The organism is Clostridium sp. AM46-21, from assembly GCF_003480025.1.
GTDB classification, from domain to species: Bacteria; Bacillota; Clostridia; order Lachnospirales; family Lachnospiraceae; genus Coprococcus; species Coprococcus ammoniilyticus.
Window position 1 is genome coordinate 1 of the sequence record NZ_QUIB01000024.1, and the last position, 43,633, is coordinate 43,633.

Below are 43,633 nucleotides of genomic sequence, written 5' to 3' on the forward strand. Positions count from 1 at the left end.
TATACTACGGTTACTACCGCAATACTTATGCTGAGTACCTTTATAATCAAACCATTCATTGTGTATCTCCCTATCACTAAAAATTGGAAATTAACAAGTCGACAAATTCCGATTTTACGCTTTCTTAATCGGATGTCTAATTACAGTTTTCCATTTCTCTGGGGCAGCCTTTCTTGCATCAGACATATAAATCTCGTGGTGCAATCTATCTTTGTTAATATCATTAACATACCCATTTTGTTCTAAATAAGCATCCATAAGAGCAACAGTTGCTGGCTCATTATCAAAAGAACCTATATGCATAATTTGAACACATAATCCTTCATCAATCGTAAGATACTCTGCTGACGAACAATCGAGTTTCTTCTTTTTCGTTGCTGTTTCTACCGCCCAGTTAAAATCAGCTTTAGAAATGAAATCAGGCAAACGAATAACAGAAATCCAGTTGAAAGCAGATTTATTTGTATAATCTACACCCACGACATCATCCTGCCACCAAAAACCTTCCAATGGCGGAACAACATATTCAAAAAAGCCTTCAATTTTATAATCGGTCTTGTAACTCATTTTTAATGTGTATGCAACAGCATATAGAATACTGATTGCGTGTTGATATGCCCCACCTTCTTCATTTGGATTGCCTTTTCCTCTAACTGCAATATAATTTGCCTTAGGTACATTTACAATCTCTGGTTTATTCTTAGGCATATAAAATTCTTTAAATTCTTTCTTAAAATCAAAAGCCATAATAACCTCCAAAATTTCAATTTTACAACAATACAAGCAGAAAATTATTTATCATCTGTATTTGTTTTATTGTTTTCCTTTTTCTTATGAGTCGAACCTAAGCAAAGAAATGAGGAACCAAGACATAACCATACTATAGCCATAGAATTTTCATTTCCACTCGCAAAGCCAATAGCTGAGGCTATGAAAAACAGAACTGATGCAATATAAAATAAGATTGATTTGTTTATTCCTTTTTTCATAAATAAGAATCTCCTCCAAATACCGATTTGATAAAATGAGATTATATCCACCATTCTGGTGTTAAATCGCCAAGCGTTACTATTCGCTCATTTTCATAATCCATCATTATCTCAATTTTTCGATATTCTTCTGGCATTAGCTGTGTCATAAATTCCCTGCAAGCTCCGCAAGGTGGAATGGCTTTTCCATCTCCATCAATAGCAATTACTCGTTTAATAGCATCCTCACCATTTGTAATCATATTGAAGATAGCATTTCTTTCGGCACATATGCCCAAAGTACACGCTGTATCTACGCACACCCCAACATAAATTTTACCCGATATAGATTCTACCGCAGCAGCAACTCCTCCTGCTTCAATAATTTTCGAAACATCTCGTGGTTTTAATACCTGTTTTGCTGCATCGTATAACTCTTCCCATTTATTATCCATAAATTTCAGTTCTCCTTTATAACTTTCGATTTATCTTTCTACTCAACTACACGCCAACTTCTTTAAAAGATTAACATAATATTTAAGCTCATTCAAGGAACTCAAATAAACACACAAGTGGAATATGTAGGATTACAATACATGTGTTACAACTGAATATAAAAAAAGCAGAGATGCTTCTTTTGTGTTATATTTTAGTCACCACAACAAAAAAAACAAAAAAGGAGTTCTCTGCTATGGCTACTATAACACAAGATATGCGGTATCGTCTATCCTTAATCAAATACGCTGAAAGGTTTGGTGTCACCAAGGCTGCTATCAAATATAAAACCAACCGTCAATACATTTATCGTTGGAAACGACGTTATGACGGTTCTATTGAGTCCCTTCGTGACCGCTCTCGCAGACCCCATCATCATCCAAACCAACAAACCCCTGAAGAGATCAAGCTGATCTTTGATATGCGCAGACGCAATCCCAATGCCGGTCTTGTTGTCTTTTGGGTTAAACTCAAGCAGCGTGGTTACTCCCGTTCCATCCCTGGACTATACAGATTTCTCCGTAAGCAGGGAATTATGGCAGTTCATCCGCCAAATCCTAAATATATTCCAAAGCCTTACGAACAGATGGATTATCCGGGACAACGCATACAGGTTGATGTAAAATTTGTTCCTTCTGCATGCCTCAAAAACCCCAAGGTCATCGGCAAACAATTCTTTCAGTATACTGCCATTGACGAGTATTCCAGATGGCGTTTCGTAGAGGCTTTTGAAGAACACAACACGTATTCTTCTGCTATGTTTATAGAGCATCTGGTGAAAGCCTTTCCGTTACCCATTCAATGTATCCAAACTGATAATGGAGCAAAATTTACAAATCGTTTTACCACTCACCGTGACAAACCCACACTATTTCAGGTGCATCTGAAGCAGCATGGGATTCGCCATAAAGTTATACGACCTTTTACACCACGACATAACGGGAAAGTTGAAAGAAGCCACCGAAAGGATAATGAGCGTTTTTATGCAACTCATACTTTTTATTCTTTTGAGGACTTTGCCAAACAGTTGAAAGTGTATAATCGCAGGGATTATAACAACTTTCCTATGCGTCCATTAGGATGGAAATCTCCAAATCAGGTACTAAAGGATTATTTGGCATCTGTGTAACATATGTTTGACAAACCTACACTCAAATAAACACACAAGTGGAATACCTCAAATTAAGTTTGTTTATTTGAAATTGCAATATAACTGCATATAGAAATCAGGAAACTTATACAGTACAAAACAACCGCTCCAAAACTAAACAATACTTCTCCCAAATAAGTTAGTCCTGGCATAAATCCATATCCAGGAAGATTATTATAGTAAATCATCAGTCCTATGGATATAAGCAGCGGAATTAGTTCTGCCGAAAACAATATTCGCCAAAGTTTTTTTTTCTTGCGAATGGTTATCACAAATAATATTATAGGAAATCACAATAATAACAATTTTTTCAAAGAGTATTTTCATCAATTCCGGAAATACTAATACCGAAAATATATCGGAAAATGTATTGGAGGTTTTTATCATGAGACATTTTATCTTATCGTGTGAATCGACAACGGATCTGCCATATTCTTATCTGAATGAACGGGAAATTGCGGTCATTCCTTATACTTACGTTATTCATGAACATGTATACGAGGATAACATGGAACGAAATCCGGATCTGATGCCGAAGTATTATAAGATGTTGGAAAAAGGGCTGCTGCCTACAACCTCCCAGATCAACGAAGCTTCCTATTATGATTTCTTTGAAGAACTGATACAGAAGGGGGATGTGCTTCATATCACCTTCAGCTCCGCCTTAAGCGGATCGGCAAATAATGCCTATCGTGCGGCGGCAGCAATAAAAAAGAACTATCCGGGAAAGCAGCTGCAGGTCATTGATTCTCTCTGCGGTGCAGGAGGGTATGGATTGTTAACGGACTACGTTGCTGATATGCGGGATGAAGGTCTTTCATTGGCAGCAGCTGCCGACTGGATCATGAAGCATCGTACCTGTATCCATCACCAGTTTTTTACAACCGATCTCACCTTTCTACACCATAGCGGACGGATCAGCGGTGCTGCTTCCCATATCGCATCGATCCTGAACATTCATCCTCTGATCCGGCTGGATCAGAACGGAATGGCAGATGCCTATACAAAAGTCCGTGGCAAGAAGCGCGCCGTAAGAGAGGTGATCTCTGAGATGGAATACTACGCAGAAAACGGGACAGACTACAATGGAAAATGCTTCATCTCCCATGCTGCCTGCCCCGAGCTTGCTTATCTGTTAAAGAACTCCGTCCTACAGGCATTTCCGAATGTCACTCATCCGGTACGCATCTTAAATGCCGGTACAATTACCGCATCCCACTGCGGTCCCGGCGCTGCCGGACTGTTCTTTCTCGGACGCGAACGCCCGTATTAATTTAATATTCATCCGGTACAAGTACCTTTTCAATCTCTGCGATATAGTATCTGTGATAATCCTTATCCGGATATACCTTTGCTCCTTCCTCAGGATCAGCAAAGGTAGCAGGATCAATATCTCCTTCGCACATTTTTCTGCAAATGAGTGTAATGCCTGCCTCTTTGATAACCGGAACATCACCACAGAAATCAAGAGTGATCCCTGCTCCTGCAAATTTATCCGCTACATCCTTACCGGATGTTCTTCCGCAATAAGTCAGTGCCTTTCTGTACTCTTCCGGAAGCACACAAACGGAAAATTCCTTCTGTTCATCGATAAACTGCTTTGTATATCTCTGTGGGCGGATATAAATCGTGATAACAGGCTTTGACCAGAACTCACCAAAGGAACCCCAGCTTACTGTCATCGTATTTGCCTTTTCATGATCTCCTGCAGTTACAAGTGCCCACTTTTTGTTGATCATTTCGATCAGATTTCCTTTTAATTCCTCTGCATTGATTTCTTTCATCTTGATAATACCTCACTTTTCTGATTACTCAGTTCCTGAAGTGTTTACTGTAACAGAAATACATCCTGATACAATAATGAGGCACTGATCATTCTCAATGCCTCATTGCAAATCGTATGGTACACTGGTATTACCAGCTGGTTTTTGGCTCATTATACCATCCGCTTTTGTTTTGTCAACCAACAGCTTTTCAGAAACAAATCGTTTTTTATTACTTTTTAACACAGGTTTTATAATATATGAAATTATTTTCAACCTTATGCTTTTCTTTTTTTATTATCTTTTTTATTTTATTCAGATATCAAATACTATAACTTTATTTTTGTTTTTTTATAGTAATCGGTCTGTTTTATCCTGTGATCGGTCTGTTTTCAGAGCAAACACACCCTGTCCATATCGTTTAAACTGCATCATCATCTCATGTGTCAGGCTCAGATGTTCCCCATAGTCCGGGATCTGCTCGCGCTCTACCCATTCGCCGCTTGCAAGTTCTTCATGATCGATGGTCAGTTCCGGTTCATGCTCATCTGACTTTTTTCTGTCTGCCTGACAGAAGAATCCCATCAGCAGATTGCTGTCAAATCCCCACGGCTGTGATTTGTAATACCGGATATTCTTAACCGGTATTCCGACTTCCTCCATCACCTCACGCCGAACCGTTTCCTCTACCGTCTCACCTATTTCCGTAAAGCCGGCAATCAGGGCGTATCGTTTATACTCTCTTGCAGCGTAAGTTGTAAGAATGATACGATTGCCATCTGTCACTCCGACAATTACTGCCGGTGCGATCGTTGGGAAGATCAGATGTCCGCAGGACGGACAACGGAGCATCCGTTCTTTCTCATCCGGGAGCACAGGCGTTCCGCAGGCTCCACAATAGCGGTTCATCGAATACCACAGATGCAGATGCCATCCGGTTGCCGCCGCAAGCACTTCTTCCTTTGGCTTGCAGCTTCTGGTCTTATACATGCTCCGGTATTCATAACCCGGAATCTCCAGACGCTCTCCCCAATTTACATCAGTTGCTCCATTCGCTGATCTTTCAACATAATAAGGCTCTGTTGTCCGGACAAGATCCTGCGGCCGATACAGAAAATACTGTCTGTCATCGATCACAAACAGGTAGGTCAGATTATCCTGCCATGATGCATTCTGCGTGACCGTATCATTTATTCCTATATAGCTTTTATATTCCGAGATAGTGAGCCAGACCAGCTCATGCTCATCCTCCACCTTTTTGGCAAGGATCATTTTCTCGGAAAACGCAAGGATCACATCATCATTCTTCGGCGGTTTTCGATATGCATATTCATTATGAAACCGTTTTGGTTCTATATCCTGTATCATCTTCCTATACCAGACAGGCTGTCTGATACGATATGAAAACATCTGTATTATCAGTGCTTTTATATGCGGATCAGCCAGCCTGTTTCTTTCTTTTTGAATTTATACCATGAATCATTTCTGTCGACACTGTCGTTTCGATTCATATATGGACACAGCCTTGCGTCTCTGTTATTACTTCTTTAACTGAGCCAGACGTTCTTCAACCTGGGCTTTCATTTCTGTATATTTTGCAAGCTTGGCTTTTTCTTCTTCTACCTTGCAGCCGGTGCTTTATCTACAAATTTAGGATTTGCAAGCATACCGGATGCACGCTTGATCTCGCCGGCCAGACGACCGGATTCTTTCTCCAGACGTTCGATCTCTTTGTCGATATCAACCAGCTCTGCAAGCGGAATATAGAGTGCGGCATCATGTATCAGGGTAGATACTGCATTCTCATCAATACCATTCTTGCTATCCTGAATGAATACCTCACTTGCATATCCAAGTGTTGCAAAGAAATTCTTTGATGCTTCAAATATATCACGGATCTCACTCTTAGCAGATACAACATATACAGTTGCTTTCTTGCTTGGCGGTACATTCATACCGGTACGCAGATTACGGATCGCACGAACCGCAGCCTTGATCGTATCAACTGCATTTTCATCCTGTTTGAAGCTCCACTCTTCTTTATATACAGGCCAGTCAGAGATCATAATAGATTCTTCCTCATCCTGAATGTTACAGAAGATCTCCTCCGTGATAAACGGCATATATGGATGTAATAATTTCAATGCCCGGATCAGAACGGTCTTTAATGTCCAGAGAGCTGCTGCCTTTGTCTCGTCTGCATCATTGTAAAGTCTTGGCTTAACCATTTCGATATACCAGTCACAGAATTCTTCCCATATGAAGTCATATACCTTGGAAACTGCGATACCCAACTCGTATTTCTCCATGTTATCTGTCATCTCAACTGCCAGATCATTGACCTTGGATAAGATCCAACGGTCAGCGATCGTAAGATCAGATAATTTTACATTTGAGAAATCAGCCTTTTCCATATTCATCATAATGAATCTGGATGCATTCCAGATCTTATTTGCAAAGTTTCTGGAATTCTCTACACGCTCCCAATAGAAACGCATATCATTTCCCGGTGCATTACCTGTGATCAGTGTAAGACGAAGGGCATCTGCACCATATTTATCAATAACCTCAAGCGGATCGATACCGTTTCCAAGAGACTTACTCATCTTCCGGCCCTGATCGTCACGAACCAGTCCGTGGATCAGAACATGCTTAAATGGGCTCTTTCCTGTCTGCTCCAGTGCGGAGAATACCATACGGATAACCCAGAAGAAGATGATATCGTATCCGGTTACAAGTACGTCAGTCGGATAGAAATATTCATATTCCGGTGTCTTCTTTGGCCAGCCAAGTGTTGAGAATGGCCAGAGTGCGGATGAGAACCATGTATCCAGTGTATCTTCATCCTGTGTCAGATGTGTGCATCCACATTTCGGACATACCGTCGGAACTTCTCTGGAAACGATTGTCTCATGACACTCATCACAGTAATAAGCCGGGATTCTGTGTCCCCACCAAAGCTGACGGGAGATACACCAGTCGCGGATATTTTCAAGCCAGTGGATGTATGTCTTATCAAACTGCTCCGGTACAAATTCCAGCTCATCTGTCTTGATCAGGTCAAGAGCTGCCTGGCCCATTTCCTTCATACGGACAAACCACTGTGGCTTGATCATTGGCTCTACCGTCGTCTTACATCTGTCATGTGTTCCTACGTTATGTGTGTGTGGTACAACCTTTACAAGAAGACCTTCTTTTTCCAGATCTGCTACCATTGCTTTTCTTGCTTCATAACGATCCATGCCTGCGTATTTGCCGCCCTTCTCGTTGATCGTAGCATCATCGTTTAAAATATTGATTTCTTCCAGATTGTGTCTCTTACCTACTTCGAAGTCGTTCGGATCATGTGCCGGTGTAATCTTTACACAACCTGTTCCGAATTCCATATCTACATATTCATCTGCGATAACAGGGATCTCTCTGTCTGTTAAAGGAAGCTTCAGCATCTTACCGATGATATCCTTATAACGCTCATCCTTTGGATTTACAGCAACCGCCGTATCACCAAGCAGGGTTTCCGGTCTGGTCGTTGCTATCTCTACATATCTTCCTTCTTCTCCAACGATCGGATAATTGATATGCCAGAAATGTCCTTCCTGCTCTACATGCTCTACCTCTGCGTCCGAAATGGATGTCTTACATACAGGACACCAATTGATAATTCTGGAACCTTTGTAGATATATCCCTTTTCATAGAGATTAACAAATACTTCCTTAACTGCTTCTGAACATCCCTCGTCCATTGTAAAACGCTCTCTGTCCCAGTCAGCAGATGAACCCAGCTTCTTTAACTGATTTACGATTCTTCCGCCGTATTCTTCTTTCCATTTCCAAGCATGCTGTAAGAAAGCCTCTCTGCCGATCTCCTTCTTATCAATACCTTCTGCCTTTAATTTCTCTGTTACCTTTACCTCTGTAGCGATCGCTGCATGGTCTGTACCCGGCTGCCATAATGCACTGTAGCCCTGCATTCTCTTGAAACGAATGAGGATATCCTGCATCGTATTGTCCAGGGCATGACCCATATGAAGCTGTCCGGTTACATTTGGAGGCGGCATAACGATCGTAAATGGTTTCTTACTGCGATCTACCTCTGCATGAAAATATTTCTTATCTTCCCATTTTCTGTACAGCCTGTCTTCTATATCGGCCGGATTGTATGTCTTTTCCAGTTCTTTCATCTGTTCCATCCTTTCTGTTTTTATAGCATCTTTAGTGGAGCGTTTTTCCTTTACAGAATCAATCTTCTTACATAGAAAAAGCCCTTTGAAACATCTCTGTTCCAAAGGGCGTATCTTACGCGTTACCACCTTAATTTATCACTCATCTTATTCTGTAACGGGAACGACCCGGCGCATCCTACTGAACATTTCGGATGTGCTGCTCCAAAGCTACCTTCCCACAAATTTCCTCGAAAGACCTTTCAGCCTGTGAATCTTCCTCTCTGGCAGTTCCTTTATGGTACTCCTCTTTTTCCTTGCATTTATGCTGTTAAACTAAATCTCATAGTACAACAGAAGTCTTTCCAGTGTCAAGCGGTTTTAAACGTAATCTTGCTATTTTTCATACATCAATACTCTTTCCCACGGCATAAGTGTCGCTCCATCATCCTCTGGGAAACATGCACTCATCTGATCCGATATCACCTTTAACTTTTTCCGTATTCTTTCATAGCTAAAGAATCCATTATCATTCTGCTGATCCGTCATGGCATATTCAAATACTCTCGCACAGTCTTCATTTGGAAAGCTTTTTGAGTAGGTGTCAATAAATGCAATCTCTGACGCATCACCGGATGAAAATGCTACATAGGTATTGTCATAGCTATTTTCATTTGCAATATAATCGTAATCATAATCGAATCCAGCCGGGTTGCACTCCGACCAAATTCCTTCATCAAACCAACAGCCGGTGTAATTCATATGGTTCTCGATCGCATGAAAGATCTCATGGTGGATCGTGCTGATATAGGAGGACTGATCATTGATATCAATAACCAGAAATGTGTCATTCTCCAGAGTATTCTGAACTCCGGCAGCTGTTGTAAGTGCCGTTTCATCTGTTCCTATGATCGCACCTGCCAGATAGATCTTTAATATGCTTCCATATCCATCATCCAGATTTTTCAACATCCGATCCGGATATTTCTTCAACTCATTCTTCAGGACTTCCAGTGACTGCGCGGTCAGAAGTGCATTGTCTGATGCCTCATACCGGTAGATATCCTTGCTGCACTCCGTCACTTCATCAAATATATGTACCTCTACACCATTTTGATCTCCGATATCCTTTGCCTGCTGCCGCAGCTCCTGCTTCAACTCATCGGACGGATGATCCAGATAACTCCATGGATAACGGTAGACTCTGGAATCACCGGAAATGCTGCGCGCATCGTTCAGATCCCATATGTATACTTCCGGTGTGAGTCCGCTCGTTGAAAATGCAAAGAAGTTGTATGTATCTATATAAGTACCTTGATCGATATAAATATAATTTGTTTCATCAAACGGAAATGTTACTGCAAGTCTGCTTTCACATTTACCGGTATCCACATTATAGATCCGGAACTGCAACTTCTGTGTATTCGTCTCCTGCGACTGGCTGGCACTGCCATACATAGCCAGACCATGTTCTACATCGCAGCCAACCTGAAAATCACCTGTATTATCCGGGAACAAAATACCCGGTTCTTCCCCGGACGTTTCTCCATACACCTGATAGGCCTGACCATCCGCGTATACCGATGCGTAGTACTTATCCCCACTTCCTTCAAATTGCACGATATCATAATCACCGGTTTCTTTTATATCTTCACCGGTCACACTATAACATCTGACCTCCAAACGGTCTGCCGTATTATCATATGCCGACACCACCAGATACTCCGGTTCTTCCGCATATCCTAGCAGCGTTGTATCTTTTCCTTCTCCTGAATATGCCGGACACACCTCTGACTCTTCCCCCGACCGCAGATCATATTCATAGATCTGTCCATCCTCTGCATTTGTATAGAAGAAACCGGTAAGATCCTTTGACATCAGATAACTGTCCGGTGTCCCCTTTTCGATCGGCATAACAGTCTCCTGATCCAACAATGCTCCATACCGGATCAGCTCTTTATTGCCTTTATCATAGAGAACCACCTCATCGGTTCCATTTGAAAATACATCTGACGCATATGTATTCTTCGGGCAGCTTACAACCACTTTCTGCCTGAGATCCGCCAGATCATATAGTGCCAGATAACCATCTTCTCCTACGCCATACTGGATTCCAAGTGCATCCCCAAAAGCAAACATCTTATTGATATAAATATTATCTTCCTCTACTTTCATATCCAGTTGATACAGATTCGTATATCCGGATACCTTTGCCTGCTTGTAGTATTCTCCCGAGACGATTGATTTCCACTCTTCTTCTGTGGTCGTTTCTTCGGTTGTCGTCTGTGAGCCATCTGCCCTGTCAGTATTTTCTTCTGTCAGATACCCGGAGGTTGTTCCCCCATTCTTATCCCCACCTGTCACCTGACAGCCTGCTATCTGTCCAAGTGTCATGCTGATAACCAGCACTCCTGCCAGCCATCTGCCGATACCTTTCCTGTAATTCTTTCTCATATATGCACCCCATTTCTATACCCTAATTTAACTACCCCTAATTTTATTTCCACTTTTTAACAGAATATCATATATAAATTTCCTTGTAACTAATAAAAACCATTAAAATGATGGTTTTTAAGTGCTGTTTTGCCATCATTTTAATGGTTTTATGTGTTGATCAATTATTCAAAGGCATTATCCCAAGATCACTGCCTGCCCGGAGCTTAACCGTATACAGCTGCCATTTAAGCATACGTCATTCTTATTATCTAACAAAACATGAAGCTTCGGCTGCTCATTTGTAGTCAGCAGATCAACCGTGATATCTTCTCTGCTGTAATTCGTTATAATATAAACGATCTGGTCTTCCGTCTTTCTTGCATATGCAAATATTCCATCCTTCTCCACAAACATTGGAACGACCTTGCCATAGGTAAATACTTCTTTGTAGTCCTCGGACTTACGAAGTGCGATCAGCTTCTGGTAATAGTACCATACTGAATCTTCCCTGCCAAGCTGTTCTTTTACATTGATCTCTTTATAATTTGGATTTACAAAGAGCCATGGTGTTCCGGTTGTAAATCCTGCCTGTGCAGAATCATCCCACTGCATCGGTGTTCTGGCATTATCCCTGCTGTTCTCATAGCAGGCTTCCATCGCTTCTTCTACCGTGCAGCCAGCATCGATTGCAACTGCATATTCATTCTTTGTACTAATATCATTGTAATCATCGATCGAAGCCATATGACAGTTACGCATACCGATCTCCTGTCCCTGATAAATAAACGGAATACCACGCAGCATAACACTGATCGTTCCCAGTAATTTGATTCCGTCTTCATTCTGAAGGTAATCCGGCAGATAACGGCTCGCACCTCTCGGCTCGTCGTGATTCTCTATAATATTTGCAAGGAAGCCGACATCTTCACATTCCTTCTGTGCATGGAAGATCACCTTTTTCAGATCATCAAATCCGACCTTCTTCGCATCGTACCAGCCATGATCGCCAAAGGTCATCTCATGCGCTGAGAAATCAAACATCGTTGAAAAATGTCCGTCGTCACCGATAAATTCTTCCAGCTCATCCTTCTTCATATTGAATACTTCAGCAACTGTAAACGCATCGTACTTTTCAAATGTATGCTTCTTCAGATCCTCTAACAGTTCACCAACGCCATCGACGCCCTCAACCATATGGAAGATTCCTGTCATTCCATCCGGTCCGTCCGGCTCATAATCCGGAAAACTCAGATCTTTCTTGATATTGATGATCGCATCGATACGGAAACCCGCAACGCCCTTATCCAGCCACCAGTTGATCATGGTATATAATTCATTTAATACCTCAGGATTGTTCCAGTTCAGATCCGGCTGTTCCTTTGCAAACATATGAAGATAATAATAGTCCGTTCCTTCTACTTTCTCCCATGCGCTTCCACCAAAATAAGACCGGTAATTGCTTGGCGGATTGCCGTCTTTTCCCTTACGGAAATAAAAATAATCGCCATATTTACCCTCCGGATCTTTTAATGCTTTCTGGAACCATTCATGCTGGTCAGAACAGTGATTAATAACAAGATCCATAATGATATACATATCCCGCTTCTTCGCTTCTGCTAACAGCTCATCGAATTCTTCCATCGTTCCAAAGATCTCATCGATCTTATAATAATCTGAAATATCATAACCCTGATCGACAAATGGAGACTGATAGATCGGAGATAACCAGATAATATCGATTCCCAGACTTTTCAGATAATCTAAATGATCGATCACGCCACGAAGATCACCGATTCCATCTCCATTTGTATCCTGAAAACTCTTTGGATATATTTGATATGCTACTTTACCATGCCACCATTTTCTTTTCATTATAAAAACCTCCTGTGTTCCTTTTATACTGTCTGTATCTGTTCCACCATCGGATACAGATACTCGTTCTTTTTACACTTTAATTACAGTATACGGAATTCATAGAGGTTTTCTATCTTTAAATTGACTATTTCATTGTACTATTTTGACTTTTTACGATATTCGGAAGGTGTCATGCCCTTCTCCTTTTTAAAGCGTCTGATAAAATATCCGATATTGTCAAATCCACAGGCAGATGCAATATCTATGATCTTATCCTCTGTCTCTGCAAGTGCCGTTGCCGCTTTCTCCACACGGATCACATTGATATATTCTGTGATCGTCTTCCCGATATTCTTCTTAAAATATCGGCAAAAATACTGTTCATTCATATTGACCAGCTCCGCCAGTTCGGACAGGCGGATCGGTGAACCGTAATGCTCCCCGATATACTGCAGCACCTTTTTCAGATTCTCTACCGTTCCGGATTCTTCCCTGTCTTCCCTGACCTGTCTTGTAAACAGGTCATACTTATATGCAACTGCGATCAATTCTAACATCTTTGCCTTGATATTCAAATAGAGCATATTTTTCTGTAGATTCTGTTTCGGTTCTCCTGCCACGTTCTCACGCGTTATTGAAGAATCCAGATGCTGCCCTTTCTTCGTATCATGTTCTTTCATCTGCCTAAGCACCTGTTCAATCTCTTTATAACAGGCACTCAATTCCTCAAATGCCGCATCCCCGCTCTGGCACAGAACCGGCATCCGAAGCTTTCCTTCTGCAAGTGGGCCAAGCACCTTCGCCTCCGCCGCATCATACCGTTCAAAGCACAGGATATCAACAGGGAACACAACCGCACTTTCTATACCATCCTTTTCCAGGATCAGTGCATGCAGTTCTTCCGGATGGATGCACATAAATGCCGGTGCATGAACCTGATACTCTTTTGTATTTATCCATACCGGGAAATCACCTTTTTGAAAATAGATCCATTCCATTTCCTCATGCCAATGCGGAACCACATGCCACTCATTTTCTCCGTTCCATTCGTACAAAGCAACCGGATACTGCACCGTTCCATGCGTTCTATTCTCTTTTAACGATGTATTTGCCATTTCCTGCTTTTTCATGCTTTGGTCCTTTCTTATTTTATGCTGGACATCTTCTATATTTCATTATACACTTTTCCTGCATGGGGACAAATGGTTTTATATCGTACATCGCATTTATTTTCTTATAATTTTCCCCATATTACCCAATATATAAAATATTTTTATCAGGAGAAAAAGAATGAATATACTCCCACCAATATCAAATATAAAACGAAACCATCCGGTCTCACTGCCTGATGCCACTCTGTTTCCAAAAAGCATCGGCATTCTGGCAGCAGGAATTCTGTCTGCCTCTGTATACACTTGCGAGATCGATCGTACACCAAGATTTATTTTTCTTGGGATCGGCATCGTATTGATCATAATTGCCGGCATATTACTGATCCGGTATCTGAACCAGAAACGTACATTTAAACAATACACACCTGCGTGGGAAAAGCACAAAAGCATCTATGATGATTTTGCAATCGAATTGAACCAATGGTATAATTCCGGGCTGATACCGAAAAGCTGTGATGGTGATACCGCCTATGCCCTCCACCTGCAGAAGGAACGTCTGAATCGCAAAGGTATCCGAATGATCCACTACACAACGCCTGCCAAAGACACCACTGGCACCTCTTATCTTTCAAGAAACACGGTCTGGTATTCCGTTGATACCATGGACGAAAGGATCAACCGGCATCTGCGATTTGAAAATGCTTCCGGCACCATATATGACCGGAAATCAGATGACATCATGTATGAGGTGGTTGTGCATACACCAAATGAAGCAGAGCTTCATCATATGACCATGACCTGTCCGAACTGTGGCGCTGTCAATCCGGTTGCTGCTCTGACACAGGGCTGTCCATACTGCAGCACCGTTTTCCAGATAAAGGATCTGTTCCCGCGTGTCACGAATACCTATTTTATCCGGAATAATGCTTCCATGAAAAATGTAAACAAACGAGGCTCCACCATATGGATCACTATGCTGGTTGTATTTCTATTTACTTTTATTTCCTTTCTTTCAGACCGGGAGAATCCGATTCCTGCCAGCCTGATCATGTCCTATTTTGTCACACTGATCTTCGGCGGCATCACCGGACTTATGCTTTCATCCGTTCTTTTGATCATTAAGCAGTTCAATCGTGACGGTCGAAAACGTATTCCATTCTGGTCTTATGTGACAGCAAAGGGAAAGATCTCACGAGCATTTGCGCCTTATGATCCTGTTTTTTCTTTTGAGAAATTTGAAGGCCAGATCATCGCCCTGATCCGCATGACCGTTCTGGCAGACCACCCGGAAAACCTTGCTTTCTATCGTGGTTCTTCTTTTGATCCATATTTTCAGGATATCATCGAGATGACCTACATGCAGGCTTTAACTGTCAATGATATCCACATGGAGGGAAGTGAGCTGTGCCTGAATCTTCGTACCTGGTGGATCAATTACAGTGAACATGATGGCGCCATAAACCGTCGGGGCGACTGTATCGACGTATCACTCCGCCGTAATACCGCCTACATGGAACCGCCCGGTTTCTCCATTACCTCCGTCCACTGCCCTGCCTGTGGCGCAAGCTTCGATTCCGTACGCCAGCGCATCTGCCCTTACTGTGGCAACGAATATCATATGGAGAATGCTGGATTTATTATTGAAAAGCTGGAGCTGTCTTAATGCCTTCGTCCACATACAATACGAACCCCTCTATAATGACGTGCCGGATTTTCTATTCTCTGCACATGCCTGATTCGTAAATACTCCTGTGCTAACTCGCCTTCGGCTCAGACAAGCACTCGTATTTACTGGCAACGTGCAGTTCATAACGAAAATCCGTCAATGTCATGTATAGGGGGATTCGTATTATATGTTAGCGGATGCCATTAGGACAGCTCCAGCTTTTATTCAATCCTATTCTTCTCCAATGATATGGCGGGCAACATAGACACCGCTGGCGGAGGCATGGGACAACGAATGCGTTACGCCACTGCCATCTCCGATCACATATAAACCCTTATGACAGCTTTCCAGATTCTCATCCAACTCCACTTCCATATTGTAGAACTTGACCTCTACACCATATAACAAAGTATCATCATTGGCTGTTCCCGGTGCTACCTTATCCAGTGCATAGATCATTTCCATGATTCCATCTAAGATACGCTTTGGAAGGACAAGACTCAGATCACCCGGTGTTGCCGTTAAGGTCGGTGTTACCAGCCCTTCTTCAATACGCTTCACGGTACTTCTTCTTCCACGGACCAGATCGCCAAACCGCTGTACAATGACACCACCGCCCAGCATGTTTGATAATCTTGCGATACTTTCACCATATCCGTTACTGTCCTTAAATGGCTCTGAGAAATGCTTGGAAACCAGAAGTGCAAAGTTTGTATTCTCTGTCTTCTTCTCATCACCTTCATAGCTATGTCCGTTTACAGTGATGATCCCATTCGTATTCTCATTTACCACAATTCCATTTGGATTCATACAGAAGGTTCTGACATTATCTTCGAATTTCTCTGTACGATATACAATCTTGCTTTCATATAATTCATCCGTCAGATGTGAGAAAATAACTGCCGGAAGCTCCACACGGACTCCGATATCGACACGGTTGGATTTTGTAGGGATCTCAAGCTCCTTACATACCTTTTCCATCCATTTGCTTCCGCTTCGTCCAACGGATACAATACATTTCTCACAGTCGAATTCACCCTTATCACAGATGATACGATAACCACCATCAATGACCTGTACTGTATCAACCGGTGTATCAAAATAAAAGTCCATATGATCCTTCATCTGATCATACAGATTCTGAAGAACAACATAGTTGATATCAGTTCCCAGATGGCGAACCGACGCATCTAAAAGCTTCAGCTTGTTCTGAAGACAGAGCTTCTTGAACTTCGTTCCGGCGGTTGAATAAAGCTTTGTTCCATCGCCACCATTTTCCATGTTAATCTCATCTACATACTTCATCAGGTCAACAGCTTTCTGCTTACCGATATATTCATACAGTGTTCCACCAAAATCATTTGTGATATTGTATTTTCCATCTGAGAATGCACCTGCTCCGCCAAATCCACACATGATCGAGCAATGCTTACAGTTAATACAATTCTTGATCTTATCGCCATCAATCGGACATTTTCTCTTTTTTAAAGTATATCCTTCTTCGAATACAGCGATCTTACACTCCGGTTTCTTCTTCATCAGTTCATATGCCGCAAAGATTCCTCCCGGTCCTGCACCGATAATAATCACATCATACTCCATACACAACCTTACCTTTCATTTATCAGACAAGCTGATCCCGGAATTCGTCTTTTAATTCTGACAGGATCGTATCCATCCGTCTGTCATAATCTTCAATATGCCCATGCAGCCGGTTATAAACCGCTTTCTGGACTTTATTGTAGATTGGAAGCTCCCGCACATCTTCTTTAGAATCTCCGACTTCACTCATCAGATCCTCTAAAAAGTTCGCAGGAAGTCCTCGTTTCTTAATCTCTTTTTCAAGTGTCGCAGTATCCACTGTAACTGCCAGCACACAGAAATATTCGATTAGGGATTCCTCATTCTTATTTAACGAATATGCCTTAATAAAATAGCTCTTTGCTTCATCAAGCTGAAGATTTCCGGCCAGAGCAACTGCTTTATTATGATATACATTTCCGAGGAATTCATCCTCCTGTTTTTCTTTTTCCAGATAGCAGATAACCTCATCATAGATCGCACCCGCTTTTATATAATGCTTGTACCGCAGATATCCATCCGCCCGCAGCTTCTCGACTTCGTATGATTTTAACGTACGAAGCTTCTGACATTCCGCCATAAACTGCCGTACTTCTTCACTGCTGTAATATCCGCCATACACAAGAATCTCCACCATGATATCCTGAACAAATGCATGCTTGTCAAGTAATGTATCAATCTTGTCTGCAAGTTCTGTGAGAGCAAGCTCTCTCCTGATCCATGCCGACAATCTCGCCGTCACATCTTCTTCCCCAACCAGCACCATATTATTATACAGGTAGTAACACAATTCCTCGTAGGAATATACAGATACCTTGGTATTCAGGAACGTATATGGATTCTGTGCAGTTTTTGTATTACATACAATTATTTTTCCCATTTCAGGTCAAATTCCTTCCTATATATCTTATTTGTGGTCGGGAACATCGTTCCAAATCCTTCATCCCTGATAACAACCGCTCCCTTTTCCGCACTGTAGAATTCCGCTTCCAGTGAGATCTTGGTCGTCTTCGGCGGACGCTTCGGCAGTCCGTGGATCTCGATATGCTCCTTATCATAATCTCCTGTCAATATGTTGCGATAGATCAGCTCCACCTGATTTGATTCGTCCGGAAAGATATATAATTTTCCCTTTGTGTGGAACCATTCCTGTCCTCCTCTGGTGATCGGCACAAATGTCTTGCTGTCATCATTTAAACTGATACCTATATCAAAGCCAACTGTATATTCCGACCGGATCAGATAACGATCAAGCACCTTGCTGTGCCGATCGCCAAATGCCCGGTAGCAGGCTCCCTTTGTATAGATATTTTGACCGACAAATACCCGTCTTCCCTGACAGAGGATCGTCGCCGACTCCTTCAGCCAGTTATCCGCAAAGCCAATTCCGGTCAGGAACACCGAGGACACATAAGTCTCTGCCAGAAGCTCCTGACAGATTGCTGCGAACTGCTCATCCAGCTCCTCATCATCCTTCTTAAACGCTGAAAATGTCAAGCGGTCTTTCAGGTTTTGATGAAATACATCCACAATCTCCGGTGATTTGTTATGCGTAATATCGAATCTGTAATAATCAAGCCCGCTGCTGTTAAAATCAAACAACACCACACTGTTATTTCTTAACGACTCCGGCTGATTAAAGATGTAATAAATTCCACTGTCTATATGGCTTGTGATCTCAAACTGTTCATCACTTAAATGAAGCGCTCTCTGTAACTCCTGCACTGCCTTAATGATATGAATATCGGCATCTGCGATCGTTACTACCAGCCGCCTGATCTCATAGCTTTCAAACTGTTTTGTAAATTCCCGGATATGAAGCAGCAGCATTTTGACCAGAAGGTCTTTTGCTTTATAACTTGTTCCATAGATCTCCGTGTCCTCGTTGATGATCGTCTTCTGGTAAATACGATCAACCATCACGCCATCTTCCTTGAACCGTTTCCCTGCAGCCACCGCTCCGACACTCCAACCGGATTCATCCTTTGCTCCGGTTCCGTCTTTATATTTATCTGTATAAAACATAATATTTGGAAGCAGATATGTATCTTTGGAATCACTGTGACAGATTGATTCCGGTACTCCTTCATCCAGCTTATAATAACTTAACTGTGTATACTCCGGACTCAGATCCAATCCCAGATATAATGGATGTTCCGTCATGTTATCTCCTCCTGTTTCTGCTGTCTTATAACAATATCAGATTCTCCTCAAAGAAATGTGTGTTATTCAGATAGGTATCCATCGCCTGGATCAGCTCCTGATCATTTCTTGTCTCCTGACTGATCAGCATACTGTTGATCAGCTCAAATCGATTACTGTTCTTCTTATGACATGTTGTATTCTTTAAAATATCACTCTCAACGATGGATGAATTACCGCTCTCCGCACCATCAATGGAATATAACAGCGTCTCTCCGTGGAACACAACAAATTCCTTGATATAAATTCCCGGTATGATCTCATTCATTCGCTCCGATTTGTAATGTGCCATACTGTTGCTTTCCTGTCCGAAGCTGTAGCTTACCCAGATCTGTCTGCCGCTCTCACCCTTAAAGATCAGATAGGTCTTAAACTTCATATCATCCGGCAACGTTACAAAGGATGCAAATTCTTTAAAGAGCGGCAGGATCTTACTGCTGTCTATAAAATGACGAACTGTATTCCGGATCCATTCCTTCTGTTCTGCCGAGAACCGTCCACCGCAGCCTGCAAAATAAGAGAGCAGCGCCATCTCTGAAATCTCATCTGTAATGTTCTTCTTCGCCACCTCTTTATACAGACATTCCATGATATCCGCAGGATCTTCAGATCCTTGATAATATACTGGTATGCACAGAACCGTAAAAATGCCTTGACTACCATGCCCCTGCTTCTGCCTGCGTAATAAAGCGCAAAGATATCAAAGATTGCCTCTGTATAAGCATCCGCAAACATCATCTGTGCCAAGATATTCTCTGCAAGCATATCAATATCACGATAATTTGTGTTAACTGCCTTAAACAGCTCTGCCATTTCCTCTAACGAACCATTATAGTTATTGATCAGGAATGCCAGAACCTTCTGTGTCGCATACCCCCTCCGGTACAGATATACACAGATGGATAATAACGTCCGATCATCATCATAGCGCTTATCGGATATTCCGAATTCCGCGATCCGTATCAGTTCATCCACATCCACATCTACATATCCAAACCGATGGATTCCATTAAATGCCTGCTCATACATCCGTAAAGAAATGTAATATGTAATGATCCGGGAAGCGTCCTCCACTTCCACATAATCCAGATCAATTCGCGACAGATATTTATATAAAATGTCCGCATCATAATTCTCATGATAATACTCAACCATATGGCGGAGTGCTCTCTGCCGAATCAGATAACTGATATTCGGACAGTTAGAGATATCACGCGCCAGATTGATCTCGGATGCATCCTTATATGAGAAGCTGTCTATATCGTTATACTCAAATAATAACAGGCGGTAATCCTTCGGATTATACTCTTTACAGATATCCAGATAATTTTCTTCTCCAACAACCGGCTCAAGCCGGTATGGTACCGTATTGATATATCTGCAGCCCCGACTGTCAAGTAATGTAATGATAGCGGATTCTGACACGATCTCTACATAAGCTTCTCCGTCAATCACATCCACCTGTTCACTCTTTTCCAGTTCCTCATGTGTTACAACCACTGATACAATATTCTTATTCCGACAGGTCAGCTTCTGCTTGAATATGATATTAATTAACTTTGATGCAAATTCCGGTTTCACACTCTCCGGCTCCAGAAATTCTTCATAGATAACCGTCAGATCATCACTCACTTCTCCGTCAATGATCTTCTTCTCCATGAAGTTCTCGATTGCCGGAATATACTCATGGAACACATTCATATTCTGTGCCTTATTCATTATGACATTTGCATAGAGATATGCCAGCTCTTCATCATCTAACGTATTCTTGTAATTGAAATAACGGAGAATGGATTCTGGTATCGGCTGATACGTCTTCTTATCCATGCTCTTTAAGAAGCCCTCATACAAACCAACATATTTAATTCCTGCATTTGCCGCATCCTGATAATATACATGATACTCTTTATCACATTTTTTAAATCTGAGAAGAATTTCACATATCGTATCCAGTGTCATACGGTCATGCTTTGCTGCATAGATATTCTCCAGCATCTTGAATGCGTGAATATCAAAGAGCTTCATTCTTGCAGCCGTCTTTACGAATTCCATAATGACATCTTCGGATACAAATTCATGCCGCATACCCCAGCGGATAGCTGAGATCTCAAGCGGTGCGATCCGTTTCATCATAAGCGGCTGCTTATTGAACATATCACATATTTCAAAGTAAATAACCGGGCTGTTTACACCCTCATTATATAATTTCCGGATATCCTCATAAAGGTTCCATTTATCCTCTGTATAACTGTAATCCACAAATAACAGCAGCCAGAAATAAAACAGCTTGTCCTTCTCCTGTTCCAGTCGTCCGCGGACAAGTCTTGCCGTGCTGTCGATCATGTCCTTATCCTTTGTCAGAAGTGATTTCAGATAACTGTAATAACACTTCTCCATGCTGCCTGCCTCGTTCAGATCGGCATCTGCATCGATACGGACAAATTCCTGTTTTACATATTCTGTCTTGCCCTCTAACAGCTTCATATGAAGCAGTCCCAGCCGATAGATGTTATCCTCCGGTCTGTATTTGACCAGTGTTTCCAGTGCCTCTGTCGAACGTTTCGTGTAATCAGCAAGTGCCATCTTATCCGTACGGAAATCAATGTATGCTTTTGCCAGTGCCTCATGACCTTTCTTGATCATGAAATTCACATGACGATTCTTCGGCTCGGTTCTCTGAACCTCCGGCTTCTTGATGCTGACCTTTACACTGATATTCTGCAGGGTATTATTAAAATGGATATAACCTGCCGATACCCCTTCCGGGATCTTCGTCGGATCGATCAGGAAGTTCAGCTCATAATTATTTCCAGTGAAATCCTGACCTGTGATCCGGGTTGCTTCCGGGATCAGGAAATCGCTGTCTGATGTAATATAGGTATGGGTATAACCCCAGGTGTTCTTATTTACGGAGATCGTTGCACGAACCAGCTCATCCGGCATCTCGATCAACAGCTCACGCTGCTTTGCTGTCAGTGTAAGCACACGTTTCTTATGGGTATATACAAGGAATTCTTCCATTGCCTGATTGATGGATAACGATTTCTTCAGGCTCTCATAGACTCCCTTAATGATCGCGTCATCCCCTAAAAAGGTACGCACGAATTCCGGGCTGTCAAAGATCTGAACTGCTACATCCCAGTGCTCCTCTGCGAAGGTCGCGAACTGGAACAGGTCCTCGATCCGTTTGTCTTCTACCAGAACATAAGGCGGAACAACCTCTACGCTGTACGGGATCTTATATTCTCCACCATCCGTTATGATGTTGATATGTCCTTTAAAGCTCTTGCCTTCTTCGATTCCGCGGGCATCAAAAGAAAAGGCAACCGTATTCCGTCTGCCTACAAATGTATGACTCTTGAAATCGAACAGGTATCTGCTGTCATATACCATCAATTTGATCGGTACATCATTCTTTGACACCACCTTAAAGGTTCCCTGAAATATGGAGCCGGCTTCCACAGCCAGTTCCAACTTTGCAATGGAAATATCAATATCCGGTCTTTCTACATTGAATTCTCCTCTGGCGTACTGTTCTACGATCCCTTTCATCTGGTTCTCCTTGCTTTCGTAATCATTTTATTAAAACTCATGTATTTTTCTTGTAATTAAATCCCCGAATCGGTATAATTATATAAAAACATATATTTTGATTATAGCAAAATAAATAGTTTTTTGAAACATTATATATGGAAAAAGAGGAATTTTTTATGGGAAAAAGTACGTCACATCATTCTGGGAGCAATCTGCTCTCCCAGAATGAATCTGTAAGATTTGACCTGAACATGAATCCGCTCGGGGTTCCGGATTCTGTCAAAAATGTCATTCTTAACAGTATCGAAGATCTGAAGCGTTACCCGGATGGCTCATATACAAGATTAAAAGACAGTATTGCAGGCTATTCTGGTGCGGATCCGGACGATATCATTGTCGGAAGCTGCTCATATGAATTTATCAAACTCCTGATCGAATTCAACAGTCCAAAACATGCTGTCCTTCTTTCACCGGGAGCACAAAATTATGAGAAGCTCCTAAAAATGAACGGCTGTGATATCACATATTATCAGTTATCCGAAGAGGAAAATTATGAACTGGATATTGCGGATTTCATCTCTACGTTAAATGAGTCCATTGATATGGCATTTATCTCGAATCCAAATGGAACAACGTCACAGGTTATCGACCGCGAATCTCTGGAATTCATTGCAAAGATCTGCGCAGGAAATGATATTGCACTGGTCGTTGATGAGGAGTATATGGATTTCGTTCAGGATAAGGATGATTGCACCGCTATTCCGCTGGTTAAGGAATATGACAATCTCTACGTTCTCAGAAACACAAGTAAATTCTTTGCAGTACCCGGTCTTCGATTAGCCTATGCGATCACATCTAATCCGGTTTTTAAAAAGACAATGTCAATCACCGGTTTTCCTTATGCGATCAACGCACTTGCCGAGGCAGCCGGCATTGATATGTTCAAGGATGCTTCCTACATAAGTAAGACCCAGACACTGATGAAGACGGAACGGAATCTCGTCTATTCTGCACTGGCAAGCCGCAAGACGATTAAGCTCTATAAGCCGGATGCAAATTTTATTCTGGTTAAATTATTAAAGACCGATATTACTGCTCAGACAGTTGTGGAACATTGCCAGAGTAAGGGATTGTATATCAGAAGCTGTGCCGACATCACAGGATTGGATAATTCTTATATCCGCTTCTGCTTCATGAATCCGGAACAGAATGATCTGGTCGTTAACACTATTTTAGAGGTTGTATAATAAATTATATATGTTATTTAAATGAAAGGGTGGTACATACATATGAAACATGAACCAATGAAATTAACATCTTCTTACAATAATCAGTTATATATCAAAGTGATGAACGGTCACTTTGCTACAAACCATTCTCATATCAACCAGTATATCGATATGACAACCTTGAAGGTCAGAGGCACTATGCTGCTGCCGCTGCCAAATCCATGGGAACCGAATATATGGCATCAACCATTGTTGACACGATCGTCTGCATGGACGGAACTGAAGTGATCGGTGCTTATCTGGCAGAAACCTTAAGTCAGAACGGTATCACTTCCATGAACCAGCACAAATCCATCTACGTTGTTACACCTGAGGTTCACAGCTCCGGCCAGTTGATCTTCCGTGACAACCTCCAGCCAATGATCGAAGGCAAGCATGTGCTTCTTCTGATCGCATCTGCTACAACCGGTAAAACGATCAAAAAGAGTCTGGAGTGTATCAAATACTACGGTGGTTCTATCGCAGGTATCTCAGCAATCTTCTCTGTTGCAACAGAGGTTGACGGCTATCCGGTACATGCACTGTTTACCGAAAAGGATCTTCCTGATTACAAGACCTATCCTCATGATCAGTGTCCAATGTGTCAGGCCGGAAACCGCATTGAAGCCATTGTTAACAGCTATGGTTATTCTGAATTATAATAGAACTATTCAAAAAAGAAGTCTGGGAGAAATTTCTCCCAGGCTTCTTTTTTATACGCATACAAAATAAAAATATTTTCAGAAAGGATAAACTATATATGGCTACCACTTCTCTTAACCCAAATCTAACATTGATAGAATCAGCCCTTTCAAAAGATGATATCATGAAAATTAATTTATATTATAAAGATGGTACTTTTTACAACGAACGAGAAGGTACTCCTTCTGATATAATTAAAGATATAGACATAAATAATTTTTATTTTGTTCCCACAGAATTCGGAAATTATATTCCTACATATGCAACTTTCGAGCATTTTGGACGAAAATTTGGTTCTTATGGTTCACCCAATTTTAATATAAAAGCATATATGTGTTTGCAAATAAGATATTTCCATATTACAAACTATTTAAAAGACAATGAACATTACAATACCTTCAATGGATATCACGCATGGAAAGAATATATTGAATCTTTAATTAATGACAGAAGTCAAAAAGACTTTCCTACATACAATACCGAATTAACGAGAATAACAGAACAATATAATTTTAAAGAAATCTACAATCTCAGTGAATGTCAAAAGAAACTTGGTATTTTTATCCTAGCACTAGATGAACAAAAAGTCATCCAAATAGGTTATGCCGATTCTTACAAATATGATTTATGTAAAACAATTCAAAAAGAAATACGAAAATTTAATATGCGCAGTACCGGTATAGCCTTATATAATGCAAAGGATATAACACGTATATTTATCTTAGATGCACATACATTTTTTAATGAAGATACAATAAAACTCACAAAAACTGAAATGCATTCCGTCAAAAGAGAATTTATACGTATGCAACTTGCAGAAGATGATACCTATGAAGATGATTATTTGGATAATAATGAATTATATCGTTCACTACTAAAAGATGCCTTAATTAACAAAACACATGAGCAACGTACATATTTAATTCGCGAAAAAAAATTCCAAATAATTAGTACTATAAAAGAAGATATTTTACTATCATAATTTTTCATTTTTTACTCATGAAAGTTTGATAAAATAACTATTATAAATGCTCACTCTAACAATTATTTTTTATCTTTCTTATTCGTACTACTATTCAAAATAAAGGGACTGCTGCACAGTCCCTTTTATCCATTATTTATTACTTATCCAAATATTTTTTTACCTCCCCAATAACCAGCTCCGCTGTCTGAAACTGTTCTTCCGCTTTTTCTCGTGACGCAATATAGAAATCATCATAATCACTTTTTTCACGTACTCTTTGTAACGTTCCAAGCTTTCTTCCAATTTCACGCGGAAATATTTCTTTAGCCACATATTCTTTATTAAAGTATCCCATAACATCTTTATGACGCTTAAAATCAACTGTACTCAACGCCAATATAGCTTTTACTGCATAAAATGCAGCATAGTAAGAACGATTAATCGAATCCTTATACAAACCCTCTTTTAAACAATGTGCTGCTACTTTTAAACTATCTTCAGCTTCGGCAATTCGATAATTACTTAAATTCTTTTGTCTCTCATCCAATTACTATCCCCTCCTTCTCTACATTATCAAAGAATGGCAACGCCCCAACCAATATTTATAATGTTCCTCATTTTCCAGAACTGGATTAATCATAATGCCTGATTCCAGTTCTAATTCAAAAGCAAGATCAAAAATTTTGTTCTCGACTTGTTCTATTTCTTCTTTTGAAAAGGGGGTTAATATCATAACATCAATATCTGAATTTTCCTTATAATCACCACGAGCATAAGAACCATAGACAATAAGCTTAGATAAATTATTTTCCAATATTTTTTTAGCACCCTGTGCAAAGGTCATTAAAACTTCCTGTCTTGTCATAAAATTTTCCTCCTGTTCCTGATTATTTTTATTCATATATTATGTAGTTATAATAACATTTTTTATTTATTAATACCATTTAAATCTATTATAATTTCAAAATCCCTCAAATATCACTGAAAAAATTATTTCATCTTATTATTCATGCTTTGGACGGCTTTCATTCATCCATTTCTTCGGGTTCGTGTCATCCGGTATCAGTCTGACCGGAATAGCACGTAAAACTAGCAGCCACTGACGGATGATGAAATGGCTTTCTTATCTGCTCTGGACAGAAAGGAACCGCTGATCGGCAAACCGGAAACACCGGAGCTGGTTGAATTTTCATTGACCTGGTAATCCCCACAAAAAAGAGGAACCCTTCTTGTTCCACCTACAAAAGCCAGACATAAAATCTGACGATTGTATGGTTGGAACATAAAGGATTCCTCTTTTTTATTCTATAAACTCCCAGCTGATCGCCGAAATCACACCACTTAGCTGTGGTAATGAGAACGCTTATAATGTACGATCAGCCCTGCTGCCGCAAGAATCAGTATCACCACGATCGCCCACACCTGCGGCGTTACATCCTTAATGTTATAGCAACGGACATTGATCCACATCTGATTGATCCGTTTGCTGGCATCTGCATCGAAGTACTGCATGATCGCACTTCGCTCGATCGCCGCTTCGTCCGGATACTGGGCATAGAGCTGACGTCTTGTCTGCTCCTCCGGAGCTGTTATGATGTAATCAGGATCCGAATTATCACCACTGAAGAAATAACCAAGCGGATATTCTGTTGTATCTTCTTCTCCATCTTCCGCACCATAATTCCAGTTCAGATAATCAAATACTGTATTATCATCTTCGCCTCCTGCAATAACAGAAGTATATCCGATGTAGTACATATTTCTGACTGCATTGTCCGGTCTTGAAAGAAAGTTCACAAAGCTTTCTGCTACCTGTTGTTTTCTGGCATCTTCATCGATACCATCCTTTAACATCACCCAGCCATCAAACCAGAGATTGGTAGATTCCTTCGGCACGGCGAAATCAAGATAAAGATCATCTTCTTCTGCCTGATCCATCGCATAAACCGCATCACCGGACCACTGATAATTTGCAAGCACCTTACCGGATACCATATCTGCCTTACCACTGTCTGTCTCAAAGGAATATACATTGTCCTTCATATCCTGAAGCAGATCCTGCACTTCCTGTATCGTTTCCGGGCTGACATCATTCATTACCCGAAGCAGATCCTCATGATAAGTATCTGCATTTATGAATTCCTCTGATGTCAATTCGTCCTGCTTCAAAATGCCAAGTGCCGCAAAATAAGAATCACGCACATTATCCTTGATCGTAACCTGACGTGCAAACTTCGGATTATCCAGGATATTCCATGTACCTGCTTCTTCCTCTGTTATCTTCTCCGGATTATATAAGATACCGGTTACACCCCACATATATCCGGCTGCATATTTGCTCCAGCTCTCACCATTGATCTCATTTTCATCAAAGGTCTGTCTGATATATGGAGATACTCCCTTTGCATAATAATTTTCCTCTATACTCGTGTCATAAAACGAATTCGAAAACGGAACTACTTTTTCTTCTGCCATCAACTTCATGATCATGTAGTCGGATGGACAGACCAGATCGTATTTATCACCAAGGGTAAGCATGTTATAAAGGTCTTCATTTGTTCCAAAACAGGAATATTCCACCTTTACCTTCTGACCATATGTCTCATAGTACCAGTTCTCAAAATCCGTCACCATGGAATTCTCACCGAAGATCTCGGTTCCATCTTCCAGGTCGATTACTTCGTCCTCATCCCATTCTCCAAGGTCGATATATTCTTCCCAGTTGGATACTCGAAGCACGATCGTATCATCCGACTTCTGTACATCGGCAGCATCTGTCTTTGCTGCATCACTTCCTGTATTATCTGATATGGCAGATGCTTCTGTCTGATCCTGCACATTATTATCTGCCTCCGCATGTACCAGATAAGCCGCAGGTGTAAGCATCATAAGTCCGGCACAGAAGCCGGCAAATCCTTTGAATAACTTCTTCTTATTCATATCTGCCACCTGCCTTTCCGGCTCTCGCCTTTGCCTTTGATGTCATATTCATACCAACAACGATCAGTATAACGATCACGAAGATCACTGTTGATAACGCCCATAAAGCAGTCTTGATCTCTGTCTGAGATCCTTTCGTCGCATTTACGACATAAGTACTGATCGTATCAAAGGTCGCAGGCTTCGTATAGCTTGCAATGAAATAATCGTCTAATGACAGGGTAATTGCCAGTGCAAATCCTGAAATCACCCCCGGCAGGATCTGTGGAAGGACTACTTTTACCAGTGCGGTAAATGGTGATGCACCCAGATCCATAGCTGCCTCATACAGGCTTCCATCCATCTGCTTTAGCTTCGGTACAACTGACAGATAGACAAATGGTGCAGACAGCACGACATGTCCGACTACCAGCGGCACATAGGATTCCTTACTGACACCAAATACTACGATCAGCAGGATACAGATTGAAAAACCGGTTACAACATCTGCATTTACAACCGGAACCTGATTCATCGCAGATACGATCCCCGATGCAAGTTTCTTGGAATAAAATGCACCGATCGCACCCAATGTTCCAAGCAGAGTGGCAATCAATGCAGATCCAACCGCAAGAAGAACCGTACCCCAGATCATATCTGCAAGCTCAGGCTTGGTAAATAATGTAACATAATTCTGAACGGAAAATCCGTGTATTGTTCCGATATTTGCCGAATCCGTAAAACTATAAACTGCAAGGATCAGAATCGGCAGATAGAGGATCACCAACATCAATATAATAAAAGCAACCCGAAATCCTTTTTTCATTATAACAATGCACCTCCTCTGTTGTTGTCTTCTCCCTCATATTTATTTGTAAAGAGAGTAAAGATTAATATGATCAACAGAAGCACCAGTGCGATCATGGATCCATTGTGCCAATCGTATGCAGCAAAATAGCTGCCTATCAGACTACCCATAACATAAGTGCTGTTATACAACATATCCAATACAACATAGTTCGTCATAGACGGAAGGAATACCATCACGATACCACTGATGATACCCGGAACAGATAACGGAAGCGTCACCTTTAAAAATGTCTGAACAGAACTTGCGCCCAGATCATTTGCTGCTTCTAACAGACTGTTATCTAACTTCATCAATGTTGTATAGATCGGCAGAATCATAAACGGAAGAAAGTCATATACCATACCGATCACGGAATTCAAAAACGGATAATATGCCAGATTATGCTCGATCAACGTCAGGACTTCCTTTAAAGCAGTCAGTCTTAACGTAAAATTGATCCACATAGGAAGAACAAAGATCATAACAATAATCGACTTTTTCTTCCATTCACTTCTGGCAAGTATATAGGCGATCGGGTACGCCAGCAACAAAGCTGCTGCAGTCGATACACAGGCGATCGCAAAGCTGTAGGCAAGGGTTCCGATCGTGTTCGGACTGGTGAAGAATCCTGTCAGGTTCTCCAGTGAGAACTGCCCCTCCCCATTTGTAAATGCATAATATATAATGACTATAAGCGGTGCAACCACAAAGCATATCAGGAACAATGCATATGGCACACACAGTTGTTTTCTGGAAAAACGTAATGTACTCATCTCTGTCTCCTTTTGCTTTCGGTTATTTCTTAAGTTCAAAGTGGATCTTATCCTTTGGAATCACAAGGCTGACAAAGTCATCCATATTCCAGAGATATTCATCGTGAACAATGAAATCTTCCTCATTCTCCGTACGGACTACATAGCTGTAGTGGTCTCCTTTATAGATCAGGTTAATGATATGACCGGATATGATACCTTCCTCCTGATCATCACTCATCGTAATATCATCCGGCTTGATCGTTAAGATCACCTTGAGCCGCTCATGATCGATGACATCTCCGGACGCATCCATTAATACACCATCCTCATAATGAGACGACGGAACGATCTTACTCAGATCACACTCAAGCTCACCATCTAAGAATTCCAGCTTATAATATTTGTCAACTCCTGTCTCGATGCGGTTCAGTGCTTTCTCCGCAGGCATAACATGAATGCCATCCGGCTCTACGTTAAGTCCAACCATATCGCCTACCTTTGCAGACTTTGTGGACTGTATCACGATCTCATTTTTACCGGACTGTACTGTGATCTCATAATGAACACCCTTGAATACCACAGAGATAACCGTTCCTTTTACTGCTCCCTGCTCCGGCGACACGATCAGGATATCCTCCGGACGCACTACGACATCCACCTGTGTTCCATGCTCTACATCATCTAGGCATTCGAATTCCGCACCACAAAAACGAACCTTTAATTTGCCTGTCATGATACCATTAAAAATGTTGCTTTCTCCGATAAAGTCCGCAACGAATGCATTCTTCGGCTCATTGTAAATATCCTCCGGCGTACCAATCTGCTGGATACGTCCTTCTGACATTACAACGATCTTATCTGACATTGTAAGCGCTTCTTCCTGATCGTGGGTTACATAGATAAAGGTAATTCCAAGTCTCTCGTGCATTTCCTTTAATTCGAGCTGCATCTCTTTTCTCATTTTCAGATCCAGCGCACCGAGCGGCTCATCAAGCAACAGAATCTCCGGCTCATTTACCAATGAACGTGCGATTGCAATTCTCTGCTGCTGTCCACCGGACAATGTCTGAACGCGTCTATCTTCAAACCCTTCAAGATCTACCATCTCAAGAGCTTTTTTTACTTTCTTTTCAATCTCAGCCTTTGGAAGCTTTTTCAGTTTCAGGCCAAATGCGATATTGTCATAAATATTTAAATGTGGAAACAATGCGTATCTCTGAAATACCGTATTGATCGGGCGCTTATTTGGCGGCAACTTACTGATGTCCTTACCATTTAATAAAATCTCCCCCTCTGTCGGCATCTCAAAACCGGCTATCATTCGAAGTGTGGTCGTCTTACCACAACCGGACGGCCCTAAAAAGGTTACAAACTCTCCACGCTGCACCTCCAGATTAAAGTCATCCACAGCCGTAAAGTTATCATCAAAATTTTTTGTGATATGCTTTAACTCGATAATGTTTTCCAATTATTTATACACTCTCCTTTTCAAGTTATTTATAATTTTTATCATTAGACAAAAATCAACTAATTCTAACATATCCGGGAGAAAATTAATATATATTTCGTGTTATTTTTCTTAGGTTTTGTGTAAATTTTACATCTGAAATTTCATCGTCTGAGAACTGACGCATACAACCTGACCAGATCCGTCTTGTCGCCGAATTGAAGATGAACCGAACCGTAATCCGACTCCTGAAGCCGGACATTTTTATTTGCTGCAAGATCGCTCAGATGCACGTTGGAATTCAGCCGTCCATACCAGCCTTCCAGAGTCTGCGTAAGCCCTGTGACTGGAAGCTCCTGTAATATCTGCTCCAGTATTCTGCCGGTATGTGATCTCTCTGTCTGTTCCCTGCTCACGACTACCGTGTCCGATGTCAATCCATACGAAGCCACCGCTGCTGTCATCACCTGCTCCTGCGTCAAGGAATCTGCATAAATATCAGCTTCAACACTTACCATCTCCTTGATATTCAGATTATCAAAAAATGTATGAATCTGATCGACTGCCTCTATACGATCCGTCTGAACGACCAGATAACCCTGTCCGGTAACTGAATTGTCAATAAAAGTAAATCTCCAGAATGCCGGATTTCCGTTACTTTGAAAAGTTGTTATCGAATCATGCCGTCCGGTAACAGTCAGTTCGCCTGCAGATACCCCAAAGCATTCGGCAGTATTCAAAAGAAGATTATTTATCTTCGCCGGAGTCAGACGCGGGCAGACATCCTTTGAATCTTTATTTTCAGATTTTTCTGAATCTGCCATCTCATATACGCCCCATACACTTATATCAGCATGAACCTCCAGCTGTGTATCTGCCTCCTGCATACTGGCGAACACTTCTTCCATATCCATTTTCTCATTTATAAAAAACTGCAATGCTGCTGCGATCCAGACAAGCAGCACCATATATATCTTCGCCGAACGCTTCATGTATACATCTACCATCCTTTTCCTATATCCATATTCTGGACAATATCATGTGCTTTTATTCCAGGAACTTCTTGGATTGCTGACGTACATCATAATCTTCATATTCATGAGGCAAATCAGATACTGCAGACTTACGTTCTTTTGCAATATAGCAAAAAGAGGTGCCAGACACATGAATGCCTGACACCTCCAATACAGCTCACTTCCATCACAAATTCAGGTGTTTTCTACTTGAACTTCATCTTCTTTGTTACACCCTTCTTTAAAAGGATCTTTTTGTATGCCGTCTTCTTTGCTTTTGGGATCTTGATCGTTGCTTTTGTATAGATCTTTGAAAATGCTTTAGAGCCAACAGTCGATGCTGTTAACTTTGTTGACTTGATCGTAATGGTCTTCAGATTTGTGCATCCATAAAAAGCATATTTTCCAATCTTGGATACATTTGCACCGATCGTTACTTTTTTCAGCTTCTTTCTGTTTACAAAGGCACGGGATGCGATCGCCGTTACCTGATAGGTCTTTTTACCGAGCTTTACAGTTTTAGGAACAGTCAGTGTCGTAATTGTATTTGATGTTACACCACCAAATGTAACGGTCTTCGAAGATGTAATCTTGTAGATCATCTTATTCTTGATCACAACATCACCCTTGCGATAGCCTGACTTTACTGTATTATCGAATGAATCAGTCTTGTCTTTTTTGAAGGTTGTTACGCTCTTTGTCTTTGACTGAACCTTCGACAGCTGGTATGGATTGACCTCTACAAATACCGGTGAATCATTGTTGGTTACATACCATATAACCGTACCGGATTTGGTTACAACCGGCTCACACATCGCAAGTGCAAGGGATGATGAATAGATTGCTGATGCTTTATTTCCGGCTTCATCTAATAGAACCATCTTTGTCGTATATGTATTTTTCTTTGTATTCTTTTCTTCCCATAACAGAAGAAACTGGGAACCACTGATCTTCACAAGCTTTGGATTTATAACTGTAATCTTATCCTTAGCTGTATAGTTTGTGATCCACGAAGCATCTTTCTGCAAACTTGTCTTGGATCCCGCATTGATGTAGACATTCTTTACTGAAGTCTTTTCACTTTTAATACCGGTTCCCGTCAGAATATAATTATTATCTCCAAGCTTCAGATCATTCAGCGTATAACCAGTATAATTATTTCCTGCATATCCCGGTATAGAGATAATGGTTCCATACATAGCTGGTTCGCCAACCTTTTTACTTACCTCCGTTGCTGTAAGTGCGATTCCTCTCGGATATGCATCACCCAGATCTGCGCGGTAAATATAGGTTCCATCGGTTGCGATCTGCTGTGCAAAGGAATGGCTGACATAACCCGCAGACAGGTTCATCACATCATAGTAAGAATCTACAAGCTTCATGCTGTCCTCATTTACCACAAAGGTGCAGTTCGCCTGATGATGATAACCATCACTGCTTTTAAACATCGTATGGCAGGTATGAATATATAACTTACCTGCCGTCTCCGTCATCGAGAGTCCTCCGGCTTCAAACGGTGTATATGTATTTGCGCCCTTGATGGAACACGCTTTCAGCCGTTTCCAGTTTTTATCATATTTTACAACACGAATGACCTCTTTCGATTTGCTTTCCTTCGGATTTGACTGACCAAATACCAGATAGTTGTATTTCTCGCCACTATAATATCCGCCAAATAATGAAAGCTCACATTTGATCTTTTTCTGGCTCTTTAACCGATAGGAAGAATCATAAACCTCGCGGACAACCACACCACGGATGTACTCTATACGTTCAAAGGTTCCATCTGCTCTGGCATTCAGATATGCCGTCTGGACATCTCCATATGTATAGCCTGAATTGATACTCCGGTGCATCGTTGCCGATACCGATCCAACTGCTCCGGTTGATTTATATGCTGTCTTGCTCTTTGACAAGGTTGAATCTGTTACCTTGATCGCGATCGTCTTCTGTACATTGATAGGCGATGCACTGATCGTGATCTTTGCTGTTCCCTTCTTCCATGCGGTCAGATTACCTTTCTGATCTACACTTACAACCTTTGGATCCGAGCTTTTATATGTATAATCCAGTGAAAATCTACTATTCGTACTGCAGGTCACCATTCCGGATGCTCCAACCTTCATATTTGCAGGTGCATTTACATGAAAGCTAGTCGGATATGTCCAGTCAAAGATTTCGAGATAATAATTACTATCCTTTTTTTCTATCACAACACAGTTGTTATTCTTATCCATAAAAAACGTGTATACAGGATATGTAGTCTGCATACGGATCTTTTCTTTGTTCGTTGCAATATCATATTCTGTCAGTATTTTCTCATCCGTTTTTGCAATTAGGGAAGTTCCTGCACCATTTAATACACATCTTGGTCCAATGCTGGATAAGTCGGCATGTCCATCGCCATAGTCGGAATCAGCTGTATAAAATGCCATCTTTAATGCCTTTTTATTTGCAATATTAATTGGTGATACCGATACGCTGCTATCGATCAGATTGATACTGGTCGAACTCTCTGTGACATCATTGATATCATACTGATTGGAATCCACCAGTGCGCAGATTTCTCCATTAAATGTTGATAATGCGGCTAGATATCGTCCATTCAGCATCCGGACCGGCGTCTTATGTGTAAAGAGATCAAACTGATACAGATACATCATATTCTCACCCTTGATCGTGATGGAATTGTCACCATTCACTTTTCCCGCTTTCAGGCTCGCCATGTGGTGATTGAAGCCCCAATATCTCCAGTTCTCATATCCCATATAGTAAAAGTTTCCATTTGTCTGATCAAAGCCCAGGAATTCATATATATCATCTCCTCCGCTTTTCTGGCTCAATAGCTTACCATCCGGACGGAACAAATATAATTTATCCTCATTGGTTGCTATATAATATCTGCCCGCTCCATCTACGCCGATTGCTGATAAAATATTTGCCCAGCGTCCTTTTACATTAAATGTATCAAAGCTCTGCTGTTTTTCTGCTCCCGTCTTAAAATTATAACTGTCAATCTCCACCTGACAGACATAGCTGTATGAATCCGATGAAGCATCCGTATTTTTCTTATAGTCTGCAGTCGCAAAATAAACGGCCTCTTCATCCATATATGCTTTTTCTATATAATATCTGCTGGTATATACTGTTGTATATGTTCCATTTGTCATATCATAAAAGACGATCTCATACTGCTTTGAATTGCTATATACCTCTCCTATCGTATGTACAAAAAACATCCCATTCTTCTCTGGTACATACACCATGTCATTATACGAAGACAGCTTCCCGATCTTATCCGCATCCAGCTTCACTACATTTGACTCAGCTAACTCGGCTGTATCCTCTTCTGTCTGCTGCACATTCTCCATAGCTGCCTGTGTTGCAAGCTCTGTTACCTCCTGTGCCCGCACTCTGACAGGTGTCATAAGCAGTCCAAGACCGATTGCAAACCCTACAATAGCAACTGTAAGCCTGTTCCACTTTCTCATAATCACCATACTTCCTTTCATTTTTAACTTATTCATATATCGTACTTGATGCATGTAAAAATCAGCATCCTTTCCGACAGATTATTCGGCATTTCTCATCCTGTGTGCTTCTCCACATACTACAATGTGTCCCGCCAAATCCACATTTCTACAGGCAAATACCTATTTATAGCTTATCACACTTACTCTGATCTGCACAATCATAAATACAGCCATCTAATATAAAAATATATACATAACAAAAAGCAGGCTGCTACAGACTATATAAGTACATATCCCTGATTTCGGGCACATATTCCTATAGTATTGACAGCTGCCTGCTTTCACTTCGTATATTCTATTTGGTCAGTATCTTTCAGGAAGAACATATTTCTCCTGATAATCGATCATCTCTTTGTAGATTCTCTCGCAGTTATTGTGATCTCTGTAGTAGAAGAAGTCATCGGCGCGTTTTACATATTCCGGCTTCATCTTACAATCATTCTGCATATACTCGATCAAGGTATCGATCAGTTCATCGTTGTCATGACAGATCTCCCCGAATGCCATTGTATCATAATGGAAGGTACCCTCCTCATAATGCTGTGGTATATCTTTGTGATGGAGATATACCAATGGCTTTCTCATATAAGCAAAGTCAAACTGGATACCAGAGAAATCCGTTACCATCAGACTGGATTCACAGAACATATCTTCATAGCTCATATCTCCAACTGCCGGAACGATATCTACAAAATCATTCTTATCAAAATCATCCACCTGTGAGCTTACGATCGGATGCAGAACATATTTGATCCGGTATCCATATTTCTCTGCCGCATCGATCAGACGCTTGTCATTAATAAGTGCATTGAATACCTTGAAATATTCTGATTCCTTAAACAGCGGATTGTAATCACGCTGTTCGCTCTCACTGGTACGAACCGGCATCGCTGCCTGCATTCTCCAGGTCGGACTGATCATAATCTGCTTCTTCGCCCGATCCTTCAAGCCATCATAACGAGGAACGCCTGTCAGCTTCAATGCATCATAGCCGACATAATCATATACCGGACGAGACAGATTCTCGATCTCATACTTAGATGCGCAGAAGTAAAGTCTGAGATTATCCCGCAGACGATTCTGGGCGATCGCAATCTTCTGAATCGACATACCATGCTGAACACAGCAGACATGGAAATGCGGAAGGTCACGGATAAAGGCCGAATTTTTTAGTTTATATCCATTAAATGCATAAACCGTTGAATTCGATATAACCATCATATCTGCATATAAGAATACAAGTCTGTGCTTTAAGGAATCACGCACCAATGGCTTGTAGCCCTCTTTCTTCAGACGCTTATAATCCGTACTCTTCTTATCAACCAGATAGTAATGCTTGATATCCTTGCTGTTTTGTGCACTGGCATATTTATACAGGTACTCGGATGAATCTCCGCCCTTGTAAATCTTATCAATATACATCCAGATCGGCTTTCTGGTCATGAATGGACGACAGATAAAGTACAGCATTCTGAATATCGCATACTTTCTTGTCCAGTTATTCTTCTTAAACATATCCTTCAGTAACTTAAGCTCTTTTACAAATTTCTGTGACTTGCTCACCTTACGGATGACCATACTTCTCCGCTCAGATGTCATCATATACTCTCTGTTATCTCCAAAAAACCAGTGGCTGTTTGCAAACGCTCCGCATACCCGACTGAAATGGGATGGGAAACTAAGGGTGATCGTCTCGATCTGCGTTCCGAATTTCGCCTCACAGGATATTGCTGTTTCATTTTTCTTTGCAACCGGAATACTCAGATGGAACGAATGTCTCTTACAGATCGCTGCTCCAAATGCCTTTGTCAGACCATATCGTCCGTTATATTCGATCTTATATTTGACATTGTTATATTTGAAATAAATCTCGTCCGCCATGGAATACAGGATTGGATGAACCGTTCCATCGATTTCCAGCTTACCAGCTCTGTAATTGATGAATAAAATGTTAGTGCTTAAGCTCATAACTGAATTAAACAGGGTATCCCCGATTCCATAATAGATCTTTCCTGCAAGGAAGAATCGCTGGAACTTATAATCCTGTCCATTTCGTAAGATACCATACACCCATTTCATCGTATCACCCGTGATACAGGCCGCTATCTTATTCCGATTCAGCATGATACTCTCTTCGATCAGTCCAAGTGACCTGCCTATCAGCTCCAGATACTCTTCTCCATGGCCTTCCTCGATTACATGCTTATTCCGGTTGTCCATGTTGCCTTCAAATCTGGCATGTATGGAATACATGAAGTTATACTGGATAAATACCGGTATCCTTCCATATTTTTCTTTCATTTCTGTTAAGAACGGCATCCAGAATTCTGTAATAGAATCAAAATACCACTCCTGCATATACAATCCACGATAAAATGTAATATCATGCTCCTCATATTCATATGCTGTATATTCCACACCCGGAAGATACACAACTTTCATTTCTTCTGCTAAATAACGCAGGAAGAAATCACGTTCCATTTCCAGTCCCAATGAAGCATTCACATTACGCTTCTTTAAAATATCTGTCTTTAATATTGTTCCTGCAAAAGTAAATGGATAACAGTCATATTTATTTTTCAGATCAATCACATAAAATGATTTTAATTCCTTTTTACTGTCTGTGACTTTTAAGAAATTACGAAATGCGCCTTTCGTTGCATTTGCAAATGTTTTTGCGATCATATATACATGATGTCCCGGGCAGATCGTAATTCCATTTGTAAGGATCTCTGCCAGATTCTCTGAAATCACATCTCCGACTTCTATAAATGCACAGTAATCTCCCTCTGCTTTCTCTGCCATCTGATGATATGCTTCTGCCGGTGCAGTATATGCGGTATCATCAATTGTTACCGTAAATGCAGGATTACCGATCCTGGTGATCACATTATTATACCAGTCTTTATCTGCTGTTACCTGACTGGTATTCAGCACAAACTGAACCGAATACTCTGCCATCTGTGCATCCGAAACTACAGTCTCTGATTTCTTTTCTACTTTTTCTTTCTCAGTCTCAGCATGCTTCTTCTTTTCACCCATGCTGATCTTTTCCTGAGAAATATCATCCGCCGACAGATCACTGTCGCCAATATCAGTACTACTTCCTTCTGCAAATGCCATACTGCCTTCCCCTGCTGCATTTGCAAATTCTTCACCGATCCGGACTTTATTATTCTTACCAAGCCCATATGCCGCCATCTTTTCAAATACTTCAATGGTCGCCTTGTTTAATTCTTCGTCGTCCGTTAAACAACACAAAATGGATAATTTCATCGTCCATCTCCCTCACAACTACTTTACTTTCTTCTATATAGTATCATTCATTTCTAGCATTTTACATACAGAGATTATTTTACCTAACTTTCTTCTATAACGCAAGTAATTGTTTTAATCTTGTATTCATTATTTTCTTGATTTCATTTATGATCTGTGCTATAAAGTAAACAGTGTTTACCATTTTAAACAGACAGGGAGTGAGAACAATTCGAGAAAGTACAAAAGCAACAAAAGAAGCCATCCTTGCAAGTGCCAGAGATATCTTTTTAGAATATGGATATCAGGAAGCCTCCATGCGTAAGATCGCAGCGCGAGCAGGCATAACACCGGGAGCGATCTATAAACACTTTTCCGGCAAAGAAGATATGTTTGAAGAAATTTTTGCGGAAAGCGGAAATAAGCTTATGCTGCTTTCCGAATCTATGTTGCATGCAGATTTTACTTCCATGACAGATGATCAGTTACTTCAGGTCTTATATTCCGGGATATCCATCCGCACCTTTGAGCTGTTAGAGGATGACATGCAGTTATTTCACATGCTCTTAAAAAATGACTCCGGTACATACCTGAGCCGTTTTCGTAAAATCTACATTGAACAATGCACCGGATTTGCAATGCAGTATTATTCCGAATTATACAAACGAGGACTTGCATCAAATCAATTATCAGAAAAAACAGTCTATATTCTCTCATCCTCTGAGTTCTCGATGGTCTGTGAAATAATCGCAGATGATTCCTGCAAAAACGGGATCACACCTGAGTGCAAACAGGCATTTTTAGAAGCAATGAACATTCTGCTTCATGGACTGGAAGCAGCACTTGGAATAAAAAAACAGGAGGAACCAAAACATGGAAAAAATTAAGATTGAAAAAGGAACCGTACAGGAAACATTATTAATTCCTCTATATGGAAGAAAATATGCCAGATCATCGAACTGGAATTTGACTAGTATGGAGGCAGTTTAAAATGGAATATGGATTTACACAGAAATTATTTGGATATTTTTATCACAGCTCCTGTATGAAGCAGGCAGCAAAACAGAAATTGAATATTAATAAAAAAGCAATAAAGCAGGAATATGTATCGATTATGAAAAATGCGAAGGACATTGGCAAATCCAGACTTATGAGTTCCTATTGCATGGGAGCATATTTTATCGCCTTAAACCGTAAAACCCCACTGTCACCGGAAGCCTGCTATGAACTGTACAAGGACGGCTTATCTTCCAACAAGCTGTTTCATATAGCGGTTGGAAATGCCAACAGCTATCTTGATAAAAAGAAGATGCCGGGCAGACTAAAATGGTCAGCAGATTCTCATTTGCGCCGATATGAAAATGACTGGGTCGTTGATATCATTGAGGGAACTCCTCAAGATGATTTTGAACTTGGCTACGACTATCATACCTGCGGTATCTGTAATCTCTGTCGGGATGAAGGATGCTTTGAACTAGCGAAATATCTCTGTCGGATGGACTATGTTCTCGCGGATATGATGCAAATGAAGCTCACCCGGACGAAGACGATCGCTGAGGGTGCAGATCTTTGTGATTTCCGATATGGACGGAAATGATCTTATACGACCGGCAGCATTCAAATATGAAAAATTAATACACTCCGAAAGAACACAAAAACTGCCGCCAGTTGAATGACTGGCGGCAGTTTTTGCTCTTCCTTATACTTACACTCTACTTTTTTCTGTAAGCGCTGCACATCTAATACCAGATTATTTAATCTTGACTGCTTTTACAGCACTCCATTTTCCATACACCCGGTTTCCGGTAGAATCCTTCTTAAATGCACGAACCTTAACGTAGTATTTCTTTTTAGATTTTAATCCGGTTAATGTCTTGGTTAATTTCTTTGTTACTTTTTTCTTTGCTCCACTCATGTTTTTCTTAGTAGAATAACAAATCTGATATCCATATGCATTCTTGACTCTTTTTATCGTTACTTTTGCTTTTTTCTTTGATGTACTCTTAACGCCAGGTTTCTTTGCCTTCGCTACTTTAACCTTTGTCCAATGTGCATATAATGTAATATTCTTATTTGCAACCTTACTCTGTCTGGATACTTTAACACCACCGGCAGGGCTTGTATACCAACCTGCAAATGTATATCCCTTTCTGGCCGAAGCAGGCAATGTACCATAATATTTACTAGGAATAGCCGACATGCTCTGCTGTTTACATGTACCACCATTTGCTGCGAAGAAAACCTTGATCGGTCTGACTTCAAATTTATAATAACCATCATAAGAAGCTGTTTTATTGGTGTCACTTACAAATTTTGCTGCAGTTGAGGCAGCATTTCCTTTTAATGTAGTTCCTTTTCCAAATGCGTATCTGGAAAGAACAACATTATCATCTAACACATCAACATATGCATTTTCTGCCAAAAAAGCATTTGCCTGAATAGCTGATACACCTTTTGAGATCGTGATATTCTTTACTGTATCTCCAAACGCACACTCTTCTATATTAATTGTATTTTCCGGTATCGTCACAGCGGTAATCTTTGTCTTTTCAAACGCACCTTTATTAATATACTGCAGTCCTTTATTCAACCGAACATCATTAAGTCCGGAGCGATAAAATGCATATTCATCAATAACCTGTACATTACCCGGTATATTAATGCTTGTTAACATCTCGCAATTTTCAAATGCATATTTACCAATCGTCTGGACATCTTTACCGATTGTTACAGAATTCAAACTACTACAAGCTCTAAATAAATAGTTTCCGATTGATGTGATCCCATCCCCAATTACAACACAATTAATTCGGTACTGATATGTTTCAAATCCATTCTTATCTTTATCCCCATACCAGAATGAATTGATCCAGTTTTTTCCACTATCTCCCTCATATGTACTTCCGGTACCGGTCAGAGTCAGAGTACCCGTAATATCCAGAACCCCTGTAACATTTGCTCCGCATTTGAACACACATTGAATGTTCGCATTGCCCGCTGCCTTTACTGTCAGCTCGGGAATCATACTGATAACCATTATCCCTACAAGCAATAATGCCGTTAATCGTTTCATCACCTGTTTCATCTGTTATTCCTCTTTTCTTTCTCATTTTTGTCGTTTTTGGTATATGCATGTATATATTTACATGTCAACCTCAGATACTGTTTTATTATAAAAAAGCATAAAAGTCCAGATACAGCATTTCTGCCATATCTGGACTTCTACTAAAATATACATGTTACCTGTCCTGCTTGTGTCTTTAGTCTATAATTGCCTTAATTTCCGATTCGCTCATATCGGTTACATCCATGATCTGTTCTAAGGTGTAGCCTTTCTTATGCATTTTCAGGATAATATCAACTCTTTCTTCCGATCTTCCTTCTAATCTTCCTTCAGACCTTCCAATGACCTTACCTCGTGCTTCGCCTATTTTTTCGCCTTCTGCCCTGCCAGCTGCTTTGCCAGCGGCTTCGCCCTTCGCATATCCCATTTCTTCTACGCCTTCACTCAGATTACACATGATCTTCACCTCGTCTCTGATACCGTGTCTGTCTACTGGTATGTCATACTCTTGTTTCATCAGCTTCAATTTTTGTTCTGCCGTCATTGTCTGCGACAATAGCGTTCCAAGTAAGCGATGCAGTTCATATCGTTCTTCCTTAGGCGGTATCTCCTTTGCCAATCCGATCATCACGATGTTAGGAATATCCAGATTGCCTTTCCAGTCCTGTTCGCCAAGTAAATCATCTTTTACCATATGAATATGACTCAGACTGTTCTCTTTCATATTCATACAGATCCAGATGGAATACACCTGTTTGATCTCGTTATAGTCAGAACCTGTAAATTCCCGCTCTTTCTGGGATGACACCAGTCTTGCCGTATAGAAGATTGCCCGATTTAAGATAAAATACTTTGTCGGTTCATTCTTCTGGGCTTCCAGATTAATGATCATTTTCGCCAGTCCATCCCGCATCCGTACATAGAAGATAATATCAAAATATA

33 protein-coding genes, 2 pseudogenes and 1 other annotated feature are annotated in these 43,633 nt (G+C 40.9%); of the genes and pseudogenes, 9 read left to right on the forward strand and 26 right to left on the reverse strand.

Going from position 1 to position 43,633, the window contains the following annotated elements; all coding sequences use genetic code 11:
* Positions 1-114: 114 nt before the first annotated feature.
* The 3 genes from DW959_RS13585 to DW959_RS13595 are packed head-to-tail and all read right to left on the reverse strand — an operon-like array spanning position 115 to position 1,423.
* Entirely contained in the window at positions 115-747 is a 633-nt protein-coding gene (locus DW959_RS13585) for a GyrI-like domain-containing protein (RefSeq protein ID WP_117822039.1), read from the reverse strand.
* 44 nt (positions 748-791) lie between these two features.
* Positions 792-989, reverse strand: coding sequence for a hypothetical protein (locus DW959_RS13590; protein WP_117822040.1), 198 nt, complete (start codon positions 987-989; stop codon positions 792-794).
* Between the two features lie 41 nt (positions 990-1,030).
* Complete coding sequence (locus DW959_RS13595; RefSeq protein ID WP_117822041.1) at positions 1,031-1,423, reverse strand: cytidine deaminase; 393 nt, start codon at positions 1,421-1,423, stop codon at positions 1,031-1,033.
* Positions 1,424-1,659: 236 nt separating this feature from the next.
* Between DW959_RS13595 and DW959_RS13600 the strand changes: the two genes are divergently transcribed.
* Positions 1,660-2,592, forward strand: coding sequence for a DDE-type integrase/transposase/recombinase (locus tag DW959_RS13600; RefSeq protein WP_117822042.1), 933 nt, complete (start codon positions 1,660-1,662; stop codon positions 2,590-2,592).
* A 406-nt stretch (positions 2,593-2,998) separates the two neighbouring features.
* Entirely contained in the window at positions 2,999-3,886 is an 888-nt protein-coding gene (locus DW959_RS13610; protein ID WP_117822044.1) for a DegV family protein, read from the forward strand.
* A gap of 1 nt (position 3,887) precedes the next feature.
* On the opposite strand, the gene DW959_RS13615 is transcribed toward DW959_RS13610, so the two are convergent.
* The 6 genes and pseudogenes from DW959_RS13615 to DW959_RS13640 form a co-directional block, all read right to left on the reverse strand.
* Positions 3,888-4,397, reverse strand: a complete 510-nt coding sequence (locus tag DW959_RS13615; protein WP_021944623.1) for a flavin reductase family protein — start codon at positions 4,395-4,397, stop codon at positions 3,888-3,890.
* 330 nt (positions 4,398-4,727) lie between these two features.
* The gene (nudC, locus tag DW959_RS13620) at positions 4,728-5,744 is read right to left on the reverse strand and encodes an NAD(+) diphosphatase (RefSeq protein ID WP_118616401.1); all 1,017 of its coding nucleotides are present in this window, start codon (positions 5,742-5,744) and stop codon (positions 4,728-4,730) included.
* A gap of 171 nt (positions 5,745-5,915) precedes the next feature.
* A pseudogene (locus DW959_RS13625) lies at positions 5,916-8,557 on the reverse strand (valine--tRNA ligase).
* A 101-nt stretch (positions 8,558-8,658) separates the two neighbouring features.
* Positions 8,659-8,863: a binding site (T-box leader), on the reverse strand.
* A gap of 69 nt (positions 8,864-8,932) precedes the next feature.
* The gene (locus DW959_RS13630; RefSeq protein ID WP_117822047.1) at positions 8,933-10,990 is read right to left on the reverse strand and encodes a hypothetical protein; all 2,058 of its coding nucleotides are present in this window, start codon (positions 10,988-10,990) and stop codon (positions 8,933-8,935) included.
* A gap of 177 nt (positions 10,991-11,167) precedes the next feature.
* The gene (locus tag DW959_RS13635) at positions 11,168-12,844 is read right to left on the reverse strand and encodes an alpha-glucosidase (protein WP_117822048.1); all 1,677 of its coding nucleotides are present in this window, start codon (positions 12,842-12,844) and stop codon (positions 11,168-11,170) included.
* A 140-nt stretch (positions 12,845-12,984) separates the two neighbouring features.
* Positions 12,985-13,956 (reverse strand): AraC family transcriptional regulator, encoded by a 972-nt coding sequence (locus tag DW959_RS13640; protein ID WP_117822049.1) that lies wholly within the window; start codon positions 13,954-13,956, stop codon positions 12,985-12,987.
* 160 nt (positions 13,957-14,116) lie between these two features.
* Here DW959_RS13640 and DW959_RS13645 point away from each other — a divergent pair, with 160 nt between their 5' ends.
* Positions 14,117-15,601, forward strand: coding sequence for a zinc ribbon domain-containing protein (locus DW959_RS13645; RefSeq protein ID WP_117822050.1), 1,485 nt, complete (start codon positions 14,117-14,119; stop codon positions 15,599-15,601).
* A gap of 234 nt (positions 15,602-15,835) precedes the next feature.
* Here DW959_RS13645 and DW959_RS13650 read toward each other — a convergent pair whose 3' ends face one another.
* The 5 genes and pseudogenes from DW959_RS13650 to DW959_RS13665 all read right to left on the reverse strand — a co-directional run.
* Positions 15,836-17,206: an FAD-dependent protein gene (locus DW959_RS13650; protein WP_117822051.1), complete on the reverse strand. Its 1,371-nt coding sequence runs from the start codon at positions 17,204-17,206 to the stop codon at positions 15,836-15,838.
* A gap of 22 nt (positions 17,207-17,228) precedes the next feature.
* Positions 17,229-18,065 (reverse strand): hypothetical protein, encoded by an 837-nt coding sequence (locus tag DW959_RS13655; protein ID WP_117822052.1) that lies wholly within the window; start codon positions 18,063-18,065, stop codon positions 17,229-17,231.
* On the reverse strand, positions 18,053-19,348 hold the full coding sequence (locus DW959_RS13660; protein WP_117822053.1) for a DUF5716 family protein: 1,296 nt from the start codon (positions 19,346-19,348) through the stop codon (positions 18,053-18,055). Before DW959_RS13660 ends, DW959_RS13655 begins: the two co-directional genes overlap by 13 nt.
* A gap of 25 nt (positions 19,349-19,373) precedes the next feature.
* Positions 19,374-19,976 (reverse strand): DUF5717 family protein, encoded by a 603-nt coding sequence (locus DW959_RS14775; RefSeq protein ID WP_243023412.1) that lies wholly within the window; start codon positions 19,974-19,976, stop codon positions 19,374-19,376.
* A 35-nt stretch (positions 19,977-20,011) separates the two neighbouring features.
* Positions 20,012-22,939, reverse strand: a pseudogene (locus DW959_RS13665) (DUF5717 family protein); the annotation flags it as partial.
* A 158-nt stretch (positions 22,940-23,097) separates the two neighbouring features.
* Between DW959_RS13665 and DW959_RS13670 the strand changes: the two are divergent.
* From DW959_RS13670 to DW959_RS13680, 4 genes are all read left to right on the forward strand, one after another.
* On the forward strand, positions 23,098-24,168 hold the full coding sequence (locus DW959_RS13670) for a histidinol-phosphate transaminase (RefSeq protein WP_117785851.1): 1,071 nt from the start codon (positions 23,098-23,100) through the stop codon (positions 24,166-24,168).
* A gap of 42 nt (positions 24,169-24,210) precedes the next feature.
* Entirely contained in the window at positions 24,211-24,438 is a 228-nt protein-coding gene (locus DW959_RS15175; RefSeq protein WP_347475364.1) for a hypothetical protein, read from the forward strand.
* Positions 24,387-24,851 carry a hypothetical protein gene (locus DW959_RS13675; RefSeq protein WP_021943433.1) on the forward strand — a complete coding sequence of 155 codons (465 nt, stop codon included), beginning with the start codon at positions 24,387-24,389 and terminating at the stop codon, positions 24,849-24,851. Before DW959_RS15175 ends, DW959_RS13675 begins: the two co-directional genes overlap by 52 nt.
* A 98-nt stretch (positions 24,852-24,949) precedes the next feature.
* A complete protein-coding gene (locus tag DW959_RS13680; RefSeq protein WP_117822055.1) occupies positions 24,950-25,873 on the forward strand; it encodes a hypothetical protein in 924 nt (307 codons plus the stop codon).
* Between the two features lie 139 nt (positions 25,874-26,012).
* On the opposite strand, the gene DW959_RS13685 is transcribed toward DW959_RS13680, so the two are convergent.
* From DW959_RS13685 to DW959_RS13730, 10 genes are all read right to left on the reverse strand, one after another.
* Positions 26,013-26,402, reverse strand: a complete 390-nt coding sequence (locus tag DW959_RS13685; protein ID WP_021943435.1) for a HEPN domain-containing protein — start codon at positions 26,400-26,402, stop codon at positions 26,013-26,015.
* 18 nt (positions 26,403-26,420) lie between these two features.
* On the reverse strand, positions 26,421-26,720 hold the full coding sequence (locus DW959_RS13690; protein ID WP_243023413.1) for a nucleotidyltransferase domain-containing protein: 300 nt from the start codon (positions 26,718-26,720) through the stop codon (positions 26,421-26,423).
* 224 nt (positions 26,721-26,944) lie between these two features.
* Entirely contained in the window at positions 26,945-27,139 is a 195-nt protein-coding gene (locus DW959_RS13695; RefSeq protein ID WP_021943437.1) for a hypothetical protein, read from the reverse strand.
* A gap of 57 nt (positions 27,140-27,196) precedes the next feature.
* Entirely contained in the window at positions 27,197-28,795 is a 1,599-nt protein-coding gene (locus tag DW959_RS13700) for an ABC transporter substrate-binding protein (RefSeq protein ID WP_117822057.1), read from the reverse strand.
* Positions 28,788-29,600 (reverse strand): ABC transporter permease, encoded by an 813-nt coding sequence (locus tag DW959_RS13705; protein ID WP_117822058.1) that lies wholly within the window; start codon positions 29,598-29,600, stop codon positions 28,788-28,790. Before DW959_RS13705 ends, DW959_RS13700 begins: the two co-directional genes overlap by 8 nt.
* Positions 29,600-30,397 (reverse strand): ABC transporter permease, encoded by a 798-nt coding sequence (locus DW959_RS13710; RefSeq protein ID WP_021943440.1) that lies wholly within the window; start codon positions 30,395-30,397, stop codon positions 29,600-29,602. The genes DW959_RS13705 and DW959_RS13710 overlap by 1 nt, the downstream gene beginning before the upstream one ends.
* A 22-nt stretch (positions 30,398-30,419) precedes the next feature.
* The gene (potA, locus tag DW959_RS13715; protein WP_021943441.1) at positions 30,420-31,847 is read right to left on the reverse strand and encodes a polyamine ABC transporter ATP-binding protein; all 1,428 of its coding nucleotides are present in this window, start codon (positions 31,845-31,847) and stop codon (positions 30,420-30,422) included.
* A 143-nt stretch (positions 31,848-31,990) separates the two neighbouring features.
* A complete protein-coding gene (locus DW959_RS13720) occupies positions 31,991-32,833 on the reverse strand; it encodes a hypothetical protein (protein ID WP_117822059.1) in 843 nt (280 codons plus the stop codon).
* A gap of 212 nt (positions 32,834-33,045) precedes the next feature.
* Positions 33,046-36,330 (reverse strand): leucine-rich repeat protein, encoded by a 3,285-nt coding sequence (locus DW959_RS13725; protein ID WP_173784184.1) that lies wholly within the window; start codon positions 36,328-36,330, stop codon positions 33,046-33,048.
* Positions 36,331-36,675: 345 nt separating this feature from the next.
* Positions 36,676-39,648: a CDP-glycerol glycerophosphotransferase family protein gene (locus DW959_RS13730; RefSeq protein ID WP_117822061.1), complete on the reverse strand. Its 2,973-nt coding sequence runs from the start codon at positions 39,646-39,648 to the stop codon at positions 36,676-36,678.
* A 200-nt stretch (positions 39,649-39,848) separates the two neighbouring features.
* On the opposite strand from DW959_RS13730, the gene DW959_RS13735 reads away from it, so the two are divergent.
* A complete protein-coding gene (locus DW959_RS13735) occupies positions 39,849-40,514 on the forward strand; it encodes a TetR/AcrR family transcriptional regulator (RefSeq protein ID WP_117822062.1) in 666 nt (221 codons plus the stop codon).
* A gap of 104 nt (positions 40,515-40,618) precedes the next feature.
* On the forward strand, positions 40,619-41,224 hold the full coding sequence (locus DW959_RS13740) for an L-2-amino-thiazoline-4-carboxylic acid hydrolase (protein WP_117807217.1): 606 nt from the start codon (positions 40,619-40,621) through the stop codon (positions 41,222-41,224).
* Between the two features lie 153 nt (positions 41,225-41,377).
* Here the strand turns inward: DW959_RS13740 and DW959_RS13745 are convergent, their stop codons facing one another.
* Both DW959_RS13745 and DW959_RS13750 read right to left on the reverse strand, forming a co-directional pair.
* Positions 41,378-42,712, reverse strand: coding sequence for a leucine-rich repeat protein (locus DW959_RS13745; RefSeq protein WP_117822063.1), 1,335 nt, complete (start codon positions 42,710-42,712; stop codon positions 41,378-41,380).
* Between the two features lie 175 nt (positions 42,713-42,887).
* Positions 42,888-43,604, reverse strand: coding sequence for a hypothetical protein (locus tag DW959_RS13750; RefSeq protein ID WP_347475365.1), 717 nt, complete (start codon positions 43,602-43,604; stop codon positions 42,888-42,890).
* Positions 43,605-43,633 lie beyond the last annotated feature (29 nt).

Bases quoted from the DNA above. Each gene is read 5' to 3' on its own strand.
- DW959_RS13585 (WP_117822039.1), bottom strand. From the start codon at position 747: ATGGCTTTTGATTTTAAGAAAGAATTTAAAGAATTTTATATGCCTAAG.
- DW959_RS13590 (WP_117822040.1), bottom strand. From the start codon at position 989: ATGAAAAAAGGAATAAACAAATCAATCTTATTTTATATTGCATCAGTT.
- DW959_RS13595 (WP_117822041.1), bottom strand. From the start codon at position 1,423: ATGGATAATAAATGGGAAGAGTTATACGATGCAGCAAAACAGGTATTA.
- DW959_RS13600 (WP_117822042.1), top strand. From the start codon at position 1,660: ATGGCTACTATAACACAAGATATGCGGTATCGTCTATCCTTAATCAAA.
- DW959_RS13610 (WP_117822044.1), top strand. From the start codon at position 2,999: ATGAGACATTTTATCTTATCGTGTGAATCGACAACGGATCTGCCATAT.
- DW959_RS13615 (WP_021944623.1), bottom strand. From the start codon at position 4,397: ATGAAAGAAATCAATGCAGAGGAATTAAAAGGAAATCTGATCGAAATG.
- nudC (WP_118616401.1), bottom strand. From the start codon at position 5,744: ATGATACAGGATATAGAACCAAAACGGTTTCATAATGAATATGCATAT.
- DW959_RS13630 (WP_117822047.1), bottom strand. From the start codon at position 10,990: ATGAGAAAGAATTACAGGAAAGGTATCGGCAGATGGCTGGCAGGAGTG.
- DW959_RS13635 (WP_117822048.1), bottom strand. From the start codon at position 12,844: ATGAAAAGAAAATGGTGGCATGGTAAAGTAGCATATCAAATATATCCA.
- DW959_RS13640 (WP_117822049.1), bottom strand. From the start codon at position 13,956: ATGAAAAAGCAGGAAATGGCAAATACATCGTTAAAAGAGAATAGAACG.
- DW959_RS13645 (WP_117822050.1), top strand. From the start codon at position 14,117: ATGAATATACTCCCACCAATATCAAATATAAAACGAAACCATCCGGTC.
- DW959_RS13650 (WP_117822051.1), bottom strand. From the start codon at position 17,206: ATGGAGTATGATGTGATTATTATCGGTGCAGGACCGGGAGGAATCTTT.
- DW959_RS13655 (WP_117822052.1), bottom strand. From the start codon at position 18,065: ATGGGAAAAATAATTGTATGTAATACAAAAACTGCACAGAATCCATAT.
- DW959_RS13660 (WP_117822053.1), bottom strand. From the start codon at position 19,348: ATGACGGAACATCCATTATATCTGGGATTGGATCTGAGTCCGGAGTAT.
- DW959_RS14775 (WP_243023412.1), bottom strand. From the start codon at position 19,976: ATGGAATGTCTGTATAAAGAGGTGGCGAAGAAGAACATTACAGATGAG.
- DW959_RS13670 (WP_117785851.1), top strand. From the start codon at position 23,098: ATGGGAAAAAGTACGTCACATCATTCTGGGAGCAATCTGCTCTCCCAG.
- DW959_RS15175 (WP_347475364.1), top strand. From the start codon at position 24,211: ATGAAACATGAACCAATGAAATTAACATCTTCTTACAATAATCAGTTA.
- DW959_RS13675 (WP_021943433.1), top strand. From the start codon at position 24,387: ATGGCATCAACCATTGTTGACACGATCGTCTGCATGGACGGAACTGAA.
- DW959_RS13680 (WP_117822055.1), top strand. From the start codon at position 24,950: ATGGCTACCACTTCTCTTAACCCAAATCTAACATTGATAGAATCAGCC.
- DW959_RS13690 (WP_243023413.1), bottom strand. From the start codon at position 26,720: ATGACAAGACAGGAAGTTTTAATGACCTTTGCACAGGGTGCTAAAAAA.
- DW959_RS13695 (WP_021943437.1), bottom strand. From the start codon at position 27,139: ATGTTCCAACCATACAATCGTCAGATTTTATGTCTGGCTTTTGTAGGT.
- DW959_RS13700 (WP_117822057.1), bottom strand. From the start codon at position 28,795: ATGAATAAGAAGAAGTTATTCAAAGGATTTGCCGGCTTCTGTGCCGGA.
- DW959_RS13705 (WP_117822058.1), bottom strand. From the start codon at position 29,600: ATGAAAAAAGGATTTCGGGTTGCTTTTATTATATTGATGTTGGTGATC.
- DW959_RS13710 (WP_021943440.1), bottom strand. From the start codon at position 30,397: ATGAGTACATTACGTTTTTCCAGAAAACAACTGTGTGTGCCATATGCA.
- DW959_RS13720 (WP_117822059.1), bottom strand. From the start codon at position 32,833: ATGGTAGATGTATACATGAAGCGTTCGGCGAAGATATATATGGTGCTG.
- DW959_RS13725 (WP_173784184.1), bottom strand. From the start codon at position 36,330: ATGAGAAAGTGGAACAGGCTTACAGTTGCTATTGTAGGGTTTGCAATC.
- DW959_RS13730 (WP_117822061.1), bottom strand. From the start codon at position 39,648: ATGAAATTATCCATTTTGTGTTGTTTAACGGACGACGAAGAATTAAAC.
- DW959_RS13740 (WP_117807217.1), top strand. From the start codon at position 40,619: ATGGAATATGGATTTACACAGAAATTATTTGGATATTTTTATCACAGC.
- DW959_RS13745 (WP_117822063.1), bottom strand. From the start codon at position 42,712: ATGAAACAGGTGATGAAACGATTAACGGCATTATTGCTTGTAGGGATA.
- DW959_RS13750 (WP_347475365.1), bottom strand. From the start codon at position 43,604: ATGCGGGATGGACTGGCGAAAATGATCATTAATCTGGAAGCCCAGAAG.